Here is a 57,671-nt window from a genome sequence, read left to right as displayed (position 1 = left end):
TTTGATGGACGGGTGGTTCCAGAAAATCCAAGAATCACAAATGCACAGAAATCAATCAGAACCAATGATATTGAAAATGTTGGTAAAACGGCAAGACACCACACATTCTTTGAAATGCTTGGGAATTTTTCCATTGGTGATTATTTTAAAGAAGAAGCGATCCTTTGGGCTTGGGAGTTTTTAACAGATGAAAAATGGATTGGATTCCATCCAGAAAAGCTATCTGTTACGATTCATCCAGAAGATGAAGAGGCATTTTCAATATGGAAAAACAAAGTAGGTATTCCAGAAGAAAGAATTATTCGTCTAGAAGGGAACTTTTGGGATATCGGGGAAGGTCCAAGTGGTCCGAACTCCGAAATTTTCTATGACCGTGGACCTGAACTAGGAAATGATCCGTCAGATCCAGAGCTTTATCCAGGTGGAGAAAATGAACGGTACTTAGAAGTATGGAATCTCGTTTTCTCTGAATTTAATCATAATCCAGATGGAACGTACACACCGCTTCCAAATAAAAACATCGATACGGGTATGGGTCTTGAACGCTTGGCTTCCGTATTACAAAATGTAGACACTAACTTTGATACAGATTTGTTTATGCCAATTATTCGTGCAACAGAAGAAATTGCTCATACAGAATATGGGAAAAACAAACAGGATGATGTTGCTTTTAAAGTCATTGCTGACCATATTAGAACCGTAGCGTTTGCCATTGGGGATGGTGCATTGCCTTCCAATGAGGGACGCGGTTATGTATTAAGAAGATTGCTAAGAAGAGCGGTTCGTTATGCAAAGAATATTAATATCAACCGACCATTTATGTTTGAATTAGTTCCTGTTGTTGGGGAAATTATGGCTGACTTTTACCCAACGGTTAAAGAGAAAACGGATTTTATCCAGAAAGTGATTAAGAATGAAGAAGAACGTTTCCATGAAACTTTACATGAAGGACTAACGATTTTATTTGACGTCATGAAAAAGGAAAAGGAAAAAGGAAACAGCACAATCGCGGGAAGTGATGTGTTTAAATTATATGATACGTATGGATTTCCAGTTGAATTAACGGAAGAATATGCCGAAGAAGAAGGTTTAAAGATTGATCATGATGGCTTCGAATTAGAAATGGAAAAACAGCGTGATCGTGCACGTACGGCAAGACAAGAAGTAGACTCCATGCATGTTCAAAGCGGTGTCTTAAGAGATATTCAGGTTGAAAGTAATTTTGTTGGCTATGATCAACTTCAAACCCAATCTCATGTTGTTGTTCTTCTTAAAGATGGTGAAATGGTTGATAATGTAGCACAAGGGGATGAAATCCAATTTATCCTTGATGAAACACCATTCTATGCTGAAAGCGGCGGTCAAATTGCAGACAAAGGAACATTGACAGCGAAAGGGTTAAAAGTAGAGATTCTTGATGTTCAAAAAGCACCAAATGGTCAAAATCTTCACCGTGCCCTTGTTTCAGAAGGAACATTGAGTGTTGGGACTTCTGTAACTGCAACGATCGATGAAAAGAGTCGTGCTAAAGTTATTAAAAACCATACGGCAACGCATTTACTTCATCAAGCTTTAAAAGATGTTCTCGGAACTCATGTCAATCAAGCAGGTTCTTTAGTAGAACCAGATCGTTTACGCTTTGACTTCTCGCATTTTGGACAGGTTCATGCTGACGAATTGGAAAGAGTTGAAGAAATCGTTAATAGTCAGATTTGGAGAAGTATTGATGTTAAGATTGATTACAAAGGAATCAATGAAGCCAAAGAAATGGGTGCTATGGCGTTATTCGGTGAGAAATACGGGGATATTGTTCGTGTCGTTCAAATTGGGGATTATAGCTTAGAATTATGCGGAGGCTGTCATGTACCGAACAGTTCAGTTATTGGATTGTTTAAAATCGTTTCTGAAAGTGGGATTGGAGCTGGAACCCGTAGAATTGAAGCCGTAACAGGCGAAGCGGCTTATAGCTTAATGAATCATCAAATTGGCATTCTTAATGAAGCTGCTGCAAAGTTAAAAGCTAATGTAAAAGATGTACCTGCTCGAATAGACGGTTTACAGAATGAAATTAAACAATTACATCGTGAAAATGAATCTCTAGCAGCAAAATTGGGCAATATTGAAGCTGGAAGTCTTATTTCAAAAGTAGAAGAGGTTAATGGAGTTTCCGTATTAGCAGCAAAGGTTCAAAATGTAGATATGAATAATCTACGAAATATGGCAGATGACTTAAAACAAAAAATAGGGTCAGGAGTCATTGTACTTGGTAGCGTCGTTGATGGAAAAGTTAATTTAATTGGTGGAGTTACAAAAGACTTGATTGACAAAGGATATCACGCCGGAAAACTGATTAAAGAAGTGTCCACGCGTTGCGGAGGCGGCGGTGGTGGTAGACCAGATATGGCGCAGGCAGGTGGAAAAGACCCAGCTCAATTAGATGCTGCATTAGAATATGTGAAAGAATTGGTGAAATCTGTTTGATATTGTCAATTTTTAGTGTAGAATAAACTTGAAATAGAAAAAATAGACATCACACTAGCAATTGGACTTTACTAATTTTCCTCAAAAAAGTGAGGTGTACGAAGATGAGCTCATTTGATCAAACGATGAGGTTCAATTTCCCTGAGGAACCGATTGAACATAATGTCAAGGAAGTACTTCTTCAAGTATATGATGCATTGCAGGAAAAAGGATATAATCCCATTAATCAAATTGTCGGTTATTTATTATCTGGTGACCCCGCTTATATTCCTAGGCATAAAGATGCGCGCAACTTAATTAGAAAATTAGAGCGTGATGAAATTATGGAGGAATTAATGAAGTCCTATTTAAAAGATCACAAAATGTAGAACGTTGCAAGGCACTTTTGGTTTGCTAAAAGTGCCTTCTTTATTGGATAAGAAGGTTTCTAGCTCCAGCGCCTACCCCCCTCGAGGTCACAAGCGTGTCTAGTGTCGGCTCCTAGGGACTAGGGTCATAAGCCAAGTACTTCTGAAGGCAAAGAACGCCTTAAGAAGTACTCGTCTTACGCCCTTCGTCCCTGGGCAGTCGCCTATACATTTCATACAATCCGTCAAGAAGATTAAAGAACGATCTTCATGCCGGCTCGTCTTGTGCTTGGCCGTACCGGCATAAGTGCAACTACTCCCCTGTCTTCGCCTAAAGGCTTGCCAGTCGGAGAGTTTTCTTTATCGGGGGTGGGCAAGGCGCTTACGCTTTAAGAAGGGGATTATTATGCGAATTATGGGTTTAGATGTTGGTTCAAAGACTGTGGGGATCGCCTTAAGCGATGAACTCGGTTGGACGGCACAGGGCTTAAAAACGATTCAAATAAATGAAACTGAAGGAGAATACGGCTTTGAGGAAATGGGGACGCTGATTAAGGAATATGATGTCAGTAAAATTGTCGTGGGCTTACCTAAAAATATGAATGGTACCATTGGACCACGGGGAGAAGCCAGCCAGTTCTATGGAGAAGAACTGACAAAAAGATTTGGTATTCCGGTTATTCTCTGGGATGAAAGACTGACAACCGTTGCAGCGGAAAGAGTTCTCATTGATGCTGATATGAGCCGAAAAAAAAGAAAAAAAGTCATTGATAAAATGGCGGCGTCTATGATCCTTCAAGGGTATTTAGATAGTCAAAATAAATGAGGTGGAAAACATGCAAGATGAAAAACATATAACAGTTGTAGATGAAGAAGGAAACGAACAATTATGCGAAGTACTATTCACCTTCGATTCGGACGAATTTGGTAAGTCCTATGTATTGTATTATCCAATTAGTTCAGAGGATGACGATGAAGAAATTGAAATTCATGCATCTTCTTTTATCCCTAATGAAGACGGAGAAGATGGTAATTTAATGCCAATCGAAACCGATGAAGAATGGGATTTAATCGAAGAAATGCTCAATACATTCCTTGCAGAAGAAGATGAAGAAGAATAAAAATAAAAACAAAAATAATATGTCTAGCTCCAGCGCCTATCCCCTCGAGGTCACAAGCCAATCCGTCAAGAAGATTAAAGTACAATCTTCATGCCGGCTCGTCTTGTGCTTGTCGGGGATGGGCAAGGCGCTTCCGCTTTTCTTAAAATATCAAGTAGATGTCACAATCTCTACTTGATATTTTTTTTACGCTTTTATAGAAATATAGTATAATGATTCGAGAAATATGTAGAATTTTGTAGTATGGAGGGAAATGATGGAGTCTGGAGAGAAGAGTGACAAAAAAGCAATCTTTAAAGAAAAATTAATCGAGCGTCAAAACGAGGCGAAAGTTGTTCGCAAAATCGTTGCCATAATATCAATATCTATTTTTACCATTGCTGCTGTAGTTATAATAAGTGGTTATTTTTATATTTCGTCTGCTTTGAAACCTGTCGATCCCAATAGCAAAGAAGAAATTGTTGTAAAAGTTCCAATTGGGTCCGGGGTGACCAGTATATCCAAAATTTTGGAAGAAAGTGGAATTATTAAAGATGCCCACGTGTTTAAATACTATGTCAAATTTAAAAATGAGTCATCTGGTTTTATGGCAGGAGATTATGTGCTAAATCCTTCGATGACGTTGGATCAAATTATTAGTAGCCTTAAGACAGGTAAAGTGATGCAGGAAGCTGCTGTTAAACTAACGATACCAGAGGGGACCCAACTGAAGGAAATTGCCGAAATTATTGCGGGAAATACAAATAATACAGCTACCGATGTGATGGAAAAGTTAAATGATCATGAATTTATCGATTCACTTATGAAGCAATATCCTGATCTGTTATCAGAGGAAATTTATGATGCTAGTGTGAAATATCCATTGGAGGGTTATTTGTTCCCTGCAACGTATTCTTTTTCTGAAGAAAATCCTTCAATAGAAGAAATGACCACAGCAATGCTGGATAAAACACAATCGGTCATTGAAAACTATAAAATTCAATTGGAAGAAAAGAAAATGACTGTTCACGAATTATTAACGATGGCTTCATTAATTGAAGAAGAAGCAACAGAGCAGGTCGACCGAGACCAAATTTCTAGTGTGTTCTATAATCGTTTGGATGCAGCCATGCCTTTGCAAACAGATCCGACAGTTCTCTATGCAAAGGAAAAACATCAAGAGAAAGTTTATTACAAAGATTTGGAAATAGACGATCCTTATAATACGTATAAGTATCCGGGACTAACACCAGGACCGATTGCAAATGCAGGAGTTTCTTCCATTGAGGCTGCCCTATCACCAGCGGAAACAAAATATATGTACTTTTTAGCCTCCCCAGATGGTCAAGTGTATTTCTCAACAACACTTGAGGAACATAATGAAAAAAAAGCCGAGTATATAACTGGTAGATAATGGTTTATTTGGTATCTTAGATCTTGTAAATTGGCAATTCTAATCTATTTATGGTAATATAGAAAAAGTGATTTTAGATCTAAACTTATTAGTAGCGTAAACACGGAGGACAAGTAATGGTAGTTAATTAACTCTCATTAACCATTCGTCTCTGTGAAACGCTATTTTTTCTGTTATAAAGGGATGTGGAGTAATTTTGAAAGATTCCGTTTATCAATATATTGAAAGCTTGATACCAGTCCGCTCAGAGTTTTTCAGCAATATGGAAAAATATGCGCAAGATCATGGGATTCCAATTATGGAGTCTGCTGGTATTGAAGCTATGTTACAAATCATGCGTATAAAGAAACCGAATCGAATTCTTGAGATTGGTGCAGCGATAGGTTATTCCGCTTTAAGAATGGCTGATGCTCTTCCAACTTCGCAAATTATTACGATTGAAAGAGATGAAGAAAGAGCGCTTCTGGCTAAGCAGAATATCGAAGAATTTTCGATGAATGAACGTGTTATTCTGTTAAAAGGGGATGCACTCGAAGTTGAGAATGAAGTTTCGGTGTATGGACCCTTTGATGTCATCTTTATTGATGCAGCAAAAGGTCAGTATAAGCGTTTTTTTGATCTGTATAGTCGTTTTTTGGCTGAAGACGGATTGATCATCACGGATAATGTATTATTTAAAGGGCTTGTTGCCGAAGAGAATATCGAGCACAAAAGAACCGCTGGGCTCGTAAAGAAAATAAAACAGTATAATGAGTGGCTGATGAGTCACCCTGACTACCATACTGTTATATTACCTGTCGGCGATGGGGTTGCAATCAGTAAAAAGGGGTGAAGATGATGAATAAGCCAGAATTACTTGTAACACCAACTTCTATTCATGACATCCTTCCACTAATTGAGGCTGGGGCTGATGCTTTATTAGTGGGAGAGCAAAGATTTGGGTTACGATTAGCAGGAGAATTCTCCCGTGAAGATATAAAAAAAACAGTTGAAATCGCACATGAGCACGGAAAAAAGGTGTATGTAGCGATGAATGCATTATTCCATAATGATAAGGTACCTGAATTACCACAATACCTCCAATTTTTAACATCAGTAGGGGTTGATGCGGTGACTTTCGGTGATCCTGCTGTATTGCTTGCAGCAAGAGAAGCAGCACCAAATATGAAATTACATTGGAGTACGGAAACAACAGGGACCAATTGGTATACATGTAATTATTGGGGCAGAAAAGGAGCAAAACGAGCGGTACTTGCTCGAGAAATTAACCTGGATGCCATACTAGAGATAAAAGAAAATGCAGAGGTGGAAATTGAAGTTCAAGTCCATGGAATGCTCAATATGTTTCAATCTAAACGTACTTTACTTGGTAATTACTTCTTATATCAAGGGAAGGATATGGAGATTGAGAAGCGCACTCAAGAAAATCAATTATTCTTACATGATAAAGAGCGAGGCACGAAATATCCGATTTTTGAAGATGAGAATGGAACCCATATTATGAGTCCAAATGATATGTGTGTCATCGATGAATTACGAGAACTCATCGAAGCAGAAGTAGATTCCTTAAAAATTGATGGGATTCTGCATCGTCCCGAGTATATATTGGAAGTAACGAAAGCTTATCGTCAAGCGATAGATGTCTGCTGCGATGATCCTGATGCATATGAAGATCTTAAAAGTGAACTTTTGGAAAAAATCGAAGAACTTCAACCTGAAAATCGACCACTTGACACAGGTTTCTTCTTTAAAGAAACCGTTTATTAATTTCTTTCTGCAAATAATTTTGTACCGAAAGCTTGCGACAGATATTATATCTATGGCGCAAATTCGGTGGGGCGAATTTGATCATATACGAACTAGAGGAAGATGAAAGGAGAAAAAAGATGGCTATCGTAAAAGAACCGATATCAAAGATCGAAAACGGTAAACGAGTAATTGTGAAAAAGCCTGAGTTACTAGCACCAGCTGGGAACCTTGAAAAATTAATAATTGCGGTTCATTACGGAGCTGACGCTGTTTTTCTTGGTGGACAAGAATATGGTTTACGCTCTAACGCGGATAATTTTACTTTCGAGGAAATGAAAGAAGGCGTAGAGTTTGCTAATAAATATGGGGCAAAGATCTATGTAACAACGAATATTTTTGCTCACAACGAGAATATTGATGGATTAGAAGAATATATGCTTGGTTTAAAAGAAGCAGGTGTTCATGGAATCATTGTGGCTGATCCATTAATTATTGAAACATGTAGAAGAGTCGCACCAGAAATTGAAGTCCATATCAGTACACAACAATCCATTACCAATTGGCAAACCGTTCAATTCTGGAAAGAAGAAGGTGCTGAGCGGGTTGTATTGGCTCGTGAAACGGGTGCCGATGAAATTCGTGAAATGAAGGAAAAAGTTGATATTGAAATCGAAACATTTGTGCATGGAGCTATGTGTATTGCTTATTCTGGTCGTTGTACTTTAAGTAATCATATGACAGCAAGGGACTCAAACCGTGGTGGTTGCTGCCAATCTTGCCGCTGGGACTATGATCTTTATCAATTAAATGAAGGCGGAGAGACACCTTTATTTGTTGAGGAAGATGCACCATTTGCCATGAGTCCAAAAGACTTAAATTTAATTCAATCGATTCCTAAAATGATTGAATTAGGTATAGATAGTCTTAAAGTAGAAGGAAGAATGAAATCCATCCATTATATTGCGACAGTATGCAGTGTATATCGTAAAGTTATTGATACGTATTGTGCAGATCCAGATCATTTTGAGATTAAGCAGGAATGGCTCGATGAACTAGATAAATGTGCCAATCGCGATACTGCACCAGCTTTCTTTGAGGGTGTACCAGGCCATTTAGAGCAAATGTTTGGTAATCATGGTAAAAAGACAAGCTATGACTTTGCTGGACTAGTGCTTGATTATAATGATGATACAAAAATCGTTACGTTGCAGCAAAGAAATCATTTTAAACCAGGACAAGAAGTAGAATTCTTTGGTCCAGAAATTGAGAATTTCAAAGTAGTGATTGATAAAATTTGGGACGAAGATGGAAATGAGTTGGATGCAGCACGCCATCCATTACAGATCGTTCAATTTAAGGTTAACCAAAGGCTCTATCCAAATAATATGATGAGAAAAGAGTTATAATTCGATTTTCCATATTGCATAAAAAGCATTTTTATGCAACAATAGCATAAATAATTATTATGATAACGATGCGCGTTCTTGAAAGAACGCGCATGTATATATTATTACACTGATTAATTTGTATAGCACAATCTTGTGGGGGTTGTGAACACTAGAAGGAGTGAATGTTTTGGCTCAGGAAAAAGTTTATCCTATGACACAAGCTGGTAAAGAAAAGCTTGAACAAGAATTAGAACATTTGAAAACGGTTAAGCGTAAAGAAGTTGTAGAGAGAATTAAAATTGCTCGTGGTTTCGGGGATTTATCCGAGAACTCTGAATATGATGCAGCAAAAGATGAACAAGCCTTTGTTGAAGGACGAATTACGACAATTGAAAATATGATTCGTAATGCGAAAATAATTAGCGAAGCTGAATTAAGCAATGATGCAGTTTCTTTAGGTAGTTCTGTTACATTTGTTGAGCTTCCAGATGGTGATGAAGAAACGTATACCATTGTAGGAAGTGCAGAGGCTGACCCGTTCGAAGGTAAAATTTCTAATGATTCACCAATTGCGAAAAGCCTAATTGGGCGTAAAGTTGGAGATGAAGTGACTGTTCAAACTCCAGGTGGAGAGATGAATGTTAAAATAATTGAAATAAAATAAACCATTCTAGTTTATAAAATAAACACCTCGTCAACACTTTTGACGAGGTGTTTATTTTTATGTGGAGAAAAAGAGCCATTTTTATGATCAGTATTTTTGTCTGCTGTCTTTTACTTTTAATTGGAAGATTGATGCAAGTTCAACTTTTTGAAACCGAACACTTTTCAAAGCATGATATTAATTTATTAGAAGCAAGTGTGTCCCAAAGGGCGCAAGAAATCGTGATAGATAGTGGTAGAGGAGGATTTCTTGACCGAAATGGGAATTCTTTAACCTATCAAAATATTCCTGTATTGATCCTCTTTCCATTTTTGAAAAATACAAATTGGGATGTTCAAAAAGTAGCTGATATTATGGATGTTTCTCCTATCTCTTTAAAGAATGCCGTTGAAAAAGCAGATGAGCCATTTGCCTATGGTACAACAGAACCTATGTCACTGACCAAAAAACAAATGGATGAAATTAACCAATTACAAATACCTGGAGTTTTTGCTGTTCAAAAAAAGTTTGAATTGGCTTCCCATCCAGCTGACCATTTCATCGGGATAACCGGTCAAAATCCGAAATTATTAAAAAGTCGCTACCCAGATCGAAAGATTTCTCCAAAAACATCCATTGGCATTACAGGATTAGAAAGAAGTTTTGACGAATTTATATTACCAGAGGGTGAGGCTAAATTAGTTTTTCATGTTGATGCTAGTGGTGGACCTTTATTTGGGGTTAATGTTAAATATGTGGAACCTGGCAATCCTTTTTACCCAATCAATATTCGAACAACCGTTGATACTGAATTACAAAGAATGTCTGAAGATATTCTAGATAAACATGGGGTAAAAAAAGGTGGACTTGTGTTACTCGATATTGAAACCAATTCAGTTTTATCGATGGTTTCACGTCCGAAAATTAATCATAAAGACCCTTATCATGATCAGAATGGTCATATTGATAATTTAATGCTAAATGAACAGATTACAGGATCCGTTTTTAAAACGGTTGTGGCAGCAGCTGCTATTGAGAATGGATTAGTTGATTCCAGTCGATTGTTTAATTGTAGCATTAAAATAAATGGTGATCGCGACGAGGCTCATGATTATGGAAATCTTAACTTTACTGAAAGTTTTGCTAGAAGTTGTAATAATACGTTTGCTACGCTAGCAAAGGAATTACAAGCGATTGATACGAATATGCTAGAGGAGTATGCCGAAAAATTAGCCTTTACAGGTCCATCTGGGTGGCAAGGTGATATCTATCATTATAAAAACTTTAAGCAAGTGCCTGAGGAGGATAAAGGCCGTGTATTTTTAACAGAGGAAGCCAAGAAAGATAGGAATTTTATTGCATTATCAGGTATTGGACAACACGAGGTTCGCGGGACTCCGCTTTCTGTTGCGAATATGATGGCTACGATTGCCAGAGGTGGACAAAAGGAGATGGTAAGATTTGCATCTTCTATAGAGTATAAGAATGGTTCTTCCTTAACAACATTTAAAGAAAAAAGACTAGAAGGGGATACGATCTCACCACAATCAGCAGCCAAACTTCAACAATTACTAAGAGAAGTCGTTACACATGAGGAAGGTACTGGGAAATGGTATCAAAGTCTTCCATATGAAGTTGCGGGGAAATCAGGAACAGGTGAAACAGGGAAGTTTCATGAAGATCAACAACTTTATAATAAATGGTTTGCTGGATATTTCCCTTATAAGAACCCTAAATATGCCTTAGTTGTCGTTAATTTAGATGTTAAGGATAACGAAGGGGCGATAAGTCCTATCTATTCTGAACTTGTTCAATCGATTTATAAGTTTGATCAAAAACACACTCAGTGAAACCTTTGTACCTTTTCATCCGTTTAAAGATATGGTATATTTTTTACGATTTGGCTGTGTGCAAGGTTAATATTAATTTTGGACAACGGTTGATTGTAGTGGAAGGCAGGGGAGAAGCGAGACAAGTATGCCACCTTGAGACATGTTGGGTCAAAATGGGGCAGGAGTATCTGACGGACAGGTGAGGGTCTGAAACGGAAATCAACAACCAATTCTAACAGAGCCTGACGCTAAAGCTAGTGTATATAAAGATAAAATACGATACTTTCTTTTTAAGAGAGGAGAATAAATCTTGAAAAAAGACAGAGATCATTTAACAGACTCATCAAGATCTGAACTAAGAGCAAAAAGAAGAAAAACAAATGTAATCTTAAATTCCTTAATCGTAATTGTTTTATTATTAATTGTCATTGTATCGGTTAATATTTTTGGAAAAGACGATAAGACTGTAGCCAATAATTCGCCTGAACAGACTGTAGCTGGAACGGTTGAGAAATCTGAGCAAGAAGAGCAAAAAGAAAAAGACCAAAGCAAAGAGTCGGCAAATAGAGATGATGAAGAAGAACAAACTGTTGATCAGAATGAGGACTTAAATGAAGATAATGAAGCGAATGAAGCAGATGAAGCTGGCGCACTAGATGAAGAACAGGTAATCGAGGGTGGAAGTAATCCCAATGTGAAGAAAACGATTAAGAATCCAGCATGGGAACCAGTAGAATCTTCGCAAGTAGAACCAGCACAGGATTATAAAAAAAATGGTGTAGACTGGAATGAACAAATCCAAGCGATTTCAAACGCAACAGGGTTTGATCAAAGTAAGGATACACTCATTAAACTCGAAAACAATGGACCTAGAAAGTCGGCTGCAACCATTCTCATTAAAGAAACCAATACAAAATATCGTGTCTATATTGAATGGGCAGAGGGTCAAGGCTGGAAGCCGGTACTCGTTGAAGAAATGGCCAATTAAATAATCATAAAACGGAAGCCCGTTGCTCCGATTCCTATGGAAAAATGAAAACCCTCAAGAAGAAAGTCTTGAGGGTTTTAAATATGAAATTACAGAGTAGTTAATTCTTTTTCTAATGCTTTATCAACTGGAACATATTCATATCCAAGGTCTCTTGCAACTGATTCATAAGTGACTTCGCCATTAGCAGTGTTCAAACCAAGTTTTAAAGCTGGATTTTCTGCAATTGCTTTAGCAAGACCTTTATTCGCAATTTGTACTCCATAAGGTACTGTTACATTGGTTAAAGCCATTGTTGAAGTTCTTGCAACCGCACCAGGCATGTTAGCAACACAATAGTGTACAACATCATGTTTCATAAATGTTGGGTTATCATGAGTTGTTGCAACAGATGTTTCTACAGATCCACCTTGGTCGATAGCAGGGTCAACGATAACAGAGCCTGGTTTCATTGTTTTTATCATTTCCTCAGTAACTAGTTTAGGGGCTTTAGCTCCAGGAATTAAAACAGCACCAACTACTAAGTCTGATTCAGCAACACATTTTGCAAGATTATAAGGATTAGACATTAAAGTTTTGATTTGGAATCCAAAGATATCATCTAATTGACGAAGACGGTCCGCACTAATATCAAGGATGGTTACATCTGCACCAAGACCGATAGCCATTTTAGCTGCGTTCGTACCAACGTTACCGCCACCAACAATCGTTACTTTAGCGCGTTCAACTCCTGGTACCCCTCCTAGGAGGATCCCTTTACCGCCATATGTTTTCTGTAAATAGTGTGCACCTACTTGAGTAGCCATACGTCCAGCCACTTCACTCATTGGAGCAAGTAATGGTAAGGCACGTCCAACTTGGACTGTTTCATAAGCTACACCGAAAACGCCTTTTTCAACTAAAGCTTTCGTTAATGCAGGTTCAGCTGCTAAATGTAAATATGTGAATAGGATTAATCCTTGACGGAAATATTTGTATTCGCTTTCAAGAGGTTCTTTAACTTTCATGATCATATCAGCTTGTGCCCAAACATCAGCTGCATCTTCAATCATTTCTGCACCAGCGCTTACATATTCTTCATCTGTAAAAGCGCTTCCAATTCCAGCCCCAGTTTCTACAATCACCTTGTGACCAGCTTGAACATATGATACGACCCCAGCAGGAGTTAAGGCAACACGATTCTCGTTGTTTTTAATCTCTTTAGGTACACCAATAATCATCTTTATGTCCTCCTTCATTGCAATTATATTTTGTTTCTGAATTAATCATAATCCAATCTATAGATTTTTTCTTTGTTTGGAACAAAGAAAGTGAATGCTTCTTTTTGTGTGTTTTCACAAAATTGTTTAGTGCTGCACAATTTATATCGTGGTGTTAAAGTAAAAGTTCGTCTTTAGTATTTACTGTATGAAATCTTTTATGAAAAAGGGAAGAATATTTTCATCGTCTTTTCTCAGGTAAACTTCCTTAATTTTAGATCCAAAAATAAGGTAACCTTTTGGGTGATATCTTTTAAATCTACTTCACCTATTTCCGAAATTCTCTTCAATCGGTAGCTAAGGGTATTCGGATGAATATTTAATTCTTTTGCTGCACAAATGACATTGCTGTCCTTGTTTAAATACACCTCGAGCGTTTGGACTAAATCATTATTATATTTTACATCGTATTCATGTAGTTTTTGTAAGACATGGTTTTCGTAGTGATTTTCTTTATTTGCTTTTATTAACTCATCTAAATAACGATAATAACCAAGATTTTGATAGCTATTAATATGACCAGCATCAGAAGGGAATTTTTCTTTCATCGATAAAACAAGTAACGCTTCTTTATAGGCTTGTTCCATTTCTAATAAATCACGATGAATCCCACTTATGGCTTGAACAATCGGTTTTACACCGTAGCGTTCATGCATATTCGTGATGAAACTGTGGCAAAATTTATTTAACAGATCAATGGATGATTTGCTATCCTCAAGAGAAGTAAGGCATAACAGTTTATTTTGATCCACAGTATACATAATCACTTTTGGAAATTGAATCGTATTCAATAAATAATTAATATTTTTTTCGGTTTTGTCAGTAATATCTTCATTGAATTGAAAAATCGTAATACTGTAAATAGTAGGAATGGATAATTTTAACTCTTGAAATTTTTCCTGAATTACTTTTTTTGAATGAAAATGTTTGGTTAGGATTTTCCAGAAAAACTCTTGAACATGTTCTTCTTTTTTGCTATTTTTTATTTTATTTTTTAAAAAGATATTTTTAGCTTCTATGGCAGCCTGTTGTAGTATTTCTTTATCTTCTTGTCCAAATGCTTTGTTCATTTCTAGAGCCCAAATAAAACCTAGTACTTCATTATTGTGCCAAATAGAAATGGCCATTCGATTACCTAATCCTACATCATCAATCGTAGGAATATAAAGCGGCTCTGTATGAGAGAGAAGATGTGGGATGGTACCATCTTTCCATAGTCGATTAATTACTTTTTCAGGAACACGTCTTTCAATAATTGTTGATGTTCTGGCTGGGTCTGTAACACCGTGGTGGGTACTGTAAGATAAAAGTTTGTGATTAGCGTCTTCAATGGTAACTGGACAATGTAATAATTGACTAATTACGTCGGCTAATTCCTCTAAATTACTTATATTGGTATGAAATAGGTTTTTAAATACCATCAAATCAACCTTTCAAAAAAATAGATCCCCTACTAGTTTAATTATAGAATATCTTTTCGTCAAAAGTAACAAAAAATGAGGATATATTCATTTGTTTTCACAAAAAATCCTTGATTGACATTAAAGTGATTTGTGTGTGGAGCCTTAATGGTATATGTAAATCATAAAAGGAGCACCTTATAGATGCTCCTCCTGTGATTTAGTTTGCTCTGAAATGAACAACTGCAGAATAATAGGTTCTTCCGTGTTCATCTACATGCATCTGGTGTGAAATGGAGTGAATTCGGAGAAGTAATGCTTTGTTATTTTCAATCTGTTCATTGATTTTCTTCTCTAATGTTTTAATGTCGGTCGCCTCAAAAAACTCAACCTTATCCTTAATCATGTCTAGCTGAAAATCCATTGTCATCCATCCTTTCTATCTACTTCTTTTTAGCAAAAAAATAGCGGCTTTCGCAAGTCCCAACGTCTACTTCCTTCCCTTGAATAAAAAAATATAGTAAGCTATGTAACAATAGTAAGATAAGGAGAATCTAAAAAAATGACAAGTACTTTGTTTTATAATGGAACGATTATTACCTGTAATGAAGAGCGTGAAGTATTCAAAAATGGGGCCATTGTGATTGAAAATGGGCTTATCACCTATGTTGGAGAAACACCAACAGATAAAGATGAATATCATGAAACAATCAATTTAAATGGAGATCTTCTCTTGCCAGGACTTATTAATACTCATGGTCATGTGCAAATGTCGTTACTCCGCGGGTATGGAGATGATTTACCATTAAAGATGTGGTTAGAAGAGAAAATTTGGCCGATTGAAGCAAAATTTAATCCGGAAATCGCCAAATGGGGCTCCTATTTATCGCTAGTGGAAATGATTCGAACAGGGACTACTACATTTGTGGATATGTACGATCATATGGATGAAGTCGCTCAAGCGGTTGAACAAACTGGGATTCGCGGAAAACTCTGCAGAGGAATCGTTGCCTTAGGATCTGAAGAAGAGAAAAAGCTGAAGCTTGAAGAAGCAACAAGATTTGCCAAGGATTGGAATGGAAAGGCAGACGGAAGAATCACAACGATGATGTCCCCGCATGCTCCATATACTTGTGATCCTGACTTTATCGCTAAAATTGTTGATAAATCGATTGAACTAGATGTTCCGATTCATATACATATGTCTGAAACGATTCAAGAAGTTGAGCAAAATGTGGAGCAGTATGGAAACAGACCGGTGAAGCATTTAGAAGAAATCGGGGTTTTTGATCGCCCAACATTAGTGGCACATGCCGTCCATGTAAATGATGAGGAAATTGACATTCTCGCGAGGCATGATGTAAAGGTATCCCATAACATTATTAGTAATCTTAAATTGGGTTCTGGGATCGCCCCTATTCGTAAGATGCTCGATAGTGGAATTACCGTTTCATTAGGTACAGATAGTTCGGCTTCTAATAATAATCTCGACTTATTTGAAGAGTTAAAGCAGGTGGCTATTCTCCATAAAGGTATTGAGTTAGATGCCACTTTAATTCATGCAGAAACGGCATTACAAATGGCAACCAAATACGGTGCTCAAGCCCTTTGGTTAGAAGATAAAGTGGGAAGCTTAGAAGTTGGAAAAGAAGCGGATTTTATTGTAATCGATACAAATTCACCATTTTACCAACCGTCTAGTCATAATCCAATCTCCCATCTCGTCTATTCAGGCTCTGGTAGGGACGTAAAAGACGTGTATGTGCAAGGAAAGCCGATTATGAAAGATAGACAATTGTTAACGATAGATGAAGAAAGAGTTTATTATGAAGTGAATCGTGTAATGAAGTTATTACTTAATGAATAAAGGTTTCGGAGGTAATAGATGAATATAGGGATAATAGGCGCAATGGAAGCCGAAATCTTGCATTATCGCAATCGTATGGAGGTAATCTCTGAGGAAGTGAAAGCAGGAATCACCTTTTATAAAGGAACGATGAATGGTTTTTCGACCGTCATTTGTAAATGTGGGGTAGGGAAAGTAAACGCTAGTGTTTGTACACAAATTTTGATTGAGCACTTTGCAACGACCCATGTTATTTTTACTGGAGTGGCAGGGGCTTTGCATCCGGATCTTCGGATAGGGGATATTGTCGTGTCAACTGAAGCCATGCATCATGATATGGATGCAACTTCCTTAGGGTTTCAGTTAGGACAAATTCCATATAGCAAAGACTACCTATTTCCAGCCGATTCTTTCTTGCAAGACTTAGCTTTAACCGTGAGTGAGGAGGTTCTGGCTAAACAAAAGGTGATGTCAGGGAGAATTCTTTCGGGAGATCAATTTATTGCAAATCGTGAAAAGGTAAACCAGCTTTATCAAGAATTATCAGGGGCTTGTGTTGAAATGGAAGGTGCAGCTGTTGCACAAGTATGTACCATGTTTGCGATTCCATATGTGATTATACGTTCCATTTCCGATCAAGCAGATGGTTCAGCCAAGGTTAATTTCTTAGAATTTACCGATAAAGCGTCCTTACATTCTTATAAAATTGTTGATGGCATGTTAAAAAATTGGCATCAATAAAAGGAAAACAGCTCCAACTACTTTAGTTGGAGCTGTTTTCTTACTAGATAAGCAAGCATATGTCTCAAAGTTAAATTGAAGTCTAGCGCAAGCAGCCATCCCCCTCGAGGTCACAAGCTTGTCTAGTGTGTCGGCTCCTAAGGACTAGGGTCGGGGGTGAGCAAGGCGCTTGCGCTTTTCGTATAATTAAACTTCCCAGCTGCTAAGATATTTCGTTTGTTCTTCCGTTAAGGTATCAATAACAATCTCTTCACTTTGTAGCTTGATTTGGGCTACTTTTTCATCAACTGAACGTGGAACATTTAATATTTGAGGTTTTAGTTCTTGGTAATGATCATTGATGTATTCAAGAGAAAGAGCTTGAAGGGCAAACGTCATGTCCATAATCTCGGCAGGATGACCGTCTGCAGCACCTAAGTTAACGAGCCTACCTTCTGCTAGTAAATATAATTTTCTTCCATCCGTTGTTGTGTATTCTTCAATATTGGCTCTCACTGTTCGTTTGGAAGTAGAAATGGCGTCTAAACCAGGTTTGCTGACTTCAACATCGAAATGTCCCGCATTTGAAAGGATAGCCCCGTCCTTCATCACTTCCATATGTTCTTTGCGAATTACCTCGTAGTTACTAGTTACGGTAATAAAGAAGTCACCGAATTTGGCTGCTTCCATCATTGGGAGTACAGTGAAACCGTCCATATGGGCCTCGATCGCTTTGATGCTGTCAACTTCTGTTACAACAACTTTTGCACCAAGTCCTTTTGCTCTCATGGCAACACCTTTCCCGCACCAGCCGTAACCAACGACAACCACTGTTTTTCCGGCAATTATTAAATTCGTTGTGCGCATAATTCCGTCAAACACAGATTGGCCTGTACCATAACGATTATCAAATAAATATTTACATTGCGCATCATTAACAGCGACCATTGAAAAAGCTAAATTTCCTGTGTTTTCAAGAGCACGGTCACGAATAACACCTGTTGTAGTTTCTTCACAGCCGCCTCGAACATTCACTCGAAGGTCTGGTCTTTCAGAATGCAGAAGTGTTACTAATTCCCCGCCGTCATCAATAATTAAATCTGGCTTGGATTCTACGGATTTAATTAGAAAATCTTGATATTCTTCTTTACTCGGATTGTGTTTAGCATATACAGTTAATCCATCCTCAACTAATGCAGCTGCCACGTCATCCTGTGTGGAAAGGGGGTTACTCCCACAGATCGTCACATTGGCTCCACCGGATTGAACCACTTTTGCTAAGTAAGCCGTTTTTGCTTCTAAGTGAAGGCAAATTGTAACATTTAACCCTTTAAAAGGTTGTTTTTCCTTGAAAGTATTTTCAACACTGTTTAACACAGGCATGTGACTTTTAACCCAATCAATTTTTAAATGACCGCCTGGTGCCAAGGATAAATCTTTTACAATACTTTTATTTTCCATCTTGTTCCTCCTATGATTGTTACAATGAAGTTCATTTATAGGTTTTCCTAAATTTTATAACCATGTGTATTGTAAGTTATCTTTTCCATGTTGTCTAATTATACTAACAGGATTAAGCAATTTAATCATAAGGCTTTGTTAAAATTAGTTGTGTTTTTCTGTTTCAGGCACATTGCTTTCCATTTTAGTTACACCTAATCCACCATGACGCTTTATGTCTACGGTTCTTTCCTGTTTCGTTTTTCCTGCAGGAGTCGGTGTGACTTCCACTCCAATCAACAGTAGTTGGAAATCAAGACTAACCTTTAACACGGGCAAAATCAAAAACAACCAACAATCAAAGTATGACTGAAGGTTGTTTCGAAAATGGCTGTGTTTCTATGATTCTAAATTTTTTCGTTTTTCCTTTTCTTCACGATAAAATTCATGAAACATCTTCATTAAAGCTCTTTTTTCAATTCTAGATACGTAGCTTCTAGATATACCAAGTTCTTTGGCGATTTCACGTTGTGTTTTTTCCTTTTTTAGATCGAGTCCAAATCTCCCAATAATGACTTCTTTTTCACGCTCATCTAAAACATCAATATATTCTTTTACTTTTTCAAGCTCCATATTTAATTGAATGGTATCAAATACATCTTCTGATTCGGATTTTAACACATCGATTAGTGAAATTTCATTCCCTTCCTTATCTTGACCAATGGGGTCATGGAGGGAAACATCTTTCTTCGTTTTTTTCAAGGCTCTTAAGTGCATAAGAATTTCATTTTCAATACATCTTGCTGCATAGGTTGCCAGTTTTGTCCCTTTTCCATCGGAATAACTTTCAATTGCTTTAATTAATCCAATTGTCCCTATTGAAATTAAGTCTTCCGCATCCTCACCGGTATTTTCGAATTTTTTTACGATATGTGCGACAAGTCGTAAATTATGTTCAATTAACATATTCCGAGCGTGAGAATTACCCTCTGCCATCAATTGTAAATATTTACGTTCATCGGAAGCAGATAGTGGTTGGGGAAAGGCGTTGTTCTTAACATAAGAAACAAGAAAAACAATTTCTTTGACCAAAAAGCCCAGTGCAGTAATAATTCCAGACATGACGCCACCTCCGCTAGTCATTTTACTAACTAAAAGATGTTTAACTAATGTCTATGAATGAAGAGAGCAAATTTTGTCTGTCCAAATTGAAATTATTTTGATAAAGTGAAAACTCTCACCTGTGAGGAGTTATTTTATTCCTACTGATGGTTAGGTTTTATGCTGGTCACACTTATGTTGATAGAGCTATCTTTTGTTTGTGTTCATTTTTAGGGCCTTCAAGGCAGTTGATCCCCATCTGGCTTCATCTGTATAAAAATTAGAATTATGTGGGGCGGTAATCATAAAGCATGTTAACGGTAGCTAAAAAATCAAGCCATTCTCTGTAAATGGCTTGATTTCATAGTGCTATTTAAACTTTTTTCAACCGGAAAGTACTGATCATAAGAAAAGAAAGAATGATATTGAGAAAAAGGAAAATGGGTGGAGGTAACAATGGAATGGCTAAAAAACTAAGTGTCATGATGCAGCCAGCAGCGGTAATTGGCAGACCAGTGAAGTAGCCTTTTGTATTTGAAATATTAAAACGCGCCAATCGAAAAGCTCCACAAGCAATGTAAAAAACGGTAAAAAATGCACCAGGGGCTCCAAATTCAGATAAAATTCCCTGATAAATTAGAAGCGCAGGGGCGACTCCAAATGATATAATATCACTCATGGAATCTAATTGCTCACCAAGTTCTGATTCAATATTTAATTTTCTTGCTGTCATGCCATCAAAACGGTCTAAAAGGGCCGCGATAAAGATTAACAATAAACTTAAATTTAAATCCCCATTGATACTGTTAATGATCGCAAAACCGCCTAAAGTTAAATTCGCAAGTGTTAATGCATTCGCACATTGGGCTTTTATTTTTTTGATGGTAGTATCTAAAACACCTGACAAAAACATCTCCTCACTCCTTGTGGAAAGGGAATAACTCCTTAAGTATACTATATAATAATATATAATTTTAAAGTTTTTATGCCTGATAGTAAAGGGACAAATGGGCTTTTTTTGGGGGGAAAACAATGGTTCAAACAATATATAGACTCTTAATTAACGTATTAAATAGGAAGAGTATATCACGTATTCTCGCAGGATTTGCCAGATCAAAAATGAGCAAGGGTTTGATTCCTCTCTATTCTAAAATCTATCAAATTAATATAGATGAAATGGAAAAATCAATGAAGGAATATCAAACCATTCATGAATTTTTTACTAGGAGATTAAAAAAAGAAGCCCGTTCCATTGATCAAAAACCATTCTCTGTCGTGAGTCCTGTTGACGCCATTCTTCAAGAATATGGGAAGGTTCAGTCTAACCATTGTGTAATTGTGAAAGGTAAAAACTATTCGATTTCGGAAATGCTTGGGGGAGATGAAAAAGTCGAAAAATATGTAGATGGCACTTATATGATTTTTTATTTGAGTCCAAGTCATTATCATCGTATTCATAGCCCAGTTTCAGGAGAAATCTCTAATCAATGGACGATTGGGACAAAATCATACCCTGTTAATTCCTTTGGTTTAAAATATGGAAAAAGACCGCTTGCGAAAAATTATCGGATGATTACAGAGGTGGAGCACGAAGAGGGAACCGTCGCAATTGTTAAGGTAGGGGCTATGTATATTAATTCAATTGAAACATTAACAAATGCAAACAAGTTAAATAAAGGCAGTGAAATGGCTTATTTTTCCTTTGGATCTTCAGTTGTCTTGCTTTTCCAAGCAGGGACTTTTATCCAAGAATCTACTTTAACAGTTCCGAGACAAATTAAAGTCGGTGAGTGTATCGGTTATACTCATTCAGGCTTAAAAGAAATGACCTATTGAGACAAAAAAGAAACCCCCTCTTGTGAGGGGATGGTTATTATTTATGAAGATGCTTTGATTTTATGGGTGAGAGATCTTCGGTGAATTTCTGCTTCGATTAAACGAATAAAATCAGGGCTAAGATTTAATTTAATTGCTTTATGATAGGACTCAATGAGTAGTTCATCAGATAGTTTGTACACGTCAGAATTCACCTCCGTCAGAATATGTCGCTATGGTTTGTCCTTTTTTTATTAAAGGAGTTCTATATCCTTTTTTATCTGCATATGTTAATAGGTTTGTTGTTGATTAACTTGTAACTTAACTTTAACAGAATTTAACGCTTAGAACAATCGTTCTCTTATCCACAGAGATCGGTGGATAACTTGTTACTAAGTTGTTTATAAATAAAATAAAGGTAATAGATTAGCTGTTAGTTTTGTGTATAAAGTTATCCACAGAAAAAATATTGCAGAAAGTTGTCGAACGGTTTTTGCGGAAAATAGGACAAAGGTTGTTTCGAAATGATAGAAAAAAGGCATAAGGATAAGGACTGTCATCATTATTCATGTTATAATTTTTTGAACTAATGGCTTAAATTGGGTATGATGATAAAAAGTGGAAAAGATCAAAATTTGTCGGGTTACGAGAAAGAGTTTTTTATTAAAAAATTAAGGTAATTTTTGAAGTTAGATTGATGTCTAGCTCCAGCGCCTAACTCCAAGTGGATTTCCCGTTTCTTCCGCAACGATTGCGTCAACAACGATCGTACTAACGTACTCATCGTGTTTCGTTTATCTCAGTGGGAGGGGAACATCGACTAGAAACCGCCACGACCTGTGGCGAACGTCGATGTCAGCACATCCTGTGCTAGTCAGTCCATACGGAGTTGGACGAGGCGCTTACGCTTTTCGAATGGGGTGCACAGTTTGTTAAAGAATTTTCTACCAGATCAACATGTTAAAAGTATTTTAGATATAAAACCAGAGGATTTAAAAGAAAAGGGAATTAAAGGGATTATTACAGACCTTGATAATACATTAGTTGAATGGGATCGTCCCGAAGCAACGCCGAATGTTATTAAGTGGTTTGAAAAGATGCAACAAAATCAAATACAAGTGACCATAGTATCAAATAATAATGAGGCAAGGGTCAAAGCATTTTCAGATCCAGTAGAGATCCCTTTTATCTTTAGAGCAAGAAAACCATTGTCACATGCTTTTATTCAGGCGGCTGCCAGAATGAACTTAAAAAAAGAAGAAACCGTTGTTATCGGGGATCAACTTTTAACCGATATTTTAGGTGGAAATCGCAGTGGTTTTCATACGATTTTAGTGGTACCCGTTGCTCAAAACGATGGACTAGCTACTAAATTTAATCGTCTTGTTGAAAGACGAATTATGAATTGGTTTAGAAAAAAAGGCTTGTTACAATGGGAGGATAAATAAATTTGAGTGAACAGTATTCTTGTTTTGGGTGTGGAGTCCACATTCAAACCGAAAACCCAAACGACTTGGGCTATGCGCCTGTGTCTGCGCTACAAAAAGAGGAAATTATCTGTCAACGCTGCTTTCGACTAAAGCATTATAATGAAGTCCAAGATGTCAGTTTAACTGATGATGATTTCTTGCGGATATTAAATGGAATTGGGAAAAGTGATGCGTTAATTGTTAAGATTGTAGATATCTTTGACTTTAATGGCAGCTGGCTTCCTGGATTGCATCGTTTTACTGGCAATAATAAGGTTATCCTAATTGGAAATAAAGTAGATCTTTTACCGAAATCGGTTAAGCCAAATAAGCTCATAAATTGGATGAAACATGAAGCAAAACAGCTTGGTTTAAGACCGGTAGATGTGTTTTTAGTAAGTGCGGCAAAGGGTTCTTTCATGCAGGAAGTGACAGAAGCCATTGAGCATTATCGAAATGGGAAAGATGTCTATATTGTAGGTTGTACAAATGTCGGGAAATCAACTTTTGTTAATCGGATTTTAAAGGAAATAACGGGGGAAGGAGATGTGATTACAACCTCACATTTCCCTGGTACTACATTAGATACAATTGAAATTCCACTTTCAGATGGAAAAGCGCTAGTAGATACCCCTGGAATTATTAATCATCATCAAATGGCTCATTATGTCGATAAACGTGATTTGAAGGTCATCACACCGAAAAAAGAAATCAAACCAAAAGTTTATCAACTTAACGAAGAACAGACGCTGTTTTTTGGTGGATTAGCTAGATTTGATTATATAAAAGGTGGACGACGCTCATTTTCATGTTATTTTTCAAATGAGATTACTATTCATCGTACAAAATTAGATAAGGCAGATGACTTATATCAGAATCATGTTGGGGAATTGTTAACACCACCGAGAATGGAAGACGTTGAGTCCTTTCCAGAATTAGTTAGACATACATTCACCATTAAAGAAGGAAAAACCGATATCGTTTTTTCTGGGCTAGGTTGGATTACCGTTAACGAACCAGGTGCACAAGTAGCAGCATATGTACCAAAAGGTGTTTCAGTACTGATTAGAAAATCGTTAATTTAAAGATAGATGTAGAGAAACGAGATTGATGTGTAGCTCTAGCGCTTAACTTTTCAAGGTCATAAGGCTTTTCTTAGGTTTCTCGTCTGATGGTTATCGGAGGTGATCATGGCGCTGGCGCTATTTCGTTTGGGAGGGGAAGAATGATGAAGAAGTTATACGGAGTGATTGGAGATCCTGTTGCTCATTCAATGTCACCGGTCATGCATAATGACTTATTTGAATTATATTCTATTGATGCAACGTATGTGGCTTTTCATGTAAAGCCTGATGATTTGGAAGATGCCGTGAAAGGATTCAAAGCCATTGGGTTATCGGGCTTAAGTGTAACAGTTCCACATAAACAAAGCATTATGTCATTTTTGGATGAAATTGACCCCTTGGCCCAAGCGATTGGGGCTGTTAATACGGTCGTAAACGAAAATGGTCGATTGGTTGGATATAATACAGATGGAAGCGGCTATTTAGAAGGAATCAAAAAGGAAGTTCCTTCATTCGCTGATAAAGAAATACTGTTAATTGGTGCGGGCGGTGCCGCTAGAGGGATCTATTTTACCTTGGCTCAAGCAGGATTAAAAAATATTGATATTGCCAATAGAACCACTCCAAAGGCTGACTATTTAGTTGAAAACTGTCCATACCCAAGAAACTCTCAAGTCCTTAATCTAGAGGAAGCAGAGGAACAATTAGCTAAATATGATCTCATCGTTCAAACAACGTCGATCGGAATGCATCCAGATGTTGAATCCTCGCCTATTTCGGTAGAAAATTTAAGACCAACAGCGTTAGTTAGTGATATTATTTATAGCCCATTAGAAACGAAAATTATGCGTGAAGCAAAACGAAAAGGGGCACGTACCCAAAATGGCATCCCAATGTTTGCTTATCAAGGGGCGCTTCAATTTGAAAAATGGACTGGGATTTTCCCTGATATTGAGCGAATGCAGTCCGTTTGTCTTAAACAATTAGGAGGAAAGAAATGTTAACAGGAAAACAAAAACGTTTTTTACGTTCAAAAGCACATCATTTAAACCCTATCTTTCAAGTTGGTAAAGGCGGGGTTAATGAAAATATGGTGAAGCAGATTAATGATGCGTTAGAAGCCCGTGAACTACTCAAAGTTAGTGTTTTACAAAATTGTGAAGAAGATAAAGGTGATATAGCCGAAGAGTTATCTAAAGCTATAGGTGCCGAACTGGTTCAAATTATTGGGAATACGATTGTTTTGTATAAGGAATCCCAAGAAAATAAACAATTAATATTACCCTAAAGAATCGGTGGTTTACAGATTTATAAAAGTGTAAGTTTTAGAAGTTAGACTAATGTCTAGCTTCAGCGCCTAGCTCCTAGTGAACTTCCCGCTTCTTCCGCAATGATTGCGTCAACATCGATTCGCACGTTCGTGCTCATCGTGTTTCCTTTATCGCAGTGGGAGAAGAACATCGACTAAAAACCGCCACGTCCTGTGGCGAACGTCGATGTCTGCACATCCTGTGCAAGTCAGTTCATACGGAGCTGGTCAAGGCGCTTGCGCTTTTCTAATGAAAGAGGGCGATTTCACTGAAAAAAATTGGGATTTTAGGAGGGACTTTTAATCCTCCTCATTTAGGACATCTAGTGATTGCCAATGAAGTACAAATGGAATTAAAGTTGGATGAAATTTGGTTTATGCCTAATCAAGAGCCTCCTCATAAAGAGAATAAAAGTGGGGTAGGAGGAGCGCATCGGCTTGAGATGGTTCGTCGCGCCATTGCAAATCATCCGCTTTTTAAAACTCAGGCAATTGAATTGGAAAGAGTAGGGAAATCCTATACTTTTGATACGATTCAACTTTTGAAAGAAAGATACGATGATGAATTTTATTTTATTATCGGTGCGGATATGATTGAATACTTACCAAAATGGTACAATATTGATGAACTCGTAAACCTTATCACATTTGTAGGGGTAAATCGTTCCCAATATAGATGTGATACGGACTATCCGATTCTCTATGTAGATGTTCCAAACATAGATATATCTTCAGATATGATTAGAAAAAGAGTACAGGATGGGAAAAGTATTCGATACCTTGTGCCAGATCCAGTGAAAGAGTATATTGAGGAGAATCGGTTATATGAAACGTGATCAAGCATTAGCGATTGTAAAAGAGCAAATTACCCAGCACCGTTACCAGCATACCTTAGGGGTAATGGAGACGGCTATTATATTAGCAGAACGGTATGGGGCTGATGCGAAAAAAGCAGAACTTGCTGCGATCTTTCATGATTATGCAAAATTTCGTGATAAAGATGAAATGAAGGCAATCATTGAGGAGCAGGACATGGATCCTGAATTACTAAAATATAATAGTGAATTATGGCATGCTCCAGTTGGTGCTTATCTCGTAGAAAAAGAAGTGGGGATTAAGGACTCTGATATTATAGATGCCATCCGTTACCATACCTCGGGTAGACCCAATATGACTCTTTTAGAAAAGATTATTTATTTAGCTGATTATATTGAACCAGGTAGGCATTTTCCTGGTGTAGAGGAAGTTCGAGAAATGGCGAAGTCAAATCTAGACAGAGCTTTAATAAAATCAATTAGAAATTCGATTGAATTTCTAATGAAGAAAAATCAACGCATTTTTCCTCTTACTTTTCATACTTATAACGATTTAGTTAAAAAGGAGGCAGATTGAATGGATGTTCGTCAAATGTTAGAGGTGGCTGTAAAGGCTGCTGATGCTAAAAGGGCGGAAGATATTGTAGCTCTAAATATGAAAGGTATTTCACTAGTAGCAGACTATTTTGTGATTTGCCACGGCAACTCAGATAAACAAGTACAAGCGATTGCTCGTGAAATTAAAGAAAAGGTTGAGGAACAAAATATTTCACTTAGGCGCATGGAAGGTTTCGATGAAGCAAGATGGGTCCTAGTTGATATTGGTGATGTCGTTGTACATGTCTTTCATAAGGATGAACGAGGATATTATAATTTAGAACGATTATGGGGAGATGCTCCTCTTGAAAATATTCAGAGTGTGCTAAATCCATGACCTATGAAAATTTTGCCAGCCTCTATGATGAACTCATGCTTGATGTCCCATATGACCAATGGGTTGAGTTTGTCAGACGACAACAAGAAGCATTTGGCGTAAACGGAAGCCGATTTCTTGATTTGGCGTGTGGGACAGGAGAGGTATCTCTTCGCTTAGCGAAAGAGGGTTTTCAAGTTACAGGAGTGGACCTGTCAGCAGAAATGTTAACCGTTGCAAGGGACAAATCTGAAAAATATGGACATTCCTTGTTTTTAGTTCAACAAGATATGTCTGAGATTGAAAATCTTGGTGAATTTGACGTGGTTGGACTTTTTTGTGACTCCCTTAATTATTTACAAAGTGAAGCGGCCATTTACCAAACGTTTGAAAGAGTGCATCATCATTTAACTACAGGTGGACTATTTATATTTGATGTTCACTCCCTTTATAAAATAAATGAGCTGTTCCTCAATCAAACCTATGCCTACAATGGTGAGGAGATCAGTTATATTTGGCAATGCTTTGAAGGTGAAATTCCAAATAGTGTAGAACACGAGTTAACCTTTTTTAAACTAGATGAATATACTGGTCAATACAAACGTTTTGATGAACTTCATTTACAGCAAACTTTTTCAATTGATCGCTACAAAGAATGGCTTGAACAGATTGGTTTTGAGATTCTTTCGATTACGGCAGATTTTACAGACGGTCCTCCAGAAGAAAAATCTGAAAGAATCTTTTTTACCTCGCGCAAAAAAGAGTCATAAACATGAAAATCCCCTGTGAATTTAATATTCAATCACAGGGGATTTTTTTATTGGAAAAAAGAGGATTTAGTCGATTCTTATCGAATTACTTATTAATATAATGACTCCTCAAGCTAGCTAGATCATCTTCAAATTTCAAATGAGTCGCTTGGAATAAATGCTCAAACATATTTCCAATTTCTTTTTCTAATACTTTAATCCCTTCACCTGTAATTCCACCTTTTACACAAACTTTTTCCTGTAATGTAGGCAGTGTATAGTGACCTTGACGAAGTAACTCTCCTAAACCAATTAACATTTCACTTGCTAAAATGGTAGCAGTATCTTGGTCAATTTTAGTTTCTTGTACAGCTGCTTGGATAAAGCGTTGAGTTAGATAACTATAAAACGCCGGACCACAGCTTACAATGTCTGAAGCTACTCTTGTAATGTCTTCCTTTATTTCAAGCGGCCTAGAAATATGTTCCGTCATTTCATTTATCCTATTTTTCCAAGATGTTTTACAATTTTGTCCGAATGATAGTAAAGTGACTCCTGTAAGTGCTCGATTTGTGATACTTGGGATGACTCGTGCGACAGAGCACGGGAGAATTGATTCTAATTGCTCTACACTAATAGGGCTTGTAATCGTAATGACACATTTTTCTTTCGTTAAAAAGGGTAAAAGCTTTCTTGAAACATCAAAAACATCATGGGGTTTTACACAAATAAAGATCAAATCGGCTTTTTTTCCAATCTCCTCTATATTCTGACCGATACGAATTTCTGGATAATTTTGTTGAATGGCAACTGCTTTCGAAAGAGTCCTATTCGTTATGATCATGGAGGATGGGGAAACAGCCTTTCCATCCAGCAACGCTTCTATTAGAATTCTCCCCATATTTCCTGTACCAATAATCCCAACTTCCATTTATCCATCCCTCCTCTAACAAGGCTAAGTCTCCTAACATGGTATGAATACAAAATTTGAATTATGCTCAAAACCCAAAATTGAATAGAATGATATTGAGAAAGGAAAGAAATTTATGAAAAATATCGTAAAACAAAATTTAGTTCCGTTATTGCTTGGAATAGTGGTTTTAGGGGCTATCATCGCTTATTTTTTTATCGGAAAGAATGAAAATGATAACGCAAAACAAGTGTCAAATGAATGGTTTGAAGAGGAGACTATTGCTGAGACCGAAAAGGAAAAGTCCGATTTAATTGAAGTGGAAAGAATCGTGGTGGATGTTAAAGGGGCTATCCGTAACCCAGGTGTTTACGAATTTCAAACGGGGGATAGAGTAACAGATGTCATTGAAAACGCAGGGGGTCTACTAGAAAATGCAGATCGAGATCGCATTAATCAGGCGATGAGGTTAGAGGATGAAATGGTTTTGTATTTTCCTGTGATCGGAGAGGAATCGGTGGACCAGTCAGAAGCAACAATGGCGCAGGAAAAGGATGATGGAAAGGTAAATCTTAACAAAGCATCGCAAACTGAATTGTTAACGCTTACAGGTATTGGTCCATCCAAGGCTGATGCCATTATCCAATACCGCGAAGAAAATGGTTCCTTTGAGAAAATAGAGGATTTAATGGAAATAAGCGGGATTGGTGAGAAGACGTTCGAAAAACTCAAGGATCAAATTTCAATTCGATAATTTCATGAAAAGCAATTGTTTAATGGAGTGATTTTTTATAAGCTATAGTTGAGTTAAATTCAATAAGAATGAAAGGAAATTGGATGGATGAGAAAAAGCTGGGATCATTATTTTTTAGATATTGCAACAGAAGTAGGCACTCGTTCAACATGTCCAAGACTTCACGTAGGATGTGTTATTGTAAAGGACAAGCATATTGTATCAACAGGATATAACGGATCGATACATGGACATGATCATTGTGAAGATGTAGGTTGTTTAATCAATGATCAAGGGCGCTGTATTCGTACCCTTCACGCTGAATTAAACGCAGTTTTACATGCGGATAGAAGCCTTCTTAAGGGTGCAACGGCTTATGTAACACACGAACCATGTGAGAACTGCGCAAAAACTTTGGCACAGTCAGGTATAGCGAGAGTAGTTTTTCGTGATGCCTATCCAAATAAATGGAATGAGCATTTTTTACGAGATATTGAAGTGATTCATTTGCCAAAATAAAATCATTCATCAGGTCAGGTCGGTATATGGATCGTCCTTACCTGATGAAGTTTTAGGAGATAATGCTTCTATGAAAACAAAAGGTGTCGTTATAGCCATTTCAGCACTGATTGGAACGTTAGCAGCAATGGAGAACTCTTTCCTTTTTATCATGATTTATCTTTGTATCTTTCCTTTCTTTATTAAAATGAAAAAAATGAAGGGAAAAGAATTATGGGCAATCCTTTTGATATTTGCTTTGTTTTTTATTCGATCTGAGATTGAAATTCTTCAAAATCAAACGAAACTCTCTGGAAACGAAGAAAAATTTATATTGTTTTTCCAAGATATCGGTAAAATAAATGGTGATGTTTTAACAATGGAAGTGACAGACCAAAAGAGCTCTGAAACATTGCTAATGAAATATAAAATAAAATCTGAAAATGAGAAACAATTTCTGCAAAAAGCGCTGTTCCCAGGCTTGGTTTGTAAAGTAGAAGGAATTTTAGAAGAACCGGAAGTGTCCTCAAATCCCAATGCTTTTAATTATAAAGAATATTTAAGGCGAAACCAGATTCATTGGTTATTAACCCCTTTCGACTTCACTATAAAATCATGTCAAGATTCCCCTACCTTTATTACTTCTATTAAAAGGTTTCGTTCTGAAGGAATCCGCTACTTAGAGCGTCATTTTCCGAAAGATTCGGTTCCGCTTGCGGCGGCCCTATTGTTTGGAAGTGATGATTTAATTTCCCCTGAAACCATGGATGATTATCGTGAATTAGGAATTGTCCATTTATTGGCAATATCAGGTCTTCACATTGCCATTATTGTAGCAATATTTTATCAACTACTTTTAAGAATGGGGATGACGAAAGAAAAGTGTGTCATCGTTTTATTAATTTGTTTGCCCTTGTACGGAATGTTAACAGGTGCATCGCCTTCTGTTAACCGATCGATTATGATGACAATGATTTTATTAATCGCGAGAAGATGGGGCACTTCATTCCATATAAGCCCGTTGGATGGAATAAGTTTCACTTTTTTAATCTATGTTTTTATCTCACCCTATGCCATTTATAATGTTGGCTTTCAACTGTCCTTTCTTGTTACATTTTCACTTCTACTATCACTTCCATTTATTTTAGAAAAATGTGAACATCCCTTATTGGCTATGCTGACTACTTCTTTTATTTCAATGTTATCCTCTGCTCCAATTCTTCTTACCTTCTTTTATGAGTTTTCCGTAATATCCTTATTAGTCAACCTCATTTATGTACCTTTGTTTAATATTGTGATTCTACCACTTGTATTAATAAGTTATCTTTCCCATTTGTTATTAACAGCGGCAGTAGATCCGTTGCTTTATCTATTAAATAAAATGATTCAATGGACGAACGGATTAACAGAATTGATTTCTCAATTTCCCTATAGTGGGGTGTTATTAGGGAAACCAGATCCATTTATCCTGGTTTTGTATATAGGAGGATTTTTTTATTTTTTCGTTCTTTGGGAAAAGCTCAGGAAACCTTTATGGCAGAAAAGTTACTTATTATTGATTCCGGTATGTTTATTCATTAGCCAAGTTGTATTAACAACCTTTTCAAAAGAGGGAGAGGTGACGTTTATAGATGTTGGTCAAGGTGATAGTATTTTTATTAAACTTCCTTACGGGAAAGGAACGTATTTGATTGATACAGGGGGGAATCAAATCTTTGATAGGGAACCGTGGCAAGAGAAGCAACGTTCATATGAGGTTGGGAGAGATACGGTCGTTCCCTTTTTGAAAAGTAAAGGAGTAGCAAAACTCGATAAATTAATTATTACCCATGGAGATCTTGACCATGCAGGAGGTGCTACGGCGATCATGGAGGAGCTGAGGGTTAAAGAATTGGTCTTACCAGACAATAGGAAAAAAAGTGAGCTCGAAACGAAATTACTACAACAGGCCAAAGACAAAGAGATAAATGTACGATTTGTACATGCTGGAAATCAATGGAAAAGCGGAGAACACTCTTTTAAAATCCTATCCCCAAAAGAAGGAAATGATGAAAGTGGAAATAACAGTTCGATTGTTATTTATACAGAGCTGGGAGGCTTGAACTGGTTATTCACGGGAGATTTAGAAGAAGATGGGGAAACGAAATTATTAAACGAAAACCGTCATTTAGCAGTTGATGTACTAAAGGTGGGACATCATGGTAGTAAAACTTCAACTACAGACCTATTATTAGAAACTCTTTCTCCTAAAATTGGGATCATTTCGGTAGGAAGAGACAATCGATTTGGTCATCCAAATAAGGAAGTTTTAGGGAGATTAGAAAAAGGCCAAGTAAACATTTTAAGGACAGACGAATCTGGAGCTATTACCTATTCATTTGTAAAAAAGACAGGCACCTTTTGGGTTTACCGTCCATAAGATATTAAAAAATAAGAGAAGGCAAGAACAAAAAAAGAGGCCTTTTATAAGCCTCTAAATAACTAGGATCCAATAAATTGCACTATGGTTGCAATGACAAATAATGTTGCAAAAAATCCAAATGAAACAACGAAACCGACCCCAGCATCAATGGCATCATTGCGTTTACATTGTACATCTTTCTCGAATTCGTTCATGGAAGATACCCCCCTTTTTATCATGATTATAGTATAAGCTAATATTAAGAAAAAATCTACTATTCAGATAAAACAAAAACACTCTATTCACTAATAAAAACATTCCTAGCCTGTAAACTCTTGACATTCATACTCTGTTGTGATTCGGTCAAAATATAATTACCGTGATCCCGTCACCATTTTTGCTACCTAGGTCTTAAATGAGTGGCGTTCATATAGATTAGGAATTGGTACGATCAACAGTACCGATTCCTTTTAATATTTAAGGTCTTTAATGCAAAATGATACTTGTAAAATTGACTTTGCTTCTTTACGATAGAAAATAGACAGGACTCAAATGGAGTGAGAAGCAATGATTTTTGAATTATGGAAACAAATTAAAAGAAAAGAGATTAGCCCGATTTACTTATTATATGGAACAGAGAGTTTTCTTATAAATGAAACCAAGCAATTATTAGCAGATACAGCTTTAGATAAAGAGGATATGGAATTTAATCTATCGAATTTTGATTTAGCTGATACTCCTATCGAAGTGGCCTTGGAGGATGCAGAAACGCTACCGTTTATGGGAGAGAAAAAATTACTTTTTTTACATAACCCCCACTTCTTAACTGCAGAGAAAACAAAAGAAAAGGTTGAACATAATCTCTCTAGATTAGAGGCGTATTTGAAAGAACCTGCTCCTTATTCAATTGTAGTGTTTGTGGCCCCATACGAAAAACTAGATGAACGGAAAAAGATTACAAAAGAGTTAAAGAAAAAAGCAGCGATCTTTGAAGCGAAAAAACTGACAGAACCTGATTTAAAAAAATGGATCCATGCTCGAGCGGATTATAATGGAGTTACATTTGATCCCGATGCATTAGAATTATTGTTAGCTCTCGCAGGTACAAATCTATTTATGTTAACAAGTGAAATTGACAAAATGGCGCTATATGTAGGTCAAGGTCATGTGATTGATAGTAGAACTGTAGAAGATTTAGTGGCTCGATCTTTAGAGCAGAATATTTTTACACTGGTGGATAAAATTGTTAATCGTAGAATGGAGGATGCATTAAGAATTTATTATGATTTGCTAAAATTAAATGAAGAACCGATTAAAATTTTAGCGGTTATTACGAATCAAATCCGTCTTATTTATCAAGTAAAGGAATTGGCAAATCGAGGTTATGGGCAGAAACAAATTGCTAGTCATTTGAAAGTCCATCCGTTTCGAGTTAAATTAGCTGCAGGTCAAGCTCAAAAATTTAGGGATGAGGAACTCATCAATATTATTAAGCAACTTGCAGATGCTGACTATAAGATGAAAACGGGAGCCATGAATAAAGAGCTGTTAATTGAACTCATTCTATTAAAACTAAATCCAAATTAAAAGAGGCTGGATCCTATGGATCAGCCTCTTTGTCTTACGCGTTTAGAGTGTTTAATTTCTTCATCAAACGAGCTTTCTTTCTAGATGCTGCATTTTTATGAATAAGACCTTTTGCTGCAGCTTTATCTAATTTACGAGCAGCCTCAGCATAAGTGCTAGCTGCCGCAGTAGCATCGTTTAGGACAACTGCTGCTTCAACTTTTTTCACAGAAGTACGCATATCAGATTTAATCGTATTGTTTTGCGCATTTTTCTTTTCAGTCGTTTTTACACGTTTAATTGCAGATTTAATGTTTGGCATTAACGTTCACCTCCTAATATATAAGCATCGAGATTATATGAACTCGATTATACATCCATTACCATTTGTAAGAACAAAAGATATTTTATCAAACGGGAGTGAATATTGCAATACTCCGTTATGTTTTTTAAAGGAATAGATTTCACTTTGTCTACGGAATAGGGGGGGATCTTTTTTTAGTTTCTTAGTCTTGGTAGACCTAAACCTTGTAAATATTTGAATCATTTTCCTTTTTTCCGGAAAGGATAAATAGAAATAGTAGTTTTACTAATCATGGGGGGATTATGTTGAAAGAGGAACTTGATTTAAGTTTATATTCCGTACGAACTGACTTAGCCATTGAAGCGCGTGAGATGGTCCTTAACGAAAAGAGCCATCAATCTGTTGGAGAGCAGGAAGACCTTTCCAAAATTGAAGGGATCATTATCAAGGAAAAGGAAGTTGATGATGTGAAAATCTCCTTTGTCGAAGTGACAAAGGAGGGAGAAAAAGCAATTGGGAAAAAACAAGGTAAATACTTAACCCTTGAAGTGCTCGGAATTAGAGAAAGTGATACTGAATTGCAACATAAGGTAGAAGAAGTATTTGCTGCTGAATTTGCCCATTTCTTAAAACAAAATGGAATCAAAGAGGATGCATCTTGTTTAGTCGTGGGACTTGGGAATTGGAATGTGACACCTGATGCATTAGGACCACAAGTGTGTGAAAATCTGCTTGTGACGCGACATCTATTTGAATTACAGCCGGGAAACGTAGAAGAAGGTTTTCGTCCAGTAAGTGCACTATCTCCCGGTGTGATGGGGCTAACAGGTATTGAAACAAGTGATATTATCTTTGGGGTTGTAGAAAAGTCTAAACCTGATTTTGTCATTGCGATTGATGCTCTTGCTTCCCGTTCCATTGAAAGGGTTAATTCGACGATTCAAATTTCAGATACAGGGATTCATCCTGGTTCTGGTGTAGGAAATAAACGGAAGGAATTAAGTAAAGAAACATTGGGGATTCCAGTTTTCGCCATTGGGGTACCGACCGTAGTGGATGCTGTTTCTATCACAAGTGATACGATTGATTTTATTCTGAAGCATTTTGGCAAAGAACTAAGAGAAGGCAATCGTCCTTCCCGTGCATTAGCTCCTGCTGGCATGACTTTTGGAAAGAAAAAGAAGCTGACCGAAGAAGATTTACCAGATGAACACCATCGTCAAACCTTTTTGGGAATGGTTGGAACATTGGAAGAAGAAGAAAAACGTAAATTAATCTATGAGGTGTTAGCCCCTCTCGGGCATAATTTGATGGTAACACCAAAGGAAGTAGATGTGTTTATTGAAGATATGGCAAATCTGATCGCCAACGGTTTAAATGCCAGTCTCCATCATAGTATAGATCAAGATAATACTGGGTTTTATACAAGATAATATTTCTCTCATGCGTGTAAACAGATGGCTTACACGCATGGTTACATATCTATTTGTTACTAGTTTTCATTAATTGATGTAAAGATAGGTTCTATCTTCTCTATTAAAGTCATATAAATTAGTAGACTTTAAGCTCTAAAGAGGTGGAGAGATGAAATCTGTTAAATCACATCAATTAATGGTCACAGTCAAGGGTACACATTTATTAAAGGGGATTATTGTATTTGTTTGTTTTTTAATTTTAGTTTTTTCGATCAGTGGGGTATTAACGACCTTAGATCCGAAATATAGGCCTGCATCCAATTCAGTTAAATCTGCGGCAACCAATATTACAGGAGATATGCTCTATAATCTGATCGGTCAGGAAAATCATTATTTTCTAGAAGGATTACCAGAATCGACACCTAAACCTGCTCTATCCCAATATTTATTTAAATTATCAACTAACATCAACCTAGATGATCCTCGAAGTCTACTCGGAAGGGAACTGCCTGCCTTTTCATTATTTGATACGGAAATTATCGTTGCAGGTGAGGGGACGAATTATACGAATATGCCAATTGAGTCAGCTCCACCCCTAGAGATCTTACAAGCTGAAAAAGAAGCGGCGCTGCAGAATACGGATGACATTCAAGGAAATGGGGAGGGTGGAAATCCAGAAGCTCCGCCGAATACGACAGGGGATAAGGATGTTGTCTATGTGTATTTTTCTCATAACCGTGAATCCTTTCTTCCCTATTTAAAAGGTGTAACCAATCCAAATCATGCCTACCATTCACAAGTGAACGTGACCAATATTGGGGACAAGCTTAAGGAAGAATTAGAAACTCGAGGTATTGGTACAGTTGTTGATAAAACAGATATTGAAGCCAGATTAAAAGAAAAAGGACTATCATTTGCAAGATCCTATCAAGAATCAAGAGCAGTTGTAGAAGCCGCTGTAACGCAAAATCGAGATTTAACATACTTGATAGACATACATCGTGATTCAAGAAGAAAGAAAGATACAACGGTTGAGATGAATGGCAAGTCATACGCAAAGTTAGCGTTTGTTATTGGCGGAGAGCATGCCAATTATGAGAAAAATCTAGGCTTTGCGAATGAATTACAAAGAAGGTTGGATGAATCTCATAAGGGCTTGAGTCGAGGTGTTTTTACAAAGAAAGGTGCAGGCACGAATGGAAAGTTTAACCAAGACCTTTCTGAAAATGCCATTCTCGTAGAATTTGGTGGAGTAGATAATACGTTCGAAGAATTGTACAACTCAGCAGAAGTGTTAGCAGAAGTGATTAGTGAATATTATTGGCAGGCTGAGCGTGTAGATCAACCATCTGAAAATCCTGCAAATGAAAGTTAGAAAGAGAGTGACGAGCTATGAAAATGTTTATGTTAAAATCCATGTTTCTTGCCATTCTTATGTTCGTTTCTGTATTATTCGGAATGCAGCAGGCGAATGAAGGAATTGTGAAAATGAAGGGTTATGGACATGAACAGTTCCAAGGTGTTTTTATGATCAATAATTCAAGTGAAGGTGAATTAGAGGCATCGATACTTGGAAATGATTTATCAAGCCATGATATCGAAAAGAAAAAAGCAGAACTGGAAGAAATGAAGGCTTTTAACTTTTTTTCTTCAATTGGTAAGGCGATTGCCCAATTTATTTCAAGCATGACAGACTTGATCATCCAATTCATAGCTGGATTACTCACTAAATAATTGTTAGTGAAGAATCACAACCAAGTAAGAGAAAAAATGGCTAACCTGCTTGAACAAGCCGCTTATTCGTTTGAATAGCAAACGCGGTGAAAGTAGGTTTATCCATTTTTTCATCGAAACATATAAAGTGTGTGACGATATGAGGTTGATCTAGCCTCTTGCGCTTTCCTAAATCCTACTGATATAATCAAAAAATAGTGTATCTGTGGATGACTAGTAGGAGTGGACAAACATATGAATAGAGAAGACAGACTAAACAGGCAAGAAAAGATTCGTAATTTTTCCATCATCGCACATATTGATCATGGAAAATCAACGTTAGCTGATCGGATTTTAGAGCAAACCAATTCTTTAACAAAAAGAGAAATGAAAAGTCAGTTACTTGATTCCATGGATTTAGAGCGAGAAAGAGGAATCACGATTAAATTAAATGCGGTCCAATTGAAATATCAAGCAAAAGATGGGGAAATTTATACGTTTCATTTAATTGACACTCCCGGGCATGTCGATTTCACGTATGAGGTTTCCCGAAGCCTTGCTGCATGTGAGGGTGCAATCTTAGTTGTGGATGCTGCACAAGGGATTGAAGCTCAAACTCTTGCAAATGTGTATTTGGCGCTTGATAATGACTTAGAGATCCTTCCAGTAATCAATAAAATTGACTTACCAAGTGCAGATCCGGAACGAGTCAGACAGGAAGTCGAAGATATTATTGGGCTTGATGCGTCAGAAGCCGTTCTTGCATCAGCCAAAGCAGGAATTGGAATTGAAGATATTTTAGAGCAAATTGTTGAAAAAGTCCCAGCTCCAACAGGGGATCCTGATGCTCCGTTACAGGCATTGATTTTTGATTCGTATTACGATGCCTACCGTGGGGTTGTCGTTTCCATTCGAGTGATGGAAGGAACGGTTAAGGCTGGCGATCGGATCCGAATGATGGCAACAGGTAAGGAATTCGAAGTAACTGAAGTTGGAGTTACAAATCCAAAGCCTGTGCCAGTTGATGAATTAACAGTCGGCGATGTTGGATTTTTATCGGCATCCATTAAACATGTTGGAGACACACGGGTTGGGGATACGATTACAAACGCAAAAAATGGGGCGACAGAGCCTCTACCTGGTTATCGTAAATTAAACCCAATGGTATTTTGCGGGTTATATCCGATTGATACGGCCAAATATAATGATCTCCGTGAGGCATTAGAAAAACTTGAGTTGAATGATTCCTCTTTACAATTTGAACCAGAAACTTCACAAGCACTTGGCTTTGGTTTTAGATGTGGATTTTTAGGGCTTCTCCACATGGAAATTATACAAGAAAGAATTGAACGTGAATTCAATATTGATTTAATTACTACAGCCCCTAGTGTTATTTATGAGGTAAAACTGACAGATGGGACGACTGTAAGAGTTGATAATCCAGCAGATATGCCTGAACCTCAAAAAATTGATACAGTTGAAGAACCATATGTAAAGGCAACAATGATGGCACCAAATGATTATGTTGGAGCGATTATGGAAATTTGTCAAAATAAACGTGGGAATTTCATCAACATGGAATACTTAGATGAAACACGCGTTAGTATTATTTATGAAATGCCGCTCTCTGAAATTGTCTATGATTTCTTTGATCAACTAAAATCAAGTACAAAGGGTTATGCATCCTTCGACTACGAATTAATTGGATATAAACCATCTAAGCTTGTTAAAATGGATATTCTTTTAAATGCTGAAAAAGTGGATGCATTGAGTTTTATTGTTCATAAAGATTTTGCTTATGATCGTGGCAAAGTAATTGTAGATAAACTAAAAGAGATCATTCCAAGACAGCAATTTGAAGTTCCAGTTCAAGCTGCGATTGGACAAAAAATTGTTGCTCGTTCTACAATTAAGGCGATCCGTAAAAACGTATTAGCAAAATGTTATGGTGGAGATATTTCTCGTAAGCGGAAGCTGTTAGAAAAGCAAAAAGAAGGCAAAAAACGGATGAAACAAGTGGGTTCTGTAGAAATTCCACAAGAAGCATTCATGGCTGTACTGAAGATGGACGACAACAATCAGTCGAAAAAATAAATGATTGGTAAAAGAGGTTAGCTGCGCTTTTGTGGCAGGATAACCTCTTTTTGTTAGTTTAGAAAGGTTTATTGCGTTAGATAAATGTCAAGCGCAAGCAGCCATCCCCCTCTTTTGTCACAAGCGTGTCAAGTGTCGGTTCCTTGGGAGTCGCCTATACTTGTCTTGTGCAGACTTAAGGGTAAGCAGGCGCTTGCGCTTTTCTAATATAGAAAGAGGAGTATTCAAATGATCCAGGCTGCATATATCCATATCCCATTTTGTGAACACATCTGTCATTATTGTGACTTTAATAAAGTGTATTTAAAGGGTCAGCCCGTTGATGCGTATCTAGAAGCGCTGGGGACCGAAATGAAACAAATCGTTGAGAAAACACCAACAAGTTCATTGAACTCAATTTTTGTTGGCGGGGGTACACCAACCTCATTGAACGAAAGACAGTTAGAAAGACTTTGTGCGATCATTCGAGAATATTTACCTTTTTTTCCTGATATAGAATATACATTTGAAGCAAATCCCGGGGATTTATCTCAGGAGAAGCTTAAAGTGTTATTTGATGGAGGAGTAAATCGGTTAAGTTTTGGTGTTCAAACATTTGATGAGGAATTACTAAAGAAAATTGGTAGAACCCATAATCCGGATGATGTTTATGAGTCAATTGCGAAAGCGAAAAAGGTAGGTTTTCAAAATATCAATATTGATTTGATGTATAGTCTTCCTAATCAATCTATTGACCAATTGAAGCAGACTTTACAACGTTCCTTTGCCTTGGAGGTCACACATTTTTCAGCCTATTCGCTTATAATTGAACCAAAAACAATTTTTTATCAATTAATGAATAAGGGAAAACTGCAAATACCAAATGAAGATGAAGAAGCTGAGATGTATCATTTATTAATGAATGAAATGGAGAAGCATGGCTACCACCAATATGAAATCAGTAATTTTGCAAAATCTGGATATGAAAGTCTCCATAATTTGACATATTGGAATAATGATGAATATTATGGATTTGGTGCAGGAGCTCATTGTTATGTCAATGGGGTGCGCAGTTCAAATTATGGACCCATAAAAAAATATATAAACCCATTAGAGAGCGGTGAACTTCCGATTATGGATGCACATGTATTATCTGAAAAGGAAAAGTGGGAAGAAGAAATGTTCCTTGGGCTGCGAAAAGTTAAAGGGGTATCCATCGAGAGGTTTATAACTAAATTTGGAAAAAGCCCGCTAGACATTTTTCAACAAAAACTAAAGGAACTTAAAGAAAAGGGATTACTCACAATAGAAAATGGGTACATATTTCTAACCCGACATGGTCGGTTTCTTGGAAATGAGGCATTCGAGGCCTTTCTACTTGATGAATGAGGAACCTTAGCGATAGGTTCAGTATTTATTATTGACATCTCCCTATCATATTTGATATTTTAGTATTAGATTTAGCACTCACAATCAATGAGTGCTAACAGAGGTGATGAGCATGTTAACGGATCGTCAATTACTGATTTTACAGGTGATCGTTGATGATTTTATTCAATTTGCCCAGCCCGTTGGCTCTAGAAGTTTAGCCAAAAAGGATGAGATATCTTTGAGTTCCGCTACAATCCGAAATGAAATGGCGGATTTGGAGGAGCTTGGATTTATTGAAAAAACACACACATCATCTGGTAGGATTCCATCGGAGAAAGGATATCGATATTATGTCGATCATTTACTTTCACCACAGAAGTTAGGTAAAAAAGACATTTATACCATTAAATCCATATTCGCAGAACGAATCTACGAAATGGAAAAAATCGTTCAGAAGTCAGCTAAAATTTTGTCGGAACTTACCAATTATACGGCCATTGTCCTTGGTCCAGATGTAAAAGAAAATAAATTAAAAAGGATTCAAATTGTTCCGCTCAATAAAGAAACAGCAGTAGCGATTATCATTACAGATACTGGACATGTAGAAAATAAGTTATTTTCTTTACCAGAATCTACGGAAGCAAGTGATATTGAAAAGCTTGTTAATATCTTAAATGATCGATTAACAGGAGTTCCTCTTGATCACTTGAATAATAAACTCTTAAAAGAAGTGGTTGTCCTTTTGAGAGAACATATACAGAATTATGATTTCCTCCTCTATTCCATTGCGGATACGTTAAAAATTTCGCATTCAGAGAAGTTATTCTTTGGGGGAAAGACGAATATGTTAAGTCAACCTGAGTTTCATGATATTGATAAGGTCCGAGGTCTTCTCAACTTAATTGAACAGGAAAATGACTTTTATGACATTATCCGCAATAATCCAATAGGACTCCATGTGAGAATTGGTCGCGAAAACGATATTTCGGAGATGGAGGATTGTAGTTTTATTACGGCAACTTATTCAGTTGGTGATGAACAATTAGGTTCGATCGCAGTTCTGGGTCCGACTCGTATGGAATATTCCCGTGTAATTAGTCTTATGAAGTTTTTATCGAAGGATTTATCAACGGTATTAACAAATCTGTATGGAATAAAATAGACGTGGAAATATTGATAAGGGTGGGATTAGCCTTTCCACCCCTTTCAATGTGTATATTTTAGAAGACTTTTCTGATCCATCATAATAGGATATACAGTAAAGGTTACTGTTGATTGGAGAGAAGAAGTGATCAGGAAGACCACCTTATAACATGAAGGTGACCTAACTGTTTCTGAGTGGATAGCGAAGTGTTTAGAACGAAAATCACCAATCGAGTGTACATAAATTCATTTTAAGGAGGTGACGTTGGTGACTGAAAAAGAGATGAACATAGAAGAAGCAGCCGTAGAAGCCCAGCAAGTGGAGGATGAGGCGGTTGCACAAACAGCAAATGAAGCAGAGGTCCCAAATCTAGAGGAAAATGAATTGGAACTGATAAAGAAAGAAAACGAAGAATTAAAGGCGAAGCTTGAAGAAGCTGAAAATAGAATGCTTCGTTTACAAGCTGACTTTGAAAATTCCCGTCGCCGTGCAAGATTAGACTTGGAAGCGGCTGAAAAATATAGAGCTCAAAGCCTGATTTCTGGTTTATTGCCGGCAATTGACAATTTTGAAAGAGCATTACAGCTTGATGCCGACAACGAGCAAGCGAAATCGTTGCTTCAAGGAATGGAAATGGTTTATCGTGGCATTCTGGATGCTTTAAAAGCAGAAGGTGCAGAGCAAATCGAGGCTGTTGGAAAAGAGTTTGATCCACACATGCATCAGGCAGTTATGCAAGTTCAAGAGGAAAACTATGATTCTAACGTTGTTGTAGAAGAATTCCAAAAAGGATATATCCTAAAGGACAGAGTGATTCGTCCATCAATGGTAAAAGTAAATCAATAGTATTTACATAAAGATTTTGGAGGGAAGAATATGAGTAAAATAATTGGTATTGACTTAGGGACTACTAACTCCTGCGTTGCAGTATTAGAAGGAGGAGAACCAAAGGTAATCCCAAATCCAGAAGGTAACCGCACAACTCCATCTGTTGTTGCCTTTAAAAATGGGGAACGTCAAGTTGGGGAAGTGGCTAAACGTCAAGCTGTAACAAACCCTAATACGATCATGTCAATCAAAAGACATATGGGAACAAGCTATAAAGTTGAGGTTGAGGGAAAAGAGTATAGTCCTCAAGAAGTTTCAGCTATTATTCTGCAAAATTTAAAAGCTACAGCAGAGGCTTATCTTGGTGAAGAAGTAACAAAGGCTGTCGTTACAGTCCCAGCTTATTTCAACGATGCAGAACGCCAAGCAACAAAAGATGCTGGTAAAATTGCTGGTCTTGAAGTAGAACGTATTATCAATGAGCCGACAGCAGCAGCGCTTGCTTATGGTCTTGATAAAACGGATGAAGATCAAACGATTCTAGTTTATGACCTTGGTGGCGGTACTTTTGACGTTTCGATTCTTGAACTAGGCGATGGTGTATTTGAAGTAAAGGCTACTGCAGGGGATAATAAGCTTGGTGGAGACGATTTTGACCAAGTCATTATTGATTATTTAGTAGATGAGTTCCGTAAAGAAAACGGAATTGACCTTTCAAAAGATAAAATGGCTGTTCAACGTTTAAAAGACGCAGCTGAAAAAGCGAAAAAAGACCTTTCAGGGGTAACAAGCACACAAATTTCTTTACCGTTTATCACAGCAGGTGAAGCAGGTCCATTGCACTTAGAAGTAACATTATCCCGTGCAAAATTTGATGAGCTTTCTGCACATCTTGTAGAACGTACAATGGGACCAACTCGTCAAGCATTAAGTGATGCTGGTTTATCTGCGTCTGAACTTGATAAAGTTATTCTTGTTGGAGGATCGACTCGTATTCCTGCCGTTCAAGAAGCAATCAAAAAAGCAACTGGCAAAGAACCTCATAAAGGAGTAAACCCAGACGAAGTTGTTGCAATGGGTGCAGCAATCCAAGGTGGAGTACTCACTGGTGACGTTAAAGACGTCGTATTACTAGACGTAACACCACTTTCACTTGGTATTGAAACAATGGGTGGCGTATTTACGAAGTTAATTGACCGTAATACGACAATCCCAACTTCAAAATCTCAAGTATTCTCTACAGCTGCTGACAATCAAACAGCTGTTGATATTCACGTATTACAAGGTGAACGTCAAATGGCAGCAGACAATAAAACACTTGGCCGTTTCCAATTAACGGATATTCCACCAGCACCAAGAGGAATTCCTCAGATTGAAGTTTCATTCGATATTGATAAAAACGGTATTGTGAATGTTCGTGCAAAAGACCTTGGTACGAATAAAGAACAGACAATTACAATTAAATCTTCTACAGGTCTTTCAGATGAAGAGATCGAAAGAATGGTTAAAGAAGCGGAAATGAATGCTGAAGCGGATAAACAGCGTAAGGAAGAAGCAGAACTTCGCAATGAAGCTGACCAATTAGTCTTTACTGTTGATAAAACGTTAAAAGATTTAGAAGGAAAAGTGGACGAAGCTGAAGTAACAAAAGCGACTGAAGCAAAAGAAGCATTAAAAGCGGCAATCGAGAAAAACGATTTAGAAGAAATTCGTGCGAAAAAAGATGCTCTTCAAGAAATCGTTCAAAATTTATCTGTTAAGCTATATGAAGAAGCTTCGAAACAAGCACAAGCAGCTCAAGGTGCTGAAGGAGCAGGGGAAAGCAAAGCTAATGACGAAAACGTTGTAGATGCTGAATATGAAGAAGTAAAAGATGACAACAAATAATTAGAAGTTAGAATACAAACTTTTTCTTTTGAAAATAGAAAAGTCAAAGTCAGGTAAACCTTGGCTTTGACTTTTATTTTTTTACCCTGTACAGAGAAAAGATTGCAAGTGGTTATAGGGAAATGTTACAATAAATTTTATGTGAAAAGATTCGGGGAGTGGTAATCATCATGGCTAAAAGGGATTACTATGAGGTACTTGGCGTAAGTAAAAGTGCATCAAAGGATGAAATTAAAAAATCATATCGAAAGCTATCAAAACAATACCATCCAGATATCAACAAAGAACCAGGAGCAGACGAGAAATTTAAAGAAATAAAAGAAGCGTACGAAGTTCTAAGTGATGAGCAAAAACGGGCACACTATGACCAATTTGGTCACACCGATCCAAATCAAGGATTTGGTGGTTTTGATGGTGGCGGTGACTTCGGCGGTTTTGGCGGGTTTGAAGATATATTCAATACTTTCTTTGGTGGCGGCGGTCAAAGACGTCGAGATCCAAATGCACCAAGACAGGGTGCAGACCTGCAATATACAATGACGTTAAATTTTGAGGATGCGGTATTTGGGAAAGAAACAGAAATTGAGATTCCACGGGAAGAAAACTGTGAAACGTGTAATGGAACAGGCGCGAAAAAGGGAACAAAAGCAGAAACTTGCTCGCATTGTCATGGTAGTGGTCAGCTAAATATCGAGCAGAACACGCCATTTGGCAGAATTGTAAATAGACGTGTATGTAATTATTGTAATGGAACTGGACAAGAAATTAAGCATAAATGTGCAACTTGTGGTGGAACGGGTCGTGTGAAAAAACGTCGTAAAATCGCGATTAAAATCCCTGCTGGAATTGATGACGGTCAACAATTACGAGTGGCTGGTCAAGGGGAACCAGGAATAAACGGTGGTCCTGCTGGAGATTTATATGTTGTATTCCATATTCGTTCACATGAATTCTTTGAACGAGATGGAGATGATGTCTACTGTGAAATGCCGCTAACTTTTGTTCAAGTAGCACTTGGAGATGAAATTGAAGTTCCAACGTTACATGGAAAAGTTAAATTAAAAATTCCTGCAGGAACTCAAACGGGGACTAGATTCCGCCTTAGAGGAAAAGGAATTCCAAACGTAAGAGGTCGTGGAACAGGTGACCAGCATATTATTGTGAAAGTCATTACGCCGACGAAATTGACGGAAAAACAAAAACAATTACTTCAAGAATTTGCAGAGGTCAGTGGCCCAATGCCAAAGGAAGAAGAAGGTTTTTTTGAGAAAATGAAAAGAGCTTTCAAAGGTGATTAGTGGTCATATTTAGGATCTTTACAGGCAGTTGATTTCCTACCCAATTGCCTTCTAATACTATAGAATTTTGAGGTAGGAATCATAATGCCCGTTGAGCCGGGATAATTAATAATAGGAGTTGGTAGGGTTGAAATGGTCTGAAATTAGTATCCATACAACAAACGAAGCGGTTGAACCGATCTCGAATATTTTACATGAAGCTGGAGCAAGTGGAGTTGTCATTGAGGATCCATTTGAACTAGTAAAGGAGAGGGAGGATCAATTCGGTGAAATCTACCAACTCAATCCAAATGACTATCCGGAAGAAGGAGTAATTGTAAAAGCCTATTTACCGGTTAATAGTTTTTTGGGTGAAACTGTTGATGAAATAAAAGAAGCGATTAATAATTTAATGCTCTTTAATATCGATATTGGTAAAAACCATGTTTCCTTATCGGAAGTCAATGAAGAAGAATGGGCAACTGCTTGGAAAAAATATTATCATCCTGTGAAAATTTCTGAACGCTTTACAGTTGTTCCAACCTGGGAAGAATATACCCCTGTTAGCAGCGACGAATTAATCATCGAATTAGACCCAGGAATGGCTTTCGGTACGGGGACACATCCCACAACCGTTATGAGCATTCAAGCATTGGAAAGAATCGTTAAAAAGGACGATACGGTCATAGACGTTGGGACCGGGTCAGGTGTATTGAGTATTGCAGCTGCTATGCTTGGGGCTAAGAAAGTGACAGCATTAGATTTAGATGAAGTGGCTGTCCAATCTGCAAGAATCAATATTAAGCTGAATAAAGTCCATCCAGTTGTTGATATTTTCCAAAATAATTTACTAGAGGGTATTCATGAAACCGCGGATGTGATTGTAGCGAATATTTTAGCAGAGGTGATTGTTCGTTTCACCCATGATGCTTACCGATGTTTAAAGCAAGGCGGTTATTTTATTACAGCAGGGATCATTCAGCAGAAGAAGGACGAGGTTAGAGATTCGTTGGAAGCTGCTGGATTCGATATAGAAGAAACATTGCAAATGGAAGATTGGGTTTCCTTTATCGCAAGAAAAAAATAATGAAATTTTCAAGGGTTATGTGTTAGAACACAGCCCTTTTTAATAGGTTAAGAAGTTTTTTGAAATAGATTGTGTCTAGTTCGGACCTTTCTTTTTGAGTTAACTTAACAGGAACCAATTTTTTTATTCCGAAGGCGCTTGCGCTTTTCATATGGGAGGTACATCCATGCAACGGTATTTTGTCCCGTTTTTAGCCTCTAAAGATCAATTTGAAATAACCGAGGAAGACTTTAAGCATATAGTGAAGGTTATGCGAATGAAGGAAGATGACGAAATCATTTGTGTAACAGAAGATCATAAAACGGCTCTTTGCAAAATAACAAACATTTCCACTGAGCAAGTGACGGTCCAAGTAGTACAATGGATGAAGGAATCTGTCGAACTTCCAATCGACGTAACCATTGTGAGCGGCTTGCCTAAAGGGGATAAACTGGACCTGATTATCCAAAAAGGGACAGAACTAGGGGCATATAAGTTTATCCCTTTTATTGCAGCTCGTTCTATCGTAAAATGGGATGAGAAAAAAGCAGATAAAAAAATAAGCAGATGGCAAAAAATTGCGAAGGAAGCCGCAGAACAATCCCATCGCAGTTTGATACCAAGAGTGGAAAATCCTGCTTCTATCCAATCTTTAATTGACATTAGTGAATCCTATGATGTTAAACTGATTGCTTATGAAGAAGATTCAAGGCTGGGTGAAATAAAGAACTTAGTCAAAAGCTTACAATCCTTAAATGAGGGAGGATCCCTTTTAGTTGTCTTTGGACCTGAAGGTGGATTAACCACTGGAGAGGTGGAAAAATTCCTTGATAATGGGTTTGTTAGCTGCGGTCTAGGACCAAGAATATTAAGGACAGAAACCGCACCATTGTATTTATTATCTGCAGTATCCTATCAATTAGAATTATTGAGGTGAAATTAAATGCAAAAAGTTGCATTCCATACATTAGGTTGTAAAGTCAACCATTACGAAACAGAAGGCATTTGGCAATTATTTAAGCAGGAAGGTTATGAACGTGTTGATTTTGACGCGACATCAGATGTCTACGTCATCAATACATGTACGGTAACGAATACAGGGGATAAAAAGAGTCGTCAAATCATTCGAAGAGCGATTCGAAAAAATCCAGATGCAGTGGTTTGTGTAACAGGATGTTATGCCCAAACATCACCAGCAGAGATTCTGGAAATTCCCGGGGTTGATATTATTGTTGGTACACAGGATCGAAAAAAAATGCTAGAGTATATTGATCAATTTAGAGAAGAACGTCAACCGATTAATGCGGTCGGAAATATTATGAAGAACCGTGTTTATGAAGAAATGGACGTGCCAGCTTTTACAGATCGTACTAGAGCATCCTTAAAAATTCAAGAAGGCTGTAACAATTTCTGTACATTCTGTATTATCCCTTGGGCTAGAGGACTCATGCGTTCTCGAGATCCGCAGGAAGTCATCCAACAAGCGCAACAACTTGTTGATGCAGGCTATAAAGAAATTGTATTAACAGGTATTCATACAGGTGGATATGGTGCTGATTTCAAAGATTATAAACTTGCTAATCTCCTTAGCGACATAGAGGCGAATGTAAAGGGATTAAAACGTCTTCGTATTTCCTCAATTGAAGCTAGTCAAATTACTGATGAAGTAATCGAGGTCATTAAAAAGTCTAAAGTGATTGTAAGACATTTGCATATTCCACTTCAATCAGGCTCTGATACTGTCTTAACGAGAATGAGAAGGAAATATACTATGGAATCCTTTGCTGAAAGATTGATGAGGTTGCGCGAAATTATGCCTGATTTAGCGGTAACATCAGATGTCATTGTCGGCTTCCCTGGTGAAACAGAAGTAGAGTTTATGGAAACCTATAATTTTATAAAGGAACATCAATTCTCTGAACTTCATGTATTCCCATATTCAAAACGTACAGGAACTCCTGCAGCAAGAATGGAAGATCAAATTGACGAAGAAGTAAAAAATGAGCGGGTTCACCGTTTAATTGCACTATCAGATCAGCTTGCAAAAGAATATGCTTCTAAGTTTGAAGGTCAAGTCATGGAGGTCATTCCTGAAGAAAGACATGTAGAAGGTCATGCGGAAAACTTATATGTTGGCTATACAGATAATTATTTAAAAGTGGTTTTCCCAGCAACGGAAGATATGGTTGGTCAATTAGTTAAAGTCAAAATTGAAAAGGCTGGCTATCCATACAACGAAGGAAAATTCGTACGAGTACTAGAAGAAGAAAAACTTGCGGATGAAGCTGTTTAAAAAATGGAGGATTAGGAACTGACTTTGTGTTCCTAATCTTTTTTTAATAGAAATGATAGAATATAGGTATATACATATTATTTTGAAAAGGGGCAAATAGATGTCACAAGAAATTGCGAAATTAATGATCATACATTATTAAAAGCTGAGGCGACAAAAGCTCAAATCCAAACACTTTGTGAAGAAGCAAAAGAATATGAATTTGCTTCTGTTTGTATTCATCCAACATGGGTCCTTTTTGCTAGTCAATTGTTGAAAGAAACGACTGTTAAAGTATGTACAGTTATTGGGTTTCCATTAGGTGCGACAACTACTGAGGTGAAAGCATTTGAAACAAAAAATGCCATTGAAAATGGAGCAACAGAAGTAGATATGGTCATCAATATTGGTGCATTAAAGGACAAAGAGTTAAAGCTAGTAGAAAATGACATCGCGGCAGTTGTTCATGCAGCAGGAGAAAAAGCGATTGTAAAAGTAATTATTGAAACATGCTTACTTTCAGATGAGGAAAAAGTTTTGGCCTGTGAAATTGCGGTAAAGGCTGGGGCACATTTTGTAAAAACGTCAACCGGTTTTTCTACTGGTGGTGCCACCACACATGATATTCAATTAATGCGTAAAACAGTAGGTCCCGAAATGTAAAAGCTTCAGGTGGAGTACGAACAGCCGAGGATGCGGCAAAGATGGTACAAGCAGGTGCTTCAAGAATTGGAGCTAGTGCAGGTATTAAAATCGTTCAAGACAGTCTAAACTAGAATAGACTCATATTAACTTAATGTTAAAAACAGCATCTGCCCAATGAAATAGAGTTGACCTTGTTTCTTTGTTATATTATAATTTACAAAGTACATGGGTTTTCTCATGTCTATGGTTAGTGTGTTGTGCTCGGAGGGAGGGAAAGAGAGAATGTCTAATAAAACTGTTGTTCGTAAAAACGAATCGCTTGAAGATGCTCTTCGACGTTTCAAACGTACTGTTTCTAAAGCTGGTACCATTCAAGAGGCTAGAAAGCGCGAATTTTATGAAAAGCCTAGCGTAAAACGTAAGAAAAAGTCTGAGGCTGCAAGAAAACGCAAGTTCTAAGAGAGGGTGTAATTTGTGAGTCTTCTCGAACGTCTAAATTCAGATATGAAGCAAGCGATGAAAAACAAAGAAAAAGATAAGCTTGGTGTCATCCGAATGATCAAAGCTGCTATCCAGAATGAATCCATTAAGGTTAGCCATGACTTATCACAAGAAGAAGAATTAACCGTCCTTTCACGTGAAGTAAAACAACGTAAGGATTCCCTCCATGAATTTGAAAAAGCAGGTCGTGAAGATCTAGTTGAAAAAATTCGTACGGAATTAAAGTACGTAGAGTTATATATGCCTCAGCAGCTATCAGAAGAAGAAGTTTCAGAAATAGTGAAACAGGCTATTGCTGAAACAGGAGCTTCATCCAAAGCTGAAATGGGTAAAGTGATGTCTGTCGTTATGCCTAAAGTAAAAGGGAAAGCAGACGGTTCACTCGTTAATAAACTTGTACAACAACACCTTTCATAATTATATTGATGATAATTTTATTTAAAAGGTCGCATTTTTATGCGACCTTTTTAAATGACACCCCACTTTTTTAGCAAATGTTGAAACTTATTCCCTTTTTAATCGTAATCTGTATTACAATTATGTTAGAAAGGAGGTTTCCCCATGTATCAGGCAATGACCGCAAATTTAAGGAGTTTGACTTTCGCATTCATTCTCTTTTTTATTCCCTTTCATGTTAGCGCTACAGTAGTTGGTGCTGATGACGAAATCCAACAAACCTTCTTTTCTTCTTTTATTGATTTCTTAATCCATCCAATCGTGATCCCGATACTTTTAACCATTGGGTTTTTAGGACTTGTCGTGGAATTGTTTACGCCAAGATTTGGATTGGCAGGAATCGTTGGTATTATTGCATTTCTTTTATACTTTTATGGACATATGGTGGCTGGATTAGCTGGAATAGGGACGTTTCTGTTATTTGTTGGAGGAATTGTCCTGCTTCTTTTGGAGTTAATCTTACCAGGGGGAATTTTAGGGGTTTTTGGTTTTGGTGCGATATTGGCGAGTTTTTTTATGTCTGCAGCAAATTTTGTTCATATTGGAATTTCATTAATAATTGCATTTACGATTTCAATTTTAGCCTGTATGGTTATGATAAAGGTGTTTGATAAGAAAATGAACTTTTTTAAAAAATTTATTTTAACAGATTCAACGAATACTGAAAGTGGATATGTATCCAATCAAAACAGAACAGAATTAATTGGGATGAAAGGGGAGGCCTTTACCGATTTACGTCCATCTGGGACCGTCATCATTGGAGATGAGCGCATTGATGTTGTGACAGAAGGAAGCTTTATCACAAAGGGTACTTCCGTTAAATTTATTAAGGTTGAAGGATCAAGAATTGTTGTAAGAGAATGGAAATATACGGATCACGAATAACTTAATCCAGCAGAAGTCCTCCGCTTATAAGTGGGGGATGAATGCAAAAAGGTTTACTGGTTTAAAGGGTTCAAACTCTTGCTGTATGAAGTTAAGCTCCGGCGAGCCTTGCGATTTTTTACGGTATTTTATCGAACAAGCTCAGGTATTATATCCGGGCGCAATTCGACGGGCAAATTTGATAAGGAGGTAAAGGAATGATTTTAACTGGTGGTACGATTTTTATGTTAATTGCTGTTGTTGTAGCAATCGTTTTGTTAGGTATTTTATTTACATTTGTTCCAGTAATGCTTTGGATTTCGGCTCTTGCCGCAGGTGTAAAGGTAAGTATTTTTACTTTAATTGGGATGAGGTTAAGACGAGTTATCCCAAGTCGAGTAATTAATCCATTAATTAAAGCCCATAAAGCGGGACTTAACGTAACGACGAACCAATTAGAAAGCCATTATTTAGCCGGTGGTAATGTGGATCGTGTAGTGAATGCGTTAATTGCGGCTCACCGTGCAAATATTGAACTTATATTTGAACGTTGTGCAGCGATTGATTTAGCGGGTCGTGATGTATTGGAAGCTGTGCAAATGAGTGTTAATCCTAAAGTTATTGAAACGCCATTTATTGCCGGTATGGCGATGAATGGAATTGAGGTAAAAGCAAAAGCAAGAATTACCGTTCGTGCGAATATCGATCGACTTGTTGGTGGATCAGGTGAGGAAACGATCATTGCCCGGGTTGGAGAAGGGGTTATTTCAACAATCGGTTCTTCTGAACATCATACAAAAGTGCTAGAAAATCCGGATATGATTTCACAAACCGTTCTAGCAAAAGGATTAGATTCTGGTACAGCCTTTGAAATCCTCTCCATCGACATTGCTGATGTTGATATCGGTAAAAATATTGGTGCCCACTTACAAATGGAACAGGCAGAAGCTGATAAGAATATTGCCCAAGCAAAAGCAGAAGAACGCCGAGCAATGGCGGTTGCGAAAGAACAAGAGATGAAAGCTAGAGTAGAAGAAATGAAGGCGAAAGTGGTTGAAGCTGAAGCCGAGGTACCACTTGCGATGGCAGAAGCTTTGCGTGAAGGAAATCTTGGGGTTATGGATTATATGAATATGCAAAATATCGAGGCTGATACAGATATGAGAGATTCTATCGGTAGACTATCTGGAGCAAAGGTTGATCATAAAGACAACAAAAAGAACTAGGGAATTTGTAGTGTAAGAAGATTAAGTTTTTTAAGAAGATAAATGTCTAGTGCAAGCAGCCTTCCCCTTCGAGGTCACAAGCGTGTCTAGTGTTGGCTTCCTGGGCAGTCGCCTATACAAAGATTAAAGTACAATCTTCATGTTGGCTCGTCTTGTCCTTGGTCGTACTGGCATAAGTGCAACTACTTCTCTGAACTCGCCTAAAGGCTTGTTAGTCGGTGAGTTTCTTTATCGGGGTGAGCAAGGTGCTTGCGCATTTCTAATAGGAAATGGAGGTTTCTTTATGGAAATTCTCTTTGAAAATCCGATTGCACTCATTATATTAATCGGGGTCATTTCATCCTTATTTCGTAAAAAGAATAAAGATGAAAAACCAAAGCCTCAACAGACAAGACCTACGCAAAAAAGCAATCGTACCTTTGATGAATTAAAAGAAGTATTTCAAGAAGTTAGTCGTTCGTTTCAGGAAGAAACGAAGCCAATTAGGAAATTTAGAGAAGAACATAGTGAACAAATAAACGAGGCAAAGGAAAAGCTAGAATCGGCATACCTGGATAAGGATGCAGAGCGCGCAATACCACAACATGAAGAAACCAATCGAGTATTGCTGGCATCCAAACCTCAACAACAACTTCAGTTTAAAGTTGACGAATCCAAAATTGTGGATGCGGTGATATGGTCAGAAATATTAGGACCACCTCGAGCAAAGAATCCGAGGCATAGTAATAGAATTTACAAGAAATATTAAACAAAATAATGGTGCTAGAACCCCCTTTTATTTCATACATATGAGATGAAAGGGGGTTCTTTTTTTATGGCAAAAAAGTGGGGGAAATATTTCCGCAACTTAATAACAAAAAACATGGAACTTCCTCAGGATGTCATGATGGACTTACCCCGGATTACGATGATTGGTCATTTACATATTTATATCGAGAACCACCGTGGTCTACTTGCATTCTCTGACAAAGAACTAAGACTGCTTCTAAAACAAGGACAATTATTGATAAAGGGAAAGGCCTTTGTCATTAAAGCCATCTTGCCTGAAGAAATTATTTTAGAAGGAAAAATTGATCAAGTGATATACCTTCATGAGTAAACAAGGAATACATAGCCGTCAAACAATAGAGCGTTTAGCGGCTATCATATCTATTGGCTGGACAAGTTTTAAAACGGAGGTGAATGTCTCCTTTACGATGATGAGGAGGGCAGATTAAATGAAAAATCGTTGGATCACTTTTTTTACTGGAATCATTTCTGTCAGGATTACAGGAAAAGGACTTGAGCGATATATCAATACATTGATAAAAAATGGATTATTGATTTGGAGTGTGAGAAGGAACGGGATTCAATCTCTCACATTTAAAATGAAACTGAATGATCTATCAAAGCTAAGGGAACTCAGTAGAGGAAGCGGAATTAAAATCGAATTTATTAAAAAAGAAGGGCTTCCGTTTTTATTTAAACGATTATTGATGAATAGTGGCTTTTTAGTAGGGGCAATTTCTTTTCTTGTCATTATTACCATTCTTTCTAATATGATTTGGGGAATTCAAATAAAGGGTGCAGAGCCGGCAACTGAGTATAAAATCAATAAAGAATTGGATAAAATGGGAGTTAAAGTAGGAAAACTGCAATTTTTTGTTGATAATGTAGAATCGATCCAACGTCAACTTACCAATAATATTGAGGAGATTACATGGGTGGGGGTTGAATTACAAGGGACAACCTATCATCTTCAAGTAGTGGAAAAGAACGAGCCAGAAAAGCCAAATTATTTGAGTCCACAGCATTTAGTTGCTAAGAAAAAAGCGGTTATCGTCGACATGTTTGTAGAAGAAGGTCAAGCTGTTGTAGATATCTATGATCGAGTAGAACCAGGACAATTACTTGTATCTGGAGTAATCGGAAAAGAAGGACAAAATGTACAAGTACCAGCAAAAGGGGAAATTTGGGGCGAAACATGGTATAAAACCAGTGTAGAAATCCCGATTAAAACGACATTTCAAGTTTATAACGGCAATGAGAAAAGAAAGCATTCACTAAAACTAGGGAATGTTAAAATTCCATTATGGGGCTTTGGGAAAATCGAGTATAAAGAATTTGAAACCGAAACAAATGAAAAACAGATTAAATTCTTAAACTGGACGCTTCCAATTTCCTTGGTAAGTGACACTCATCGTGAAAAGGAGTCAGAAACTCGAATATATTCAAATGAGGAAGCCATTGATGTAGCTAAAAAAATGGCTCGTTTAGATATAAAAAACAACTTACCTGAAGATGCTAAGATTATTGGTGAAAATATTTTGCACCAGGCAGTAGACAATGATAAAGTAACAGTATCCATACATTTTCAAATTGTTGAAAATATAGCCGGTGGTCAACCAATAATTCAAGGAGAGTCGGAATGACAGAAAAGTTAATAACAATGAATGTTCAACTAAATAATTCTAATGAGGCAATCGCCTTAATTGGCAATGCGGATTCAAATTTAAAAGCAATAGAACAGGAACTAGGGGTTTCAATTATTACAAGAGGTGAAACGGTCTATGTTTCTGGAGATTCTGATCAGGTTGAATTAGTTGCCAATATTCTTGATGCGTTGTTATACGTCATCAGAAAAGGAATTAACATTAGCCAAAGAGATGTGATTTATGCGATCCAAATGGCTAAAAAAGGTACACTTGATTATTTTAAAGATTTATTTGAAGAAGAAATTGCAAAAAATGCAAAAGGGAAATCCATTCGTGTAAAAACAATTGGTCAACGTCACTATATTTCTGCTATGAAAAAGAGCGATCTAGTTTTTGGAATCGGTCCCGCTGGAACAGGAAAAACGTATTTGGCGGTTGTCATGGCAGTGAATGCATTAAAAAGCGGTCAAGTGAAAAGAATTATTCTGACGAGACCGGCTGTAGAGGCGGGAGAAAGTTTAGGGTTTTTACCTGGCGATTTAAAAGAAAAGGTAGATCCATATTTAAGACCGTTATATGATGCTTTACATGATGTATTAGGAACGGAACAAACTGGGCGCCTAATTGAACGAGGAGTTATTGAAATTGCTCCACTTGCCTATATGCGTGGAAGAACACTTGATGAGGCCTATGTCATTTTGGATGAGGCACAAAATACAACAATGGCACAAATGAAAATGTTTTTAACACGTCTAGGTTTTGGATCAAAGATGGTGATAACAGGTGATAAAACACAAATCGACCTTCCAAAAGGGGTTACATCCGGCTTAAAGATTGCCGAGGAAGTTCTTACAGATGTAAAGGGAATTCATTTTATTTACCTAGAACAAAGTGATGTTGTCCGTCATCCATTGGTGGCAAGAATTATTTCAGCTTATGAGGCAAAAGAATAGGGAGCCTTTTTATCATTTCACACAGAGGATCTTGCAAATGCCGTTCGACAGCGAACGGCATTTTTCACGAGTTAATAGGCTTATTATAGGAAAAAATTGGATAAACTGAATTAGACACTGTTTACATGTCTTTTTTAGAAAATAGTGAAAGTCACGGAAAAAACTGTTATTATTTTTACATAGCTACAAAAGAGGCGCACACGGTGTTGTTTGAATAAAGAAAGGATTGAAGTTCAGATGCATTTGCATTTAGCGAAGTTGAAAAATCTTCTCGATATAACGGTATTTCGTGTCCTCTTATTTTTGCTTTTAGGTTTAATTCTATATTTATCTATGTTCAATAATGTCAAGCCTGAAAAGTTAAATGCGGATCTTTTTTCGGTAGCACAACAAACGATTCGCTCTCCGATTACCATCGAAGATAAGGAAAGTACGGAAGCGAAGAAAAAAGAGGCTGAGAATGGAGTTAAGGACGTCTATGTCGTTAATAAAGCATTAACGCAAAACCGTATTGATTTAATTACCTCGATTTTTGACGCTACTATTGACGTCAATGAAAAAATGGATGGTAATCATTCCCCAATCATCGCAGGAAGTGATTCGACAACCGTAGAAACGGATAAATTAAAAAATCTTAAAGAACAGTTAACAGAAGATGTAACAAAAGAACTCCCAGATTCTGTTTTTACGAGTTTACTTTCTTCGTCTGTTGACCAACTTGAGATCGCTAGAGATTTGTCTGTTACGGCTATTAATAGTGTCATGAGTAACCGTATTTCAGCGAATGAAGTAGAAAATGCAAAAAAGCAAGTTGAAGAGGCTATGAAATACTCAAGTTTAGCTTCTCCACTCAAGAATGCAGCGATTGAATTAGGGCGTTTTGCTGTGGTTCAAAATGAATTCTATGATCCCGTGGCAACAAAAGAAATGCGTAGACAAGCTATTGAAAGTGTTGAACCAATCATGATCCTTCAAGGTCAAATTATTGTTCAGGAAAACCAGTTAATTAGTAGGGATATTTATCGACAATTAGGATTGGTTGGACTTCTTGATAATGAACGTACTTTCCAACCATTTATTGGTCTATCATTGCTAATATTGATTATACTAGCTGCGTTGTATTATTACTTTTATAATTTGGATAAGAAACCGGAAACAAAACATAATTATTTTATAATGTTTAGTATCATCTTTACACTTTCCATCATCCTTATGAAGATTGTAAGTATGTTTTATGTCTTTGATTATGCCAATATCGCGTTCATTTTTCCAGCTGCATTGGCACCCATGTTAATCAAAGTATTAATTGATG

Annotated in this window: 59 protein-coding genes and 1 pseudogene (2 of these 60 running past the window's edge); 49 read left to right on the top strand and 11 right to left on the bottom strand. The window is 37.2% G+C overall.

The window, feature by feature from the left end; genetic code table 11:
• The 11 genes from alaS to Q5760_RS19165 all read left to right on the top strand — a co-directional run.
• A protein-coding gene (alaS, locus tag Q5760_RS19215; RefSeq protein ID WP_428909218.1) for an alanine--tRNA ligase crosses the window boundary here: on the top strand, positions 1-2,481 show its 3' portion. Its footprint begins 153 nt before the window's first position; only the last 2,481 of its 2,634 coding nucleotides appear in the window; the start codon falls outside the window, past its left edge; its stop codon occupies positions 2,479-2,481.
• 104 nt (positions 2,482-2,585) lie between these two features.
• A complete protein-coding gene (locus Q5760_RS19210; RefSeq protein ID WP_428909217.1) occupies positions 2,586-2,849 on the top strand; it encodes an IreB family regulatory phosphoprotein in 264 nt (87 codons plus the stop codon).
• A gap of 385 nt (positions 2,850-3,234) precedes the next feature.
• Positions 3,235-3,654, top strand: coding sequence for a Holliday junction resolvase RuvX (gene ruvX, locus Q5760_RS19205; protein WP_428909216.1), 420 nt, complete (start codon positions 3,235-3,237; stop codon positions 3,652-3,654).
• 10 nt (positions 3,655-3,664) lie between these two features.
• Complete coding sequence (locus Q5760_RS19200) at positions 3,665-3,949, top strand: DUF1292 domain-containing protein (RefSeq protein ID WP_428909215.1); 285 nt, start codon at positions 3,665-3,667, stop codon at positions 3,947-3,949.
• A 256-nt stretch (positions 3,950-4,205) separates the two neighbouring features.
• Positions 4,206-5,342, top strand: a complete 1,137-nt coding sequence (gene mltG / locus Q5760_RS19195; RefSeq protein WP_428909214.1) for an endolytic transglycosylase MltG — start codon at positions 4,206-4,208, stop codon at positions 5,340-5,342.
• A gap of 175 nt (positions 5,343-5,517) precedes the next feature.
• Positions 5,518-6,174 (top strand): O-methyltransferase, encoded by a 657-nt coding sequence (locus Q5760_RS19190; RefSeq protein WP_428912637.1) that lies wholly within the window; start codon positions 5,518-5,520, stop codon positions 6,172-6,174.
• A 5-nt stretch (positions 6,175-6,179) separates the two neighbouring features.
• Entirely contained in the window at positions 6,180-7,109 is a 930-nt protein-coding gene (locus tag Q5760_RS19185; RefSeq protein WP_428909213.1) for a peptidase U32 family protein, read from the top strand.
• Between the two features lie 119 nt (positions 7,110-7,228).
• Positions 7,229-8,497 (top strand): peptidase U32 family protein, encoded by a 1,269-nt coding sequence (locus tag Q5760_RS19180; protein WP_428909212.1) that lies wholly within the window; start codon positions 7,229-7,231, stop codon positions 8,495-8,497.
• Positions 8,498-8,666: 169 nt separating this feature from the next.
• Positions 8,667-9,143 (top strand): transcription elongation factor GreA, encoded by a 477-nt coding sequence (gene greA, locus Q5760_RS19175; protein WP_428909211.1) that lies wholly within the window; start codon positions 8,667-8,669, stop codon positions 9,141-9,143.
• A gap of 59 nt (positions 9,144-9,202) precedes the next feature.
• Positions 9,203-10,972, top strand: coding sequence for a peptidoglycan D,D-transpeptidase FtsI family protein (locus Q5760_RS19170; protein WP_428909210.1), 1,770 nt, complete (start codon positions 9,203-9,205; stop codon positions 10,970-10,972).
• Between the two features lie 292 nt (positions 10,973-11,264).
• Positions 11,265-11,942 carry a YrrS family protein gene (locus tag Q5760_RS19165; protein ID WP_428909209.1) on the top strand — a complete coding sequence of 226 codons (678 nt, stop codon included), beginning with the start codon at positions 11,265-11,267 and terminating at the stop codon, positions 11,940-11,942.
• 89 nt (positions 11,943-12,031) lie between these two features.
• Here Q5760_RS19165 and ald read toward each other — a convergent pair whose 3' ends face one another.
• From ald to Q5760_RS19150, 3 genes are all read right to left on the bottom strand, one after another.
• Complete coding sequence (ald, locus tag Q5760_RS19160) at positions 12,032-13,162, bottom strand: alanine dehydrogenase (RefSeq protein WP_428909208.1); 1,131 nt, start codon at positions 13,160-13,162, stop codon at positions 12,032-12,034.
• A gap of 233 nt (positions 13,163-13,395) precedes the next feature.
• Complete coding sequence (locus Q5760_RS19155; protein ID WP_428912636.1) at positions 13,396-14,622, bottom strand: PucR family transcriptional regulator; 1,227 nt, start codon at positions 14,620-14,622, stop codon at positions 13,396-13,398.
• A 199-nt stretch (positions 14,623-14,821) separates the two neighbouring features.
• Positions 14,822-15,025, bottom strand: a complete 204-nt coding sequence (locus Q5760_RS19150; protein ID WP_428909207.1) for a YrzA family protein — start codon at positions 15,023-15,025, stop codon at positions 14,822-14,824.
• A gap of 138 nt (positions 15,026-15,163) precedes the next feature.
• Here Q5760_RS19150 and Q5760_RS19145 point away from each other — a divergent pair, with 138 nt between their 5' ends.
• Together Q5760_RS19145 and Q5760_RS19140 are read left to right on the top strand one after the other, a co-directional pair.
• A complete protein-coding gene (locus Q5760_RS19145; protein WP_428909206.1) occupies positions 15,164-16,468 on the top strand; it encodes an amidohydrolase family protein in 1,305 nt (434 codons plus the stop codon).
• 18 nt (positions 16,469-16,486) lie between these two features.
• Positions 16,487-17,188, top strand: a complete 702-nt coding sequence (locus tag Q5760_RS19140; RefSeq protein WP_428909205.1) for a 5'-methylthioadenosine/adenosylhomocysteine nucleosidase — start codon at positions 16,487-16,489, stop codon at positions 17,186-17,188.
• Between the two features lie 186 nt (positions 17,189-17,374).
• On the opposite strand, the gene Q5760_RS19135 is transcribed toward Q5760_RS19140, so the two are convergent.
• The 4 genes from Q5760_RS19135 to pssA all read right to left on the bottom strand — a co-directional run bounded on the left by Q5760_RS19135 (position 17,375) and on the right by pssA (position 20,621).
• Positions 17,375-18,628 carry an adenosylhomocysteinase gene (locus Q5760_RS19135; RefSeq protein ID WP_428909204.1) on the bottom strand — a complete coding sequence of 418 codons (1,254 nt, stop codon included), beginning with the start codon at positions 18,626-18,628 and terminating at the stop codon, positions 17,375-17,377.
• A 144-nt stretch (positions 18,629-18,772) separates the two neighbouring features.
• Positions 18,773-18,940: a hypothetical protein gene (locus Q5760_RS19130; RefSeq protein WP_428909203.1), complete on the bottom strand. Its 168-nt coding sequence runs from the start codon at positions 18,938-18,940 to the stop codon at positions 18,773-18,775.
• A 66-nt stretch (positions 18,941-19,006) separates the two neighbouring features.
• Positions 19,007-19,729, bottom strand: a complete 723-nt coding sequence (gene sigK / locus Q5760_RS19125; RefSeq protein ID WP_428909202.1) for an RNA polymerase sporulation sigma factor SigK — start codon at positions 19,727-19,729, stop codon at positions 19,007-19,009.
• Between the two features lie 352 nt (positions 19,730-20,081).
• Positions 20,082-20,621 carry a CDP-diacylglycerol--serine O-phosphatidyltransferase gene (gene pssA, locus Q5760_RS19120; RefSeq protein WP_428909201.1) on the bottom strand — a complete coding sequence of 180 codons (540 nt, stop codon included), beginning with the start codon at positions 20,619-20,621 and terminating at the stop codon, positions 20,082-20,084.
• A 119-nt stretch (positions 20,622-20,740) separates the two neighbouring features.
• Here pssA and Q5760_RS19115 point away from each other — a divergent pair, with 119 nt between their 5' ends.
• Entirely contained in the window at positions 20,741-21,544 is an 804-nt protein-coding gene (locus Q5760_RS19115) for a phosphatidylserine decarboxylase (protein ID WP_428909200.1), read from the top strand.
• 41 nt (positions 21,545-21,585) lie between these two features.
• Here Q5760_RS19115 and Q5760_RS19110 read toward each other — a convergent pair whose 3' ends face one another.
• Positions 21,586-21,726, bottom strand: coding sequence for a sporulation histidine kinase inhibitor Sda (locus Q5760_RS19110; RefSeq protein ID WP_428909199.1), 141 nt, complete (start codon positions 21,724-21,726; stop codon positions 21,586-21,588).
• Between the two features lie 726 nt (positions 21,727-22,452).
• On the opposite strand from Q5760_RS19110, the gene Q5760_RS19105 reads away from it, so the two are divergent.
• The 8 genes from Q5760_RS19105 (at position 22,453) to Q5760_RS19070 (ending at position 27,863) form a co-directional block, all read left to right on the top strand.
• The gene (locus tag Q5760_RS19105; protein WP_428909198.1) at positions 22,453-22,971 is read left to right on the top strand and encodes a YqeG family HAD IIIA-type phosphatase; all 519 of its coding nucleotides are present in this window, start codon (positions 22,453-22,455) and stop codon (positions 22,969-22,971) included.
• A gap of 2 nt (positions 22,972-22,973) precedes the next feature.
• Positions 22,974-24,077 carry a ribosome biogenesis GTPase YqeH gene (gene yqeH / locus Q5760_RS19100; protein ID WP_428909197.1) on the top strand — a complete coding sequence of 368 codons (1,104 nt, stop codon included), beginning with the start codon at positions 22,974-22,976 and terminating at the stop codon, positions 24,075-24,077.
• A gap of 143 nt (positions 24,078-24,220) precedes the next feature.
• Positions 24,221-25,060: a shikimate dehydrogenase gene (gene aroE, locus Q5760_RS19095; protein WP_428912635.1), complete on the top strand. Its 840-nt coding sequence runs from the start codon at positions 24,221-24,223 to the stop codon at positions 25,058-25,060.
• Complete coding sequence (yhbY, locus tag Q5760_RS19090) at positions 25,054-25,344, top strand: ribosome assembly RNA-binding protein YhbY (protein WP_428909196.1); 291 nt, start codon at positions 25,054-25,056, stop codon at positions 25,342-25,344. Before aroE ends, yhbY begins: the two co-directional genes overlap by 7 nt.
• A 290-nt stretch (positions 25,345-25,634) precedes the next feature.
• Positions 25,635-26,201: a nicotinate-nucleotide adenylyltransferase gene (locus tag Q5760_RS19085; protein ID WP_428912634.1), complete on the top strand. Its 567-nt coding sequence runs from the start codon at positions 25,635-25,637 to the stop codon at positions 26,199-26,201.
• Positions 26,191-26,757 carry a bis(5'-nucleosyl)-tetraphosphatase (symmetrical) YqeK gene (gene yqeK / locus Q5760_RS19080; protein WP_428909195.1) on the top strand — a complete coding sequence of 189 codons (567 nt, stop codon included), beginning with the start codon at positions 26,191-26,193 and terminating at the stop codon, positions 26,755-26,757. Before Q5760_RS19085 ends, yqeK begins: the two co-directional genes overlap by 11 nt.
• Positions 26,758-27,114: a ribosome silencing factor gene (gene rsfS / locus Q5760_RS19075; RefSeq protein ID WP_428909194.1), complete on the top strand. Its 357-nt coding sequence runs from the start codon at positions 26,758-26,760 to the stop codon at positions 27,112-27,114. It begins immediately after the preceding gene.
• The gene (locus Q5760_RS19070; protein ID WP_428909193.1) at positions 27,111-27,863 is read left to right on the top strand and encodes a class I SAM-dependent DNA methyltransferase; all 753 of its coding nucleotides are present in this window, start codon (positions 27,111-27,113) and stop codon (positions 27,861-27,863) included. Before rsfS ends, Q5760_RS19070 begins: the two co-directional genes overlap by 4 nt.
• Before the next feature lie 85 nt (positions 27,864-27,948).
• On the opposite strand, the gene comER is transcribed toward Q5760_RS19070, so the two are convergent.
• Positions 27,949-28,773, bottom strand: coding sequence for a late competence protein ComER (gene comER / locus Q5760_RS19065; protein ID WP_428909192.1), 825 nt, complete (start codon positions 28,771-28,773; stop codon positions 27,949-27,951).
• Positions 28,774-28,888: 115 nt separating this feature from the next.
• On the opposite strand from comER, the gene Q5760_RS19060 reads away from it, so the two are divergent.
• The 3 genes from Q5760_RS19060 (at position 28,889) to Q5760_RS19050 (ending at position 32,402) form a co-directional block, all read left to right on the top strand.
• Entirely contained in the window at positions 28,889-29,506 is a 618-nt protein-coding gene (locus Q5760_RS19060) for a helix-hairpin-helix domain-containing protein (protein ID WP_428909191.1), read from the top strand.
• Between the two features lie 87 nt (positions 29,507-29,593).
• Positions 29,594-30,004, top strand: coding sequence for a deoxycytidylate deaminase (locus tag Q5760_RS19055; RefSeq protein ID WP_428909190.1), 411 nt, complete (start codon positions 29,594-29,596; stop codon positions 30,002-30,004).
• Positions 30,005-30,074: 70 nt separating this feature from the next.
• Positions 30,075-32,402, top strand: a complete 2,328-nt coding sequence (locus Q5760_RS19050; protein ID WP_428909189.1) for a DNA internalization-related competence protein ComEC/Rec2 — start codon at positions 30,075-30,077, stop codon at positions 32,400-32,402.
• Positions 32,403-32,464: 62 nt separating this feature from the next.
• Here the strand turns inward: Q5760_RS19050 and Q5760_RS19045 are convergent, their stop codons facing one another.
• The gene (locus Q5760_RS19045) at positions 32,465-32,599 is read right to left on the bottom strand and encodes a YqzM family protein (protein WP_428909188.1); all 135 of its coding nucleotides are present in this window, start codon (positions 32,597-32,599) and stop codon (positions 32,465-32,467) included.
• A 352-nt stretch (positions 32,600-32,951) separates the two neighbouring features.
• Here Q5760_RS19045 and holA point away from each other — a divergent pair, with 352 nt between their 5' ends.
• Positions 32,952-33,971, top strand: a complete 1,020-nt coding sequence (gene holA, locus Q5760_RS19040) for a DNA polymerase III subunit delta (RefSeq protein WP_428909187.1) — start codon at positions 32,952-32,954, stop codon at positions 33,969-33,971.
• A gap of 34 nt (positions 33,972-34,005) precedes the next feature.
• Here the strand turns inward: holA and rpsT are convergent, their stop codons facing one another.
• Positions 34,006-34,272, bottom strand: a complete 267-nt coding sequence (gene rpsT / locus Q5760_RS19035) for a 30S ribosomal protein S20 (RefSeq protein WP_428909186.1) — start codon at positions 34,270-34,272, stop codon at positions 34,006-34,008.
• Between the two features lie 287 nt (positions 34,273-34,559).
• Here rpsT and gpr point away from each other — a divergent pair, with 287 nt between their 5' ends.
• The 23 genes and pseudogenes from gpr to Q5760_RS18920 all read left to right on the top strand — a co-directional run.
• Complete coding sequence (gene gpr / locus Q5760_RS19030) at positions 34,560-35,687, top strand: GPR endopeptidase (protein WP_428909185.1); 1,128 nt, start codon at positions 34,560-34,562, stop codon at positions 35,685-35,687.
• 151 nt (positions 35,688-35,838) lie between these two features.
• Positions 35,839-37,044 (top strand): stage II sporulation protein P, encoded by a 1,206-nt coding sequence (gene spoIIP / locus Q5760_RS19025; protein ID WP_428909184.1) that lies wholly within the window; start codon positions 35,839-35,841, stop codon positions 37,042-37,044.
• Positions 37,045-37,073: 29 nt separating this feature from the next.
• On the top strand, positions 37,074-37,403 hold the full coding sequence (locus Q5760_RS19020; protein ID WP_428909183.1) for a DUF3679 domain-containing protein: 330 nt from the start codon (positions 37,074-37,076) through the stop codon (positions 37,401-37,403).
• Positions 37,404-37,637: 234 nt separating this feature from the next.
• On the top strand, positions 37,638-39,476 hold the full coding sequence (gene lepA / locus Q5760_RS19015; RefSeq protein WP_428909182.1) for a translation elongation factor 4: 1,839 nt from the start codon (positions 37,638-37,640) through the stop codon (positions 39,474-39,476).
• Positions 39,477-39,704: 228 nt separating this feature from the next.
• Entirely contained in the window at positions 39,705-40,844 is a 1,140-nt protein-coding gene (hemW, locus tag Q5760_RS19010; protein WP_428909181.1) for a radical SAM family heme chaperone HemW, read from the top strand.
• A 112-nt stretch (positions 40,845-40,956) separates the two neighbouring features.
• Positions 40,957-41,988, top strand: coding sequence for a heat-inducible transcriptional repressor HrcA (gene hrcA, locus Q5760_RS19005; RefSeq protein ID WP_428909180.1), 1,032 nt, complete (start codon positions 40,957-40,959; stop codon positions 41,986-41,988).
• 264 nt (positions 41,989-42,252) lie between these two features.
• Positions 42,253-42,816: a nucleotide exchange factor GrpE gene (gene grpE / locus Q5760_RS19000; protein WP_428912633.1), complete on the top strand. Its 564-nt coding sequence runs from the start codon at positions 42,253-42,255 to the stop codon at positions 42,814-42,816.
• Between the two features lie 30 nt (positions 42,817-42,846).
• Complete coding sequence (gene dnaK, locus Q5760_RS18995; protein WP_428909179.1) at positions 42,847-44,685, top strand: molecular chaperone DnaK; 1,839 nt, start codon at positions 42,847-42,849, stop codon at positions 44,683-44,685.
• A gap of 170 nt (positions 44,686-44,855) precedes the next feature.
• Complete coding sequence (gene dnaJ / locus Q5760_RS18990; protein ID WP_428909178.1) at positions 44,856-45,983, top strand: molecular chaperone DnaJ; 1,128 nt, start codon at positions 44,856-44,858, stop codon at positions 45,981-45,983.
• 127 nt (positions 45,984-46,110) lie between these two features.
• Entirely contained in the window at positions 46,111-47,049 is a 939-nt protein-coding gene (gene prmA / locus Q5760_RS18985) for a 50S ribosomal protein L11 methyltransferase (RefSeq protein WP_428909177.1), read from the top strand.
• Between the two features lie 166 nt (positions 47,050-47,215).
• Complete coding sequence (locus Q5760_RS18980) at positions 47,216-47,965, top strand: 16S rRNA (uracil(1498)-N(3))-methyltransferase (RefSeq protein ID WP_428909176.1); 750 nt, start codon at positions 47,216-47,218, stop codon at positions 47,963-47,965.
• 6 nt (positions 47,966-47,971) lie between these two features.
• Positions 47,972-49,321 (top strand): tRNA (N(6)-L-threonylcarbamoyladenosine(37)-C(2))-methylthiotransferase MtaB, encoded by a 1,350-nt coding sequence (gene mtaB / locus Q5760_RS18975; protein ID WP_428909175.1) that lies wholly within the window; start codon positions 47,972-47,974, stop codon positions 49,319-49,321.
• 120 nt (positions 49,322-49,441) lie between these two features.
• Positions 49,442-50,076 (top strand): annotated as a pseudogene (gene deoC / locus Q5760_RS18970) (deoxyribose-phosphate aldolase).
• Positions 50,077-50,227: 151 nt separating this feature from the next.
• A complete protein-coding gene (gene rpsU, locus Q5760_RS18965; protein ID WP_338470298.1) occupies positions 50,228-50,404 on the top strand; it encodes a 30S ribosomal protein S21 in 177 nt (58 codons plus the stop codon).
• 15 nt (positions 50,405-50,419) lie between these two features.
• Positions 50,420-50,863, top strand: a complete 444-nt coding sequence (locus Q5760_RS18960; RefSeq protein WP_428909174.1) for a GatB/YqeY domain-containing protein — start codon at positions 50,420-50,422, stop codon at positions 50,861-50,863.
• A gap of 144 nt (positions 50,864-51,007) precedes the next feature.
• Positions 51,008-51,787, top strand: a complete 780-nt coding sequence (locus tag Q5760_RS18955) for an NfeD family protein (protein WP_428909173.1) — start codon at positions 51,008-51,010, stop codon at positions 51,785-51,787.
• Between the two features lie 224 nt (positions 51,788-52,011).
• Positions 52,012-52,992 carry a flotillin-like protein FloA gene (gene floA, locus Q5760_RS18950; protein ID WP_428912632.1) on the top strand — a complete coding sequence of 327 codons (981 nt, stop codon included), beginning with the start codon at positions 52,012-52,014 and terminating at the stop codon, positions 52,990-52,992.
• Between the two features lie 283 nt (positions 52,993-53,275).
• Positions 53,276-53,740, top strand: coding sequence for a hypothetical protein (locus Q5760_RS18945; protein ID WP_428909172.1), 465 nt, complete (start codon positions 53,276-53,278; stop codon positions 53,738-53,740).
• Between the two features lie 66 nt (positions 53,741-53,806).
• Positions 53,807-54,091 (top strand): sporulation protein YqfC, encoded by a 285-nt coding sequence (gene yqfC, locus Q5760_RS18940; RefSeq protein WP_428909171.1) that lies wholly within the window; start codon positions 53,807-53,809, stop codon positions 54,089-54,091.
• Complete coding sequence (locus Q5760_RS18935; RefSeq protein WP_428909170.1) at positions 54,084-54,209, top strand: hypothetical protein; 126 nt, start codon at positions 54,084-54,086, stop codon at positions 54,207-54,209. Before yqfC ends, Q5760_RS18935 begins: the two co-directional genes overlap by 8 nt.
• Entirely contained in the window at positions 54,210-55,403 is a 1,194-nt protein-coding gene (gene yqfD / locus Q5760_RS18930) for a sporulation protein YqfD (protein WP_428909169.1), read from the top strand.
• Positions 55,400-56,359, top strand: coding sequence for a PhoH family protein (locus tag Q5760_RS18925; RefSeq protein ID WP_428909168.1), 960 nt, complete (start codon positions 55,400-55,402; stop codon positions 56,357-56,359). Before yqfD ends, Q5760_RS18925 begins: the two co-directional genes overlap by 4 nt.
• Positions 56,360-56,596: 237 nt before the next feature.
• Positions 56,597-57,671, top strand: the 5' portion of a protein-coding gene (locus tag Q5760_RS18920) for an HD family phosphohydrolase (protein ID WP_428912631.1). The gene runs 1,073 nt beyond the window's last position; only the first 1,075 of its 2,148 coding nucleotides appear in the window; its start codon is at positions 56,597-56,599; the stop codon falls past the right edge of the window.

This window comes from Niallia sp. Kr1, assembly GCF_050389805.1.
Classification (GTDB): Bacteria; Bacillota; Bacilli; order Bacillales; family Cytobacillaceae; genus Bacillus_BD.
The sequence above is the reverse complement of the archived record's forward strand: the minus strand, read 5'-3'. Positions and strand labels throughout refer to the sequence as shown.

What these genes read in the sequence shown, in the direction of transcription:
- Q5760_RS19135 (WP_428909204.1), bottom strand. Translation starts at nt 18,628, where the DNA reads ATGGAAAATAAAAGTATTGTAAAAGATTTATCCTTGGCACCAGGCGGT.
- Q5760_RS19140 (WP_428909205.1), top strand. Translation starts at nt 16,487, where the DNA reads ATGAATATAGGGATAATAGGCGCAATGGAAGCCGAAATCTTGCATTAT.
- Q5760_RS19150 (WP_428909207.1), bottom strand. Translation starts at nt 15,025, where the DNA reads ATGGATTTTCAGCTAGACATGATTAAGGATAAGGTTGAGTTTTTTGAG.
- comER (WP_428909192.1), bottom strand. Translation starts at nt 28,773, where the DNA reads ATGGAAGTTGGGATTATTGGTACAGGAAATATGGGGAGAATTCTAATA.
- sigK (WP_428909202.1), bottom strand. Translation starts at nt 19,729, where the DNA reads ATGTCTGGAATTATTACTGCACTGGGCTTTTTGGTCAAAGAAATTGTT.
- Q5760_RS19155 (WP_428912636.1), bottom strand. Translation starts at nt 14,622, where the DNA reads ATGGTATTTAAAAACCTATTTCATACCAATATAAGTAATTTAGAGGAA.
- Q5760_RS18925 (WP_428909168.1), top strand. Translation starts at nt 55,400, where the DNA reads ATGACAGAAAAGTTAATAACAATGAATGTTCAACTAAATAATTCTAAT.
- dnaJ (WP_428909178.1), top strand. Translation starts at nt 44,856, where the DNA reads ATGGCTAAAAGGGATTACTATGAGGTACTTGGCGTAAGTAAAAGTGCA.
- rsfS (WP_428909194.1), top strand. Translation starts at nt 26,758, where the DNA reads ATGGATGTTCGTCAAATGTTAGAGGTGGCTGTAAAGGCTGCTGATGCT.
- Q5760_RS19050 (WP_428909189.1), top strand. Translation starts at nt 30,075, where the DNA reads ATGAAAACAAAAGGTGTCGTTATAGCCATTTCAGCACTGATTGGAACG.
- hemW (WP_428909181.1), top strand. Translation starts at nt 39,705, where the DNA reads ATGATCCAGGCTGCATATATCCATATCCCATTTTGTGAACACATCTGT.
- yqfC (WP_428909171.1), top strand. Translation starts at nt 53,807, where the DNA reads ATGGCAAAAAAGTGGGGGAAATATTTCCGCAACTTAATAACAAAAAAC.
- Q5760_RS19185 (WP_428909213.1), top strand. Translation starts at nt 6,180, where the DNA reads ATGAATAAGCCAGAATTACTTGTAACACCAACTTCTATTCATGACATC.
- Q5760_RS19145 (WP_428909206.1), top strand. Translation starts at nt 15,164, where the DNA reads ATGACAAGTACTTTGTTTTATAATGGAACGATTATTACCTGTAATGAA.
- Q5760_RS19055 (WP_428909190.1), top strand. Translation starts at nt 29,594, where the DNA reads ATGAGAAAAAGCTGGGATCATTATTTTTTAGATATTGCAACAGAAGTA.
- Q5760_RS18935 (WP_428909170.1), top strand. Translation starts at nt 54,084, where the DNA reads ATGAGTAAACAAGGAATACATAGCCGTCAAACAATAGAGCGTTTAGCG.
- mtaB (WP_428909175.1), top strand. Translation starts at nt 47,972, where the DNA reads ATGCAAAAAGTTGCATTCCATACATTAGGTTGTAAAGTCAACCATTAC.
- Q5760_RS19060 (WP_428909191.1), top strand. Translation starts at nt 28,889, where the DNA reads ATGAAAAATATCGTAAAACAAAATTTAGTTCCGTTATTGCTTGGAATA.
- aroE (WP_428912635.1), top strand. Translation starts at nt 24,221, where the DNA reads ATGAAGAAGTTATACGGAGTGATTGGAGATCCTGTTGCTCATTCAATG.
- Q5760_RS19070 (WP_428909193.1), top strand. Translation starts at nt 27,111, where the DNA reads ATGACCTATGAAAATTTTGCCAGCCTCTATGATGAACTCATGCTTGAT.
- Q5760_RS19180 (WP_428909212.1), top strand. Translation starts at nt 7,229, where the DNA reads ATGGCTATCGTAAAAGAACCGATATCAAAGATCGAAAACGGTAAACGA.
- Q5760_RS18955 (WP_428909173.1), top strand. Translation starts at nt 51,008, where the DNA reads ATGTATCAGGCAATGACCGCAAATTTAAGGAGTTTGACTTTCGCATTC.
- Q5760_RS19210 (WP_428909217.1), top strand. Translation starts at nt 2,586, where the DNA reads ATGAGCTCATTTGATCAAACGATGAGGTTCAATTTCCCTGAGGAACCG.
- lepA (WP_428909182.1), top strand. Translation starts at nt 37,638, where the DNA reads ATGAATAGAGAAGACAGACTAAACAGGCAAGAAAAGATTCGTAATTTT.
- Q5760_RS19020 (WP_428909183.1), top strand. Translation starts at nt 37,074, where the DNA reads ATGTTAAAATCCATGTTTCTTGCCATTCTTATGTTCGTTTCTGTATTA.
- rpsU (WP_338470298.1), top strand. Translation starts at nt 50,228, where the DNA reads ATGTCTAATAAAACTGTTGTTCGTAAAAACGAATCGCTTGAAGATGCT.
- Q5760_RS19170 (WP_428909210.1), top strand. Translation starts at nt 9,203, where the DNA reads ATGTGGAGAAAAAGAGCCATTTTTATGATCAGTATTTTTGTCTGCTGT.
- floA (WP_428912632.1), top strand. Translation starts at nt 52,012, where the DNA reads ATGTTAATTGCTGTTGTTGTAGCAATCGTTTTGTTAGGTATTTTATTT.
- Q5760_RS19045 (WP_428909188.1), bottom strand. Translation starts at nt 32,599, where the DNA reads ATGAACGAATTCGAGAAAGATGTACAATGTAAACGCAATGATGCCATT.
- yqfD (WP_428909169.1), top strand. Translation starts at nt 54,210, where the DNA reads ATGAAAAATCGTTGGATCACTTTTTTTACTGGAATCATTTCTGTCAGG.
- ruvX (WP_428909216.1), top strand. Translation starts at nt 3,235, where the DNA reads ATGCGAATTATGGGTTTAGATGTTGGTTCAAAGACTGTGGGGATCGCC.
- yhbY (WP_428909196.1), top strand. Translation starts at nt 25,054, where the DNA reads ATGTTAACAGGAAAACAAAAACGTTTTTTACGTTCAAAAGCACATCAT.
- grpE (WP_428912633.1), top strand. Translation starts at nt 42,253, where the DNA reads ATGAACATAGAAGAAGCAGCCGTAGAAGCCCAGCAAGTGGAGGATGAG.
- Q5760_RS18945 (WP_428909172.1), top strand. Translation starts at nt 53,276, where the DNA reads ATGGAAATTCTCTTTGAAAATCCGATTGCACTCATTATATTAATCGGG.
- spoIIP (WP_428909184.1), top strand. Translation starts at nt 35,839, where the DNA reads ATGAAATCTGTTAAATCACATCAATTAATGGTCACAGTCAAGGGTACA.
- pssA (WP_428909201.1), bottom strand. Translation starts at nt 20,621, where the DNA reads ATGTTTTTGTCAGGTGTTTTAGATACTACCATCAAAAAAATAAAAGCC.
- holA (WP_428909187.1), top strand. Translation starts at nt 32,952, where the DNA reads ATGATTTTTGAATTATGGAAACAAATTAAAAGAAAAGAGATTAGCCCG.
- Q5760_RS19200 (WP_428909215.1), top strand. Translation starts at nt 3,665, where the DNA reads ATGCAAGATGAAAAACATATAACAGTTGTAGATGAAGAAGGAAACGAA.
- dnaK (WP_428909179.1), top strand. Translation starts at nt 42,847, where the DNA reads ATGAGTAAAATAATTGGTATTGACTTAGGGACTACTAACTCCTGCGTT.
- ald (WP_428909208.1), bottom strand. Translation starts at nt 13,162, where the DNA reads ATGATTATTGGTGTACCTAAAGAGATTAAAAACAACGAGAATCGTGTT.
- rpsT (WP_428909186.1), bottom strand. Translation starts at nt 34,272, where the DNA reads ATGCCAAACATTAAATCTGCAATTAAACGTGTAAAAACGACTGAAAAG.
- Q5760_RS18980 (WP_428909176.1), top strand. Translation starts at nt 47,216, where the DNA reads ATGCAACGGTATTTTGTCCCGTTTTTAGCCTCTAAAGATCAATTTGAA.
- Q5760_RS19115 (WP_428909200.1), top strand. Translation starts at nt 20,741, where the DNA reads ATGGTTCAAACAATATATAGACTCTTAATTAACGTATTAAATAGGAAG.
- mltG (WP_428909214.1), top strand. Translation starts at nt 4,206, where the DNA reads ATGGAGTCTGGAGAGAAGAGTGACAAAAAAGCAATCTTTAAAGAAAAA.
- yqeK (WP_428909195.1), top strand. Translation starts at nt 26,191, where the DNA reads ATGAAACGTGATCAAGCATTAGCGATTGTAAAAGAGCAAATTACCCAG.
- hrcA (WP_428909180.1), top strand. Translation starts at nt 40,957, where the DNA reads ATGTTAACGGATCGTCAATTACTGATTTTACAGGTGATCGTTGATGAT.